The organism is Sulfitobacter sp. (assembly GCF_039977885.1).
In the GTDB taxonomy this organism is placed as follows: Bacteria; Pseudomonadota; Alphaproteobacteria; order Rhodobacterales; family Rhodobacteraceae; genus Sulfitobacter.
On record NZ_JBDWCI010000018.1, the window covers coordinates 113,030 to 170,119 of the forward strand.

56 protein-coding genes (1 of these 56 running past the window's edge) are annotated in these 57,090 nt (G+C 57.3%); 27 read left to right on the forward strand and 29 right to left on the reverse strand.

What is annotated here, in order from left to right:
- Positions 1 to 1,111, forward strand: the 3' portion of a protein-coding gene (locus ABJM03_RS12725; protein ID WP_348418192.1) for an extracellular solute-binding protein. 608 nt of this gene lie to the left of the window's left edge; 1,111 of the gene's 1,719 nt are visible here — the last part of the coding sequence; its start codon lies off the left edge, out of view; the stop codon is at positions 1,109 to 1,111.
- A gap of 58 nt (positions 1,112 to 1,169) precedes the next feature.
- On the opposite strand, the gene ABJM03_RS12730 is transcribed toward ABJM03_RS12725, so the two are convergent.
- Positions 1,170 to 1,793: an XRE family transcriptional regulator gene (locus ABJM03_RS12730; RefSeq protein WP_348418051.1), complete on the reverse strand. Its 624-nt coding sequence runs from the start codon at positions 1,791 to 1,793 to the stop codon at positions 1,170 to 1,172.
- 225 nt (positions 1,794 to 2,018) lie between these two features.
- Here ABJM03_RS12730 and ABJM03_RS12735 point away from each other — a divergent pair, with 225 nt between their 5' ends.
- From ABJM03_RS12735 to ABJM03_RS12745, 3 genes are all read left to right on the forward strand, one after another.
- Positions 2,019 to 2,657, forward strand: coding sequence for a DsbA family oxidoreductase (locus ABJM03_RS12735; protein ID WP_348418053.1), 639 nt, complete (start codon positions 2,019 to 2,021; stop codon positions 2,655 to 2,657).
- Between the two features lie 276 nt (positions 2,658 to 2,933).
- A complete protein-coding gene (locus ABJM03_RS12740; protein ID WP_348418055.1) occupies positions 2,934 to 3,365 on the forward strand; it encodes an adenylyltransferase/cytidyltransferase family protein in 432 nt (143 codons plus the stop codon).
- Positions 3,366 to 3,459: 94 nt separating this feature from the next.
- The gene (locus ABJM03_RS12745; RefSeq protein WP_348418057.1) at positions 3,460 to 4,674 is read left to right on the forward strand and encodes a multidrug effflux MFS transporter; all 1,215 of its coding nucleotides are present in this window, start codon (positions 3,460 to 3,462) and stop codon (positions 4,672 to 4,674) included.
- Here the strand turns inward: ABJM03_RS12745 and mfd are convergent.
- Entirely contained in the window at positions 4,671 to 8,144 is a 3,474-nt protein-coding gene (gene mfd / locus ABJM03_RS12750; RefSeq protein WP_348418059.1) for a transcription-repair coupling factor, read from the reverse strand. The two genes, ABJM03_RS12745 and mfd, sit on opposite strands and share 4 nt — an antisense overlap.
- A gap of 40 nt (positions 8,145 to 8,184) precedes the next feature.
- Positions 8,185 to 8,706, reverse strand: coding sequence for a component of SufBCD complex (locus ABJM03_RS12755; protein ID WP_348418061.1), 522 nt, complete (start codon positions 8,704 to 8,706; stop codon positions 8,185 to 8,187).
- A gap of 128 nt (positions 8,707 to 8,834) precedes the next feature.
- Between ABJM03_RS12755 and hemB the strand changes: the two genes are divergently transcribed.
- Together hemB and ABJM03_RS12765 are read left to right on the forward strand one after the other, a co-directional pair.
- Entirely contained in the window at positions 8,835 to 9,848 is a 1,014-nt protein-coding gene (hemB, locus tag ABJM03_RS12760) for a porphobilinogen synthase (RefSeq protein ID WP_348418062.1), read from the forward strand.
- Positions 9,849 to 9,995: 147 nt separating this feature from the next.
- Complete coding sequence (locus ABJM03_RS12765) at positions 9,996 to 10,562, forward strand: YSC84-related protein (protein ID WP_348418064.1); 567 nt, start codon at positions 9,996 to 9,998, stop codon at positions 10,560 to 10,562.
- A gap of 43 nt (positions 10,563 to 10,605) precedes the next feature.
- On the opposite strand, the gene ABJM03_RS12770 is transcribed toward ABJM03_RS12765, so the two are convergent.
- Positions 10,606 to 11,508: an NAD(P)-dependent oxidoreductase gene (locus tag ABJM03_RS12770; RefSeq protein ID WP_348418194.1), complete on the reverse strand. Its 903-nt coding sequence runs from the start codon at positions 11,506 to 11,508 to the stop codon at positions 10,606 to 10,608.
- A 70-nt stretch (positions 11,509 to 11,578) separates the two neighbouring features.
- Between ABJM03_RS12770 and ABJM03_RS12775 the strand changes: the two genes are divergently transcribed.
- The gene (locus ABJM03_RS12775; RefSeq protein WP_348418066.1) at positions 11,579 to 14,047 is read left to right on the forward strand and encodes a penicillin acylase family protein; all 2,469 of its coding nucleotides are present in this window, start codon (positions 11,579 to 11,581) and stop codon (positions 14,045 to 14,047) included.
- Entirely contained in the window at positions 14,044 to 14,610 is a 567-nt protein-coding gene (locus tag ABJM03_RS12780) for a pseudouridine synthase (RefSeq protein ID WP_348418068.1), read from the forward strand. The genes ABJM03_RS12775 and ABJM03_RS12780 overlap by 4 nt, the downstream gene beginning before the upstream one ends.
- 4 nt (positions 14,611 to 14,614) lie before the next feature.
- Here the strand turns inward: ABJM03_RS12780 and ABJM03_RS12785 are convergent, their stop codons facing one another.
- The 10 genes from ABJM03_RS12785 to dusB form a co-directional block, all read right to left on the reverse strand.
- On the reverse strand, positions 14,615 to 15,019 hold the full coding sequence (locus ABJM03_RS12785) for a DUF2177 family protein (RefSeq protein WP_348418070.1): 405 nt from the start codon (positions 15,017 to 15,019) through the stop codon (positions 14,615 to 14,617).
- 51 nt (positions 15,020 to 15,070) lie between these two features.
- Positions 15,071 to 16,369, reverse strand: a complete 1,299-nt coding sequence (hflX, locus tag ABJM03_RS12790) for a GTPase HflX (protein ID WP_348418071.1) — start codon at positions 16,367 to 16,369, stop codon at positions 15,071 to 15,073.
- Entirely contained in the window at positions 16,366 to 16,605 is a 240-nt protein-coding gene (gene hfq / locus ABJM03_RS12795; protein WP_007119530.1) for an RNA chaperone Hfq, read from the reverse strand. Before hfq ends, hflX begins: the two co-directional genes overlap by 4 nt.
- A gap of 125 nt (positions 16,606 to 16,730) precedes the next feature.
- Positions 16,731 to 18,257: a potassium transporter TrkG gene (locus ABJM03_RS12800; protein WP_348418073.1), complete on the reverse strand. Its 1,527-nt coding sequence runs from the start codon at positions 18,255 to 18,257 to the stop codon at positions 16,731 to 16,733.
- A gap of 11 nt (positions 18,258 to 18,268) precedes the next feature.
- Positions 18,269 to 19,645 carry a Trk system potassium transporter TrkA gene (gene trkA, locus ABJM03_RS12805; protein ID WP_348418075.1) on the reverse strand — a complete coding sequence of 459 codons (1,377 nt, stop codon included), beginning with the start codon at positions 19,643 to 19,645 and terminating at the stop codon, positions 18,269 to 18,271.
- 191 nt (positions 19,646 to 19,836) lie between these two features.
- Positions 19,837 to 21,231 (reverse strand): sigma-54 dependent transcriptional regulator, encoded by a 1,395-nt coding sequence (locus ABJM03_RS12810; protein ID WP_348418077.1) that lies wholly within the window; start codon positions 21,229 to 21,231, stop codon positions 19,837 to 19,839.
- Positions 21,224 to 23,392, reverse strand: a complete 2,169-nt coding sequence (locus ABJM03_RS12815) for a PAS domain-containing sensor histidine kinase (RefSeq protein ID WP_348418195.1) — start codon at positions 23,390 to 23,392, stop codon at positions 21,224 to 21,226. Before ABJM03_RS12815 ends, ABJM03_RS12810 begins: the two co-directional genes overlap by 8 nt.
- 176 nt (positions 23,393 to 23,568) lie before the next feature.
- Entirely contained in the window at positions 23,569 to 24,936 is a 1,368-nt protein-coding gene (locus ABJM03_RS12820) for a sigma-54 dependent transcriptional regulator (RefSeq protein ID WP_348418079.1), read from the reverse strand.
- A 3-nt stretch (positions 24,937 to 24,939) separates the two neighbouring features.
- Positions 24,940 to 26,079, reverse strand: coding sequence for an ATP-binding protein (locus ABJM03_RS12825; RefSeq protein WP_348418081.1), 1,140 nt, complete (start codon positions 26,077 to 26,079; stop codon positions 24,940 to 24,942).
- Positions 26,076 to 27,053 (reverse strand): tRNA dihydrouridine synthase DusB, encoded by a 978-nt coding sequence (gene dusB / locus ABJM03_RS12830; RefSeq protein ID WP_348418083.1) that lies wholly within the window; start codon positions 27,051 to 27,053, stop codon positions 26,076 to 26,078. The genes ABJM03_RS12825 and dusB overlap by 4 nt, the downstream gene beginning before the upstream one ends.
- A gap of 205 nt (positions 27,054 to 27,258) precedes the next feature.
- Between dusB and ABJM03_RS12835 the strand changes: the two genes are divergently transcribed.
- The 3 genes from ABJM03_RS12835 to ABJM03_RS12845 are packed head-to-tail and all read left to right on the forward strand — an operon-like array spanning position 27,259 to position 29,337.
- Entirely contained in the window at positions 27,259 to 28,389 is a 1,131-nt protein-coding gene (locus tag ABJM03_RS12835) for a bifunctional 2-C-methyl-D-erythritol 4-phosphate cytidylyltransferase/2-C-methyl-D-erythritol 2,4-cyclodiphosphate synthase (RefSeq protein ID WP_348418084.1), read from the forward strand.
- A complete protein-coding gene (locus ABJM03_RS12840) occupies positions 28,386 to 28,871 on the forward strand; it encodes a phosphatidylglycerophosphatase A (protein ID WP_348418086.1) in 486 nt (161 codons plus the stop codon). The genes ABJM03_RS12835 and ABJM03_RS12840 overlap by 4 nt, the downstream gene beginning before the upstream one ends.
- Positions 28,861 to 29,337 (forward strand): CinA family protein, encoded by a 477-nt coding sequence (locus ABJM03_RS12845; RefSeq protein ID WP_348418087.1) that lies wholly within the window; start codon positions 28,861 to 28,863, stop codon positions 29,335 to 29,337. Before ABJM03_RS12840 ends, ABJM03_RS12845 begins: the two co-directional genes overlap by 11 nt.
- A gap of 9 nt (positions 29,338 to 29,346) precedes the next feature.
- On the opposite strand, the gene ABJM03_RS12850 is transcribed toward ABJM03_RS12845, so the two are convergent.
- Together ABJM03_RS12850 and ABJM03_RS12855 are read right to left on the reverse strand one after the other, a co-directional pair.
- Complete coding sequence (locus ABJM03_RS12850) at positions 29,347 to 30,612, reverse strand: MmgE/PrpD family protein (protein ID WP_348418089.1); 1,266 nt, start codon at positions 30,610 to 30,612, stop codon at positions 29,347 to 29,349.
- A gap of 20 nt (positions 30,613 to 30,632) precedes the next feature.
- Positions 30,633 to 31,076: a type II toxin-antitoxin system RatA family toxin gene (locus ABJM03_RS12855; RefSeq protein ID WP_348418091.1), complete on the reverse strand. Its 444-nt coding sequence runs from the start codon at positions 31,074 to 31,076 to the stop codon at positions 30,633 to 30,635.
- Positions 31,077 to 31,144: 68 nt separating this feature from the next.
- Here ABJM03_RS12855 and hpt point away from each other — a divergent pair, with 68 nt between their 5' ends.
- Positions 31,145 to 31,690, forward strand: a complete 546-nt coding sequence (gene hpt, locus ABJM03_RS12860) for a hypoxanthine phosphoribosyltransferase (protein ID WP_348418093.1) — start codon at positions 31,145 to 31,147, stop codon at positions 31,688 to 31,690.
- Entirely contained in the window at positions 31,690 to 31,866 is a 177-nt protein-coding gene (locus ABJM03_RS12865; protein ID WP_348418094.1) for a hypothetical protein, read from the forward strand. The genes hpt and ABJM03_RS12865 overlap by 1 nt, the downstream gene beginning before the upstream one ends.
- 33 nt (positions 31,867 to 31,899) lie before the next feature.
- Here the strand turns inward: ABJM03_RS12865 and lipA are convergent, their stop codons facing one another.
- Together lipA and ABJM03_RS12875 are read right to left on the reverse strand one after the other, a co-directional pair.
- A complete protein-coding gene (gene lipA, locus ABJM03_RS12870; RefSeq protein ID WP_348418096.1) occupies positions 31,900 to 32,853 on the reverse strand; it encodes a lipoyl synthase in 954 nt (317 codons plus the stop codon).
- Positions 32,854 to 32,934: 81 nt separating this feature from the next.
- Positions 32,935 to 34,044, reverse strand: a complete 1,110-nt coding sequence (locus ABJM03_RS12875) for a DUF6456 domain-containing protein (RefSeq protein WP_348418098.1) — start codon at positions 34,042 to 34,044, stop codon at positions 32,935 to 32,937.
- Positions 34,045 to 34,287: 243 nt separating this feature from the next.
- Here ABJM03_RS12875 and ABJM03_RS12880 point away from each other — a divergent pair, with 243 nt between their 5' ends.
- Complete coding sequence (locus tag ABJM03_RS12880) at positions 34,288 to 34,590, forward strand: DUF6477 family protein (RefSeq protein ID WP_348418100.1); 303 nt, start codon at positions 34,288 to 34,290, stop codon at positions 34,588 to 34,590.
- A gap of 3 nt (positions 34,591 to 34,593) precedes the next feature.
- Here the strand turns inward: ABJM03_RS12880 and ABJM03_RS12885 are convergent, their stop codons facing one another.
- Entirely contained in the window at positions 34,594 to 36,132 is a 1,539-nt protein-coding gene (locus tag ABJM03_RS12885) for a trimethylamine methyltransferase family protein (RefSeq protein ID WP_348418102.1), read from the reverse strand.
- A 219-nt stretch (positions 36,133 to 36,351) separates the two neighbouring features.
- On the opposite strand from ABJM03_RS12885, the gene guaA reads away from it, so the two are divergent.
- The 8 genes from guaA (at position 36,352) to ABJM03_RS12925 (ending at position 43,459) form a co-directional block, all read left to right on the forward strand.
- Positions 36,352 to 37,929: a glutamine-hydrolyzing GMP synthase gene (guaA, locus tag ABJM03_RS12890; protein WP_348418103.1), complete on the forward strand. Its 1,578-nt coding sequence runs from the start codon at positions 36,352 to 36,354 to the stop codon at positions 37,927 to 37,929.
- Positions 37,920 to 38,207: an antibiotic biosynthesis monooxygenase gene (locus ABJM03_RS12895; RefSeq protein ID WP_348418105.1), complete on the forward strand. Its 288-nt coding sequence runs from the start codon at positions 37,920 to 37,922 to the stop codon at positions 38,205 to 38,207. The genes guaA and ABJM03_RS12895 overlap by 10 nt, the downstream gene beginning before the upstream one ends.
- Positions 38,204 to 39,067 carry a DMT family transporter gene (locus ABJM03_RS12900; RefSeq protein WP_348418106.1) on the forward strand — a complete coding sequence of 288 codons (864 nt, stop codon included), beginning with the start codon at positions 38,204 to 38,206 and terminating at the stop codon, positions 39,065 to 39,067. The genes ABJM03_RS12895 and ABJM03_RS12900 overlap by 4 nt, the downstream gene beginning before the upstream one ends.
- Before the next feature lie 55 nt (positions 39,068 to 39,122).
- A complete protein-coding gene (locus ABJM03_RS12905) occupies positions 39,123 to 39,971 on the forward strand; it encodes an ATPase (RefSeq protein ID WP_348418108.1) in 849 nt (282 codons plus the stop codon).
- A gap of 81 nt (positions 39,972 to 40,052) precedes the next feature.
- Complete coding sequence (metA, locus tag ABJM03_RS12910) at positions 40,053 to 40,970, forward strand: homoserine O-succinyltransferase (protein ID WP_348418109.1); 918 nt, start codon at positions 40,053 to 40,055, stop codon at positions 40,968 to 40,970.
- A gap of 1 nt (position 40,971) precedes the next feature.
- Positions 40,972 to 41,931, forward strand: coding sequence for an alpha/beta hydrolase (locus ABJM03_RS12915; protein WP_348418111.1), 960 nt, complete (start codon positions 40,972 to 40,974; stop codon positions 41,929 to 41,931).
- 48 nt (positions 41,932 to 41,979) lie between these two features.
- Complete coding sequence (ppk2, locus tag ABJM03_RS12920) at positions 41,980 to 42,849, forward strand: polyphosphate kinase 2 (protein WP_348418113.1); 870 nt, start codon at positions 41,980 to 41,982, stop codon at positions 42,847 to 42,849.
- Complete coding sequence (locus tag ABJM03_RS12925) at positions 42,842 to 43,459, forward strand: TetR/AcrR family transcriptional regulator (RefSeq protein ID WP_348418115.1); 618 nt, start codon at positions 42,842 to 42,844, stop codon at positions 43,457 to 43,459. Before ppk2 ends, ABJM03_RS12925 begins: the two co-directional genes overlap by 8 nt.
- A gap of 136 nt (positions 43,460 to 43,595) precedes the next feature.
- On the opposite strand, the gene rpsI is transcribed toward ABJM03_RS12925, so the two are convergent.
- The 3 genes from rpsI to ABJM03_RS12940 all read right to left on the reverse strand — a co-directional run bounded on the left by rpsI (position 43,596) and on the right by ABJM03_RS12940 (position 46,118).
- The gene (gene rpsI, locus ABJM03_RS12930) at positions 43,596 to 44,084 is read right to left on the reverse strand and encodes a 30S ribosomal protein S9 (protein WP_348418117.1); all 489 of its coding nucleotides are present in this window, start codon (positions 44,082 to 44,084) and stop codon (positions 43,596 to 43,598) included.
- 2 nt (positions 44,085 to 44,086) lie between these two features.
- Positions 44,087 to 44,548: a 50S ribosomal protein L13 gene (gene rplM / locus ABJM03_RS12935; protein ID WP_348418119.1), complete on the reverse strand. Its 462-nt coding sequence runs from the start codon at positions 44,546 to 44,548 to the stop codon at positions 44,087 to 44,089.
- Between the two features lie 163 nt (positions 44,549 to 44,711).
- Positions 44,712 to 46,118, reverse strand: a complete 1,407-nt coding sequence (locus ABJM03_RS12940) for a PLP-dependent aminotransferase family protein (RefSeq protein WP_348418121.1) — start codon at positions 46,116 to 46,118, stop codon at positions 44,712 to 44,714.
- Between the two features lie 96 nt (positions 46,119 to 46,214).
- Here ABJM03_RS12940 and ABJM03_RS12945 point away from each other — a divergent pair, with 96 nt between their 5' ends.
- Positions 46,215 to 46,448, forward strand: coding sequence for a DUF1127 domain-containing protein (locus tag ABJM03_RS12945; RefSeq protein ID WP_348418123.1), 234 nt, complete (start codon positions 46,215 to 46,217; stop codon positions 46,446 to 46,448).
- A gap of 91 nt (positions 46,449 to 46,539) precedes the next feature.
- Here the strand turns inward: ABJM03_RS12945 and ABJM03_RS12950 are convergent, their stop codons facing one another.
- A complete protein-coding gene (locus ABJM03_RS12950) occupies positions 46,540 to 46,980 on the reverse strand; it encodes a PaaI family thioesterase (protein ID WP_348418125.1) in 441 nt (146 codons plus the stop codon).
- Positions 46,981 to 47,473: 493 nt separating this feature from the next.
- Here ABJM03_RS12950 and trmFO point away from each other — a divergent pair, with 493 nt between their 5' ends.
- Genes trmFO through gluQRS form a run of 3 tightly spaced genes read left to right on the forward strand, consistent with a single transcriptional unit; the run spans position 47,474 to position 50,292 of the window.
- Positions 47,474 to 48,832, forward strand: coding sequence for a methylenetetrahydrofolate--tRNA-(uracil(54)-C(5))-methyltransferase (FADH(2)-oxidizing) TrmFO (trmFO, locus tag ABJM03_RS12955; RefSeq protein ID WP_348418127.1), 1,359 nt, complete (start codon positions 47,474 to 47,476; stop codon positions 48,830 to 48,832).
- A 9-nt stretch (positions 48,833 to 48,841) separates the two neighbouring features.
- Entirely contained in the window at positions 48,842 to 49,447 is a 606-nt protein-coding gene (locus ABJM03_RS12960; protein WP_348418129.1) for a methyltransferase domain-containing protein, read from the forward strand.
- Entirely contained in the window at positions 49,444 to 50,292 is an 849-nt protein-coding gene (gene gluQRS / locus ABJM03_RS12965; RefSeq protein ID WP_348418131.1) for a tRNA glutamyl-Q(34) synthetase GluQRS, read from the forward strand. Before ABJM03_RS12960 ends, gluQRS begins: the two co-directional genes overlap by 4 nt.
- Here gluQRS and hisI read toward each other — a convergent pair.
- Positions 50,289 to 50,639 carry a phosphoribosyl-AMP cyclohydrolase gene (gene hisI, locus ABJM03_RS12970; RefSeq protein ID WP_348418132.1) on the reverse strand — a complete coding sequence of 117 codons (351 nt, stop codon included), beginning with the start codon at positions 50,637 to 50,639 and terminating at the stop codon, positions 50,289 to 50,291. The two genes, gluQRS and hisI, sit on opposite strands and share 4 nt — an antisense overlap.
- Positions 50,640 to 50,715: 76 nt before the next feature.
- Between hisI and ABJM03_RS12975 the strand changes: the two genes are divergently transcribed.
- Positions 50,716 to 51,162: an iron-sulfur cluster assembly scaffold protein gene (locus ABJM03_RS12975; RefSeq protein ID WP_348418134.1), complete on the forward strand. Its 447-nt coding sequence runs from the start codon at positions 50,716 to 50,718 to the stop codon at positions 51,160 to 51,162.
- A 203-nt stretch (positions 51,163 to 51,365) separates the two neighbouring features.
- Here ABJM03_RS12975 and ABJM03_RS12980 read toward each other — a convergent pair whose 3' ends face one another.
- From ABJM03_RS12980 to ABJM03_RS13000, 5 genes are all read right to left on the reverse strand, one after another.
- Positions 51,366 to 51,494: a hypothetical protein gene (locus tag ABJM03_RS12980; RefSeq protein WP_348418136.1), complete on the reverse strand. Its 129-nt coding sequence runs from the start codon at positions 51,492 to 51,494 to the stop codon at positions 51,366 to 51,368.
- 96 nt (positions 51,495 to 51,590) lie between these two features.
- Complete coding sequence (recG, locus tag ABJM03_RS12985; protein WP_348418137.1) at positions 51,591 to 53,681, reverse strand: ATP-dependent DNA helicase RecG; 2,091 nt, start codon at positions 53,679 to 53,681, stop codon at positions 51,591 to 51,593.
- Positions 53,678 to 55,813 (reverse strand): NAD-dependent DNA ligase LigA, encoded by a 2,136-nt coding sequence (gene ligA / locus ABJM03_RS12990; RefSeq protein ID WP_348418139.1) that lies wholly within the window; start codon positions 55,811 to 55,813, stop codon positions 53,678 to 53,680. Before ligA ends, recG begins: the two co-directional genes overlap by 4 nt.
- Before the next feature lie 91 nt (positions 55,814 to 55,904).
- A complete protein-coding gene (locus ABJM03_RS12995; RefSeq protein ID WP_348418141.1) occupies positions 55,905 to 56,612 on the reverse strand; it encodes a response regulator transcription factor in 708 nt (235 codons plus the stop codon).
- A gap of 101 nt (positions 56,613 to 56,713) precedes the next feature.
- Entirely contained in the window at positions 56,714 to 56,992 is a 279-nt protein-coding gene (locus ABJM03_RS13000; RefSeq protein WP_348418143.1) for a DUF1153 domain-containing protein, read from the reverse strand.
- Positions 56,993 to 57,090: the final 98 nt, after the last annotated feature.

Here is a 57,090-nt window from a genome sequence, read left to right on the forward strand (position 1 = left end):
CAGCCATTATTGGGGGGTAAACGTGCCCTTCCGCGTGGGCACCCATAACTTCGATACGATCAAGCTTGATTTTTATGGCGACTCCAAAGTGCTGTTCGAAGGGTTCAAAGCAGGCGAGATTTCCGCCGTGCGTGAGTTCAACGCCGAAAGCTGGCAAACCCAGTATAATTTCCCCGCCATCGCCCGTGGCGATATTGTCAAATCGGTGATCCCTCACCAAAAGCCCTCGGGGATGACCGGCCTTGTGATGAACACCCGCCGCGCGCCCTTTGATGATTGGCGGGTGCGCGATGCACTGATCAAGGCGTTCAATTTTGAATACATCAACGACACGCTGACCGGTGGCGCACAGCCACGGATCACCTCGTATTTTTCCAATTCTATTCTCGGGGCCGAAGAAGGCCCGGCCAAGGGGCGCGTAGCCGAGCTTCTGCTGCCCTATCAGGATAGCCTTCCGGTCGACACGCTCGAAGGATACGCTTTGCCTGTCTCGGACGGTTCAGCCCGAAACCGTGCAGGCATTCGTGCGGCCACCGCACAATTGCAAGCTGCGGGATATTCCGTTGAGGCAGGAATTCTGCGGCGCGGTGATGGCACGCCGGTCACTTTCGAGATCCTCATCCCTAAAGGTGCGACCGAAGATGTTGCCATCTCCGAGCTGTTCTTACGCGCGCTCGAGCGTTTGGGGATCAAGGCACGGATTGAAACCGTTGACGATGCGCAGTTCTTTTCGCGCACAGGGTCCTTTGATTTTGACATCACGACTTTCCGCAGGTCGCTTTCGCTTAGCCCGGGGAACGAACAAAAGTTCTATTGGGGGTCTGATTCCGCTGATCAGCCCGGATCACGCAATCTGATGGGCGCGCGCAATCCTGCGATTGACGGTATGATCGACGCCATGCTGGGCGCCCGTGACAGCGCCGATTTCATCGCTGCGACACGTGCGTTGGACCGTGTCCTGACCGCGGGGCGCTATGTGATCCCCTTCTGGTCCTACACCGAAGGTCGCATCGCCCATGTGCGCCAAATGCACTATCCTCAAACAATCCCGCTTTATGGTGACGGTGCCCAATGGATGCCCGAAGTTTGGTGGTGGGAAGCCGACGAGTAACGCGAACAGGTAGGACACCGCTGACAGGCTGCGCCTTTCGGCGGTGTCCGGCGTAATCTCAGACCAGTGAGGTTACCCATAGAACTGTGGCATCCTCGTCGGAAACCGAAATCAGATTATGCCCCATGGCTGCGTCGTAATAGGCGCTATCGCCACGCCGCATCTCGATCGGCTCATAGAATTCTGTATAAAGTTTCACCACGCCTGTGAGCACATAGAGAAATTCTTCACCATCGTGACGCACCCAACCGTCAAATTCTTCCATCTGCCGCGCGCGAATGCGGGCGTGATAGGGTAACATATTCTTTTTGCGCAGCGTGTCGGCCAGAAGGTGGTGTTCGTAGGTGGCCGTCGCCTGCGCCGTGCCCTGCCCCGATTTGGTGACCGCCATGCGCCCGTTGATCTGATCGCCCGCTGGCGGCGTAAAGAGCTGCGGCACAGAAATCTCAAGCCCTACTGCAAGCTTTTTCAACGCATCATACGTCGGGGACATCTGGGCATTTTCGATCTTTGACAAAGTCGAACGGGCCAGACCGGCCTGCGAGGCCGCCTGCTCCAGCGTCCAGCCACGCGCCTTGCGCAGTTCGCGCACACGCGCCCCTAAATCCACAGGGGGCACTGTATGGGCCGCACCGTCTTCGCGGGCGATCTGGATCATGGATTTGGCGGAATCTGAATTCATGGTGATCTCTATATGCAACCCGCGCATCCCATGCAACGCACTGCGATGCTGCCAAGTGGTTCCAGCACAGCCCTCCCTCTGGACGCGCGTCCCTTGCGGGCCTATGTCAGTGGCGATCATGCGTGCAATCAACAGCCACGCCTTTCTTCCATCTGCCGCAGCAGCCCTTCGGGCAACCGTGGCACCCTGACGCCGCGCATTGCGCCCCAAATCCAAGGCCCACCGATGACCAAAACTGTCAAACTCGACATCATGTCCGATCCCATTTGCCCCTGGTGCTATATCGGCAAGGCACACCTGGACCGCGCATTGGCCGCGGCACCTGATCACCCTTTTATCATTGAATGGCACCCCTTCCAGCTGAACCCCGATATGCCCGCAGAGGGTATGGGACGGCGAGAATATCTCGAAGGTAAATTTGGCGGTAAGGAAGGCGCCGTGCGCGCCTATGCACCCGTGGTGGAACACGCAGAAAAAGCAGGGTTGAACATCAACTTTGAAGGCATGAAGCGCACCCCCAACACGATCAACGCCCACCGTCTTATTCATTGGGCCGGTATCGAGGGCCGTCAGACCGCCGCTGTGGCAGCTTTGTTCAAGGCCTACTTCGTGGATACCCGCGACATCGGCGATGTCGAGGTTCTCGCTGATATTGCCGATAGCATCGAAATGGATGCGGCGGTTGTCGCCCGCCTGTTGGCCACCGAAGAAGACCTGCAAGCCATCCGCGACCGTGACGCCCATAGCCGGAGCATGGGTATCAACTCGGTCCCGACCTTTATCGTTGATAATAAACACGCCGTTCCGGGTGCCCAACCGCCCGAACTATGGGCAAAGGTAATCGCCGAAGTTTCAGCCGGCTAATCCTTTTATTGCCAACTGTTGCAAAACGGTCGCAATTGAGACCAATATAGAAAAAGACCTAGGCGGCGCAGTCTCCCTCGCCTAGTTTCAGATCCAAGGGGCAAAAAGCCTCATCTACAGAAAAATACCTTTGAGCAGGTGTGCAGGCAGGCGAACGAGACCATAGACCCAAAAATGGGCAGGACTCTTTCTCAATTTGGTGCGGTTCCGCATCGCGTTATCGGCTCTTGCTGTGCGTAAGCACAGCGTATGGTAAATTGAGAAAAAGGGCCGAATTTGCTTACTCCAATGTCTTCCCGCGTTGTGCTGACCTACGGGTCATTTGACATGTTCCATCAAGGCCACGCACAGCTTTTGCAACGCCTGTCCACAATGGGCACCGAACTGATCGTGGGATGTTCAACCGACGCTTATAACGAAAAGATGGGCGTGCCCGCGGCAAACTCCTATGCGCAGCGCAGGCTGATACTGGAAAGCTGCCGATTTGTCAGCCGCGTGTTTGCCGAGCAGGACTGGGATCAGAAATATACTGACATTATCAACTATAATGTCTCGGTTTTTGCGATGGGTGATGACTGGCAAGGGCAATTCGACGCTCTCAACGATATCACCCAAGTGGTCTATATCCCCCGCAGCGCAATCATTGGCGATCGTAAGCCTTTCCATATGATGGCGAAACAACCTGCACTTCGGGCCGTCGCCAGCTAGTAATATTTAACGCATTCACTATTGTCTGCATTTCCACCCTAGAGTAGGTCTGCTGCATGCCATCCGTTGGATGGCGTTCCATCTGGAGAACCCTGTGCAGCCTACCGTACCCGCCTTTAGAATGAGCCGTACCGAATTTGTGGCCCTCATGGCTATGATGCTGGCCTCTGTCGCCTTTTCCATTGACGCGATGCTACCCGCCTTCCCCGAAATCGGGGCTGAGCTGTCGCCGGAGCGTCCGCAGAATGCATCGCTGATCCTGAGCTTTTTCCTTTTCGGGCTGGGTGCCGGCACATTCGTCACAGGGCCCATATCGGATGCTTTCGGGCGCAAACGGGTTGTCCTCGCCTTTGTCGGGCTGTTTATGCTCGGATCTTTGCTGGCCTGGGCAAGCCCCTCGCTCGAGACGGTTCTGCTGGGGCGCGTGTTGCAAGGAGTCGGTGCCGCAGGGCCACGTGTGATCGCAATGGCGATTGTCCGGGACCGGTTTCAGGGTCGCCAGATGGCACAGATCGCCTCCCTGATCATGATGATCTTTACACTGGTGCCCGCGATGGCACCTCTGCTCGGATCTTTCATCATCTCGCTTACCGGTTGGCGTGGGATCTTTCTGGCCTTTATCCTGTTCGCGCTGATCTATTCCTTGTGGATGGTCATGCGCCTCCCCGAAACGCTGCCACCGGAAAACCGCCGGCCGCTGCGCCTAAGCCTCATGTTCGCGGCCTTGAAGGAAATGTTGCAACACCCTGTCGTGCGCCTGTCGATCCTTGTACAGACATTGGTTTCCTCCATGCTGTTTCTGACATTGATGCTGGTGCAACCGATCTATGACACTGTGTACGGCCGCGGTGATGAATTCGCGTTCTGGTTTTTCGGGATCGCGCTGGTGTCGGGCACAGCCAGCCTGCTGAACGCATTGCTGGTCATACGTTTGGGCATGCAGCGGCTTGTGATTACGACCTTGGGCGTCCAGATAATCGTGTCAGGTGCGATGGTTCTATTCGATCTGGGTGCTGGCCCGAACGGGTTCTATTTCTTTGTGGTCTGGCAGCTGTTCATCTTCTTTCAGGCGGGCCTGACAATTGGCAATCTAAACGCGCTGGCGATGGAGCCTATGGGCCATATTGCCGGCATGGCAGCTTCGGTGATCGGGTCCGTTTCGACCGTGGGGGCCGTGATGATTTCAGGGCCATTGGGCACGTTGCTAGAGGTGGATCAGCACACGCTAGGCAATGCCGCACTGGTGCTGGCCACGATTGGCTTTGTGGCTATGGTCCGGATGCAGCGCGCAACAGTCGCCACGGCCTAACCCTTTTTCTTGGCGGCTTTTTCCTTGGCAACGACATGTTCGGCAAGGTCACGGGCGATGGCAAACGCGCCTTTGATCTTATCCGTATCGGTCTTCCAATCCCGCTTCACGACGATCTTGTTGTCTTTCACCACTGCCAGCCCGCGCTGGTCCTGAATAAACTTCACCAACCCTTCGGGGGAGGCAAATTTATCGTTGTGGAACTGGATCGTGGCCCCCTTTGGCCCGCCGTCCAGTTTGGAAATACCCGCACGTTTACACATTGCCTTGATCCGCACGACCAACATCAACGTATTCACTTCGCGTGGCAGCTTGCCAAAGCGGTCGATCAGCTCGGCCGCGAAACCTTCCAGTTCGACCTTTTTGGTCAATTCGGACAAACGACGATAAAGCCCGAGGCGCACATCAAGATCCGGCACGTAATCTTCGGGGATAAGTACCGGCACGCCAAGGTTGATCTGTGGTGCCCATTGGCCATCGTCGTCAACCACACCTTCAAGCTCACCTGAACGGATTTTGGCAATCGCCTCTTCCAGCATGGATTGATACAGCTCAAAACCCACATCGCGCATCTGGCCCGATTGTTCTTCGCCCAACAGGTTGCCCGCTCCCCGAATATCAAGGTCCTGGGACGCAAGCGTAAACCCTGCCCCCAAGGTATCAAGCGACCCAAGCACCCGAAGGCGCTTTTCGGCCAGCAGCGTCAGCTTGGCACGGGGTTTGGTCGTCAGATACGCATAGGCGCGGGTTTTGGATCGTCCAACGCGGCCCCTGATCTGATAAAGCTGTGCAAGGCCGAACATATCCGCACGGTGCACGATCATCGTATTGGCCGTCGGGATGTCCAGACCGCTTTCCACAATCGTCGTGGCCAGCAAAATGTCATAGCTGCCATCGTAAAAGGCATTCATCCTGTCATCCAGCTCACCCGCGGCCATCTGGCCATGGGCGATGACGTAAGTAAGCTCGGGCAATTGGTCCTTCAGAAATGCCTCGATCTCGGGCAGGTCACTGATCCGCGGCACCACATAGAAAGACTGCCCGCCACGGTAATGTTCGCGCAGCAGTGCCTCGCGCAGGGTAACGGCGTCGAATTCGGAAACATAGGTACGGATCGACAGACGGTCGACGGGAGGCGTGCCGATAATGCTCAGGTCGCGCACCCCTGTCAGGCTCAGCTGGAGCGTACGCGGAATTGGTGTCGCCGTGAGGGTCAACACATGCACATCCGTCCGCATGGATTTCAGCCGTTCTTTGTGGCCCACGCCGAAATGCTGTTCCTCGTCGATGATCAACAGGCCAAGGTCTTTGAACTTGATCGTTTTTGCCAACAACGCATGGGTGCCGATCACGATATCAACGGTACCTTTGGTGATGCCGTCACGGGTGGCTGCGGCTTCTTTGGCGGTGACAAAACGGCTTAGTGCGCGCACTTCTATGGGGAATCCCCGAAAGCGTTCGGCAAAGGATTTATAATGCTGGCGGGCCAGCAATGTGGTGGGTGCGATCACCGCCACCTGCACACCTGACATCGCCGCCACAAATGCAGCGCGCATGGCGACTTCGGTTTTGCCGAACCCGACATCGCCACAGACCAGACGGTCCATTGGGTTGCCGGAGGTAAGATCATCCACAACATCACCAATCGCGCTGAGCTGGTCATCGGTTTCCTGATAGGGAAAACGCGCAGAAAACGCGTCCCACGCCCCTGCCGGAGGCTCCAGTACTGGCGCGCGGCGCAGCGCACGTTCGGCCGCAATACGGATCAGCTTATCCGCCATCTCGCGAATGCGCTCTTTCAGCTTGGCTTTTTTAGACTGCCACGCGCCACCACCCAGCTTGTCCAGCAGACCTTCTTCGTGGCCATAGCGGCTTAGCAGTTCGATATTTTCAACGGGCAGATACAATTTGGTCTGCTCGGCATATTCGAGCAGCAAACATTCATGGGCCGCTCCAATGGCGGCAATGACCTCCATGCCCAGATACCGCCCCACGCCATGGTCCACATGAACCACCAGATCACCGGGGCTGAGGCTTTGCACTTCACTGAGGAAGTTCTCGGCGCGGCGTTTCTTTTTGGGGCGTCGGATCAACCGGTCGCCCAACACATCCTGCTCGGAGATCACGGTCAGTTTGGCGTCCATAAACGGCGCTTCAAATCCGTGCTCCAGCGCCCAAACCGCCAGATGCAGCCCGCGTTTGCCAATGCGCGTGGCATCACGAACCGGGATCGCCTCGGCCAGACCTTCCTCTTCGATCAGCCCTGTCAGGCGTTCGCGCGCGCCTTCCGAATAGCTTGCCACCAAAACGGGTCCGGCATCCATCTTTGCTTTAATATGATCAGCTAAAGCACCGAAAAGGCTGATGGATTCCTGCTGCCGCTCAAGCGAGAAATTACGTCCTATACGCCCGCCCACGTCCAAGGCATTGGGCCCTGTCGGCTGTGCCAGCGGGACCAATTGCAGCACGCGCCGCGACGCCATCGCCGCCTCCCATGCCGCATCATCCAGATACAGCCCGCTTGCCGGTGCAGGTTTATAAACGCTGTCCATTTTCGACCGGTTCGCCATGGCGATTTTGCGGGTCTCATATTGGTCGGCAACCGTATCCCACCGCGCCAGACGCGATGGCGTGAGCTGATCATCAAGCGTCACAGCCGCATCAGGCAGATAGTCGAACAATGTCTCGAGCGTGTCATAATAAAAGGCCAGCCAATGCTCTGCGCCTTGGTGTTTTCGTCCTGCACTGATCGCTTCATAAAGCGGATCGTCCGTGCCTGCCGCACCGAATTCGATGCGATAATTCTGCCGGAACCGCGTGATCGCCGCCTCATCAAGGATCACCTCGGAGACAGGAGCAAGCTCGACCAGACCAAGCTTTTCGGTGGTGCGCTGGGTCGCAGGATCAAAACGGCGCGCGCCATCAAGGACATCACCAAATAGATCCAGTCGAACAGGCCCCATATCGCCCGGTGGATAGATATCAATAATACCACCGCGCACGGCGTAGTCCCCCGGCTCCATGACCGTGGGGCTTTGCACAAATCCCATACGCACAAGAAAGGCACGCAGACCTTTTTCATCTACCCGCGCACCTACGGCCGCGCTCCATGCTGCGTCACGCAGGATCGCACGGGGCGGAATCCGTTGCGTTGCCGCGCCCAAGGTTGTCAGCAGAATAAACTGCTGCGGCATCCCGTGCACCAATCCGGCTAGCGTTGCCATACGCTGGGCCGAAATATCCGCATTCGGGGATACACGATCATAAGGCAGGCAATCCCACCCCGGAAAGGTAATAACCGGCATATCGGGGGCGAAGAATTGCAACGCCTCGCGCATCGCTGCCATACGCTTGTCATCGCGCGCTACGTGAATGACGGGTGCGCCGGATTTGGCAACTTCGTCCAGCAAAAGGCGGGCATCAAACCCCTCGGGTGCGCCCGATAGGGTGATATGTGTTGCAGGTTTCATAGGGTCTGTGATGTGGCGCGTATCCGCGCAGTGTCAACGGTCAAAAGGGGCCAACGCTCAGGTTTTGGTACATCCCCCAAAGCGCGGTCACAAAAATAGAGATCATGCCGATGATCTGGGTGTACAAACGATGCCTCATCAAGCGGCGGCGCAAGCGGTCTCCGCGGGCGTCTTCTTCCTGAATAAGCCGCGCGGTCGACAGGCTAAGCAAACCGACGAGCGACAAAGGAAATGCCAAAAGAATAAGCGATTGGGAAAATTCATTTCCATAACCAAAGCCTAAAAGCCCCAGAATGGTCAGGAAGAAACAGGTAAACCCCGCAATCCAAAGCCCCGACATCTGCGCGATAAACAACAGCCGGTTGCTGTTGATACGCACCAGATCTTCGAGGTCCGCCTCAAATTGTCCCCCGTGGCGTTTGGCCCGCAGCACCATGTCAAATGGCACGCCAAGCCCGTAATGGCTGGTTGTTGACCAGACCACAGCCAACACAATCCAGAACCAAAGGTTCGAGAAAGAGCGCATGTCGATCATTTCAAAAAGGGTTTGATACCAGTCCAATGGAAAGCCTCAAAATCGCGTTCAGTTTGTCATAACTGCCAAGACAGCGGATTCCCAGCCCCCGCGCCCTCTTGAGTGTGGCAAAAATACGTGGCACCCCTGAAACAGCTCATCAAGGATCCACCCCAATGCACCCTACCCAAGCCCCCTTCCCCGCGACCCGTCTGCGCCGCTTGCGTCAAAACGAAGGCATACGCGGGCTGGTCCGGCAGAATCACCTAAGCGCTGCCGATTTTATCTGGCCGGTATTTGTGCGCAGCGGTGAAGGGATCGTCGAAGATATCCCCTCTATGCCCGGTGTGGCGCGCCGATCGGTCGACAAGATTGTCGAGGTCGCCCAAGAGGCATGGGATCTGGGCATCGGCGCGCTTTGCCTGTTTCCCTATACAGGGCTGGAAGAACGCACCGAAGATTGTGCAGGCGCATGGGACCCAGAAAACCACGTCAACCGCGCCATTCGCGCGATCAAAGCGGTTTTGCCCGATCTCGTCATTATGACAGATGTCGCTTTGGATACCTATAACATCAACGGACATGACGGGTTCGTGGTCGACGGCCAGATCATCAACGATATGACAGTCGATGCTTTGGTGAAAATGGCGGTCGAGCAAGCCCGCGCAGGTGCCGATATCATCGGGCCGTCCGATATGATGGACGGGCGCATCGGTGCAATCCGCGCAGGGCTGGAGGCGGAAGGTCATCAAAACGTGATGATCCTGAGCTATGCCGCCAAATATGCCTCTGCATTTTATGGACCTTTTCGCGATGCGGTAGGGGCTTCGGGTGCGCTGACCGGCGACAAAAAAACCTACCAGATGGACCCTGCCAACAGCGACGAGGCATTGCGGCTGGTGGCACGGGATCTGAGCGAAGGCGCTGATATGGTTATGGTCAAACCCGGCCTACCCTATCTTGATATCTGCCGCCGCGTAAAAGACAGCTTTGGCGCGCCCACCTTTGCCTATCAGGTATCAGGGGAATACAGCATGATCAAAGCTGCAGCTGCCGCGGGCATGGTAGACGAAGAACGCGTGATGATGGAAAGCCTGATGGCTTTCAAGCGGGCGGGTTGTGACGGGATTTTGACTTATTTCGCCCCTGCTGCTGCACGGTTGTTGAATGGTGAGACAGGATTGCGCTAATCCGCGCATTGCGCCCGCACCTCATTTACCGCAGCATATTTTCGCCCATGGCAGCAAACACCATGACATCGCCCGTCAAACCGCTTATAGTGGCGGTAAGTCGGACAATACCGGCATCAGAGCAGTGACTTAATTACAGGCAGACATATGACACAAACAGTATTCTCACGCCGCGCCTTCGCGCTTGGCGCTATGGCGGGCACAGGTGCACTAGCCGCTTGCGGCAACGGCGTAGGCTCTCGCGGTTCGGCCACGATCGACGCCCGCGTGAGCGCGACGCTGAACCAGATGTACAGCGAATATCCCAACACGCGCACTCTGGCGGATAAGGCCAACGGCATGTTGGTTATGCCATTGGTCACCGAGGCCGGATTTGGCTTTGGCGGCGCATACGGCCGCGGCGCACTTTTGGTAAACAACGTGACTGTCGATTATTATTCGGTAGCAAAAGCATCCGGTGGCCTGCAAATCGGTGCCCAGCAATACGCCCACGTGCTGTTCTTCCTCACAGATGCAGCGCTGAGCGAATTCCGCAGCTCGCCCGGTTATGCCGCCGGTGCAGATATTGAATATGTGATTTCGGACAAAGGTGACAGCCTGAACGCCGATACCACAACGGCCCTGTCACCGGTCGTTGCCGTGATTTTTGCCCGTGCAGGTCTGCGCCTCGGTGCGACCCTTGAGGGCAGCAAATACACGCGCATCATTCCCTAGATAGCAAATGGGCGCTGCGTTGAATGCAGCGCCCTTTCACAGCTTAGCCCAGCTTACGCAGGCGCTCCAACAGGCTCGACGTGTCCCAACGTCCCCCATCCATTTTCTGCACATCCTTATAGAACTGGTCGACCAATGCCGTCACCGGCAAGCTTGCTCCGGTCTCATCCGCGGTGGCCAGACAGATACCCAGATCCTTGCGCATCCAGTCTACCGCAAAGCCATGGTCAAATTCACCGTCCAGCATCGTCTCGAAGCGGTTGGACATTTGCCAGCTGCCCGCGGCACCCTGACTGATCACCTCGACCACGTCGCGCCCATCCAGCCCCGCTTTTTCAGCGAAATGCAGCGCTTCTGACAGGCCTTGTACCAAGCCCGCAATCGCGATCTGGTTACACATCTTTGTCATCTGTCCCGCGCCACTATCACCCAAACGGCGGCAGATTTTGGAGTATACCTCCATCACCGGCAGAGCCGTTTCAAAGGCATCGGCATCGGCACCGCACATGATCGACAACTGGCCGTTTTCCGCCCCTGCCTGCCCGCCTGAAATCGGCGCATCTATAAATCTGATTTCCGCTTCTTGCGCACGCGCATACAGCTCGCGGGTGACGGCGGCAGATACGGTCGTATGATCCACAAATATGCTGCCCTTGGCCATTCCGGCAAAGGCACCGTCATCGCCGGTCGTGACCGACCTGAGATCATCATCATTACCGACACAGGAAAACACGATATCGGCCCCCTGCGCAGCGGCACGCGGTGTCGCGGCATGCGCACCGCCATAGGTGCTGGCCCAGCTTTCGGCCTTGGCCGCGGTGCGGTTGTAAACGGTCACATCATGGTCCGCTTTTTGCAGATGGCCCGCCATCGGCGCCCCCATCACACCCAGTCCTAAAAACGCGAGCTTCGCCATGTGCTTTTCCTTGCTTTGATGTTGCGCTATTGCTCCCCATACCTACCACCATGGCCCGCAGGGTCAAATGCGGCGCGTGACGCGCCCAAAGGGAAAACGCATGGCTTTGATCTTTCGCTGGCTTGTTCGTCTGTCCGCTGCACTGCTGGTCCTTAGCGTGACAGCGGTTGGTGTTATCTATTGGCTCGCTTCGCGCTCATTGCCTGATTACACTGCTGAAGTCACCGTGCCGAACCTGTCCCAACCTGTTGAAATTGTGCGAGATAACGCAAATGTGCCCCATTTTTTCGGGCAAAGCGACGATGACGTGTTTTTCGGTCTCGGCTTTGCCCATGCACAGGACCGGCTGTGGCAGATGACCATGCTGCGCCGCACCGCACAGGGGCGTTTGTCAGAAGTCTTTGGCGCGGCCACGTTGGATGTAGACAAGCTGATGCGCCGTTTTGACATCTACGCGCTGTCGGTCGCCTCCTTCGAGGCGCTTGACGCCGATACGCAATCAGCCTTGCGCGCCTATTCCGCAGGCGTGAATGCGCGGCTTGACCAGATCAACACCGAAGCGTTGGGCCGCGGCGCACCCGAGATGTTTTTGTTCAATGCCCCCGTGGCGCCGTGGCGGCCCGCCGATAGCATTGCCATCCTCAAACTGATGGGCGTGCAAATGTCTGGCCATCTGGATGCCGAAGTATTGCGCGCGCGCGTATCGCTTGCCCTGCCGGATAATTCCCGCATGCGCGATATCCTCCCCGATGCGCCCGGAGCAGGTATTGCCGCCCTGCCCGCTTACGCCAGCCTTATCAAGGACACGACCCATTTCGCCGCCGCAGTCCCGCAAAATCAGCATCCCTTGTCGCCCTTCAAACGGACCGCACTTGCCGGTGCCTCGAATGCATGGGCGGCGGCCCCGTCGCGATCAGCCTCCGGAGGCACATTACTTGCGAATGATCCGCATCTAGGCTTTACCGCCCCTTCGGTATGGTATCTCGCGCGGCTCGAGCTGCAAACTGGCGGGGTGATCGGCGCATCCATCCCCGGCGTGCCCGCCATTCTAAGCGGCCGTTCTGCCGATCTGGGTTGGGGGCTGACGTCCTCTTATCTCGACGATCAGGACGTGTATGTAGAAGAACTTAACCCCGACAACCGCGAAGAATACCGCACCCCTGACGGCTTTAAAAAATTCCGCACCCGCGCTTCGATCATCAATGTAAAAGGCCAGAGCCCTATCACGCTCACCCTGCGGTGGACGGATAATGGGCCTGTCCTCCCCGGCACCCACTACAATCTCGCGACCATCACGCCACCGGGTCATGTCGCATCCGTCAACTGGACCGTGCTGAGCCAGCGAGACACGACAATGCAAGCCGCTGTGCGTCTGATGCGCGCCAAGACCGTCGGCGACGGGATCGAAGCCGCCTCATATTTCGTGGCCCCCTCCCAGAACCTGACGCTGGTGGATCATGAAAACATCGCGATGAAGACCATCGGTGCCGCGCCTAAACGGGACCCCAAGCACCAAAGCCGTGGCCGTCTGCCCACCCCGGGCTGGATCGCGACCAACCGTTGGCAAGGTATTTTGCCCTATGCCTCAAACCCCGGTTTTGTGGCACCCGCGGGCGGCATCCTTGGCAATACAAACAACAAGATGATCGACCGCCCATTTCCCAACCACATCTCCTATCTGTGGGGCGACACGCAGCGCGTAAAGCGCTGGCAGCGTCTGATGCAGGACCGACAGGTCCATACCCGCGACAGCTTTATCGAAGCGCAGCTGGACACCGTGAGCTATACCGCACGCTCCCTGCTGCCGCTGATCGGATCCGAGCTGTGGTTCACTGGTGAAGCCGCCCCTGACGGCACGCCCGAGCGTCTGCGCCAGCGTGCGCTGACGCTATTGGCGGGCTGGTCCGGTGATATGGGCGAACATCTGCCAGAGCCGTTGATCTATGCCACATGGCTGCGGTCACTGCAAAAGCGTCTGATCAACGACGAATTAGGGCCGCTGGCGCAGGAATTCACCCATGTAGAGCCGTTGTTTATCGAACGTGTCTTCCGCGATATCGGCGGGGCGTCGGCATGGTGCGACGTGTTCCAATCCGCCCCCGTCGAGACCTGCGCCGACATGGCACGCCTTGCACTGGATGACGCGTTGCTCGAGATATCCGAGACTTATGGCACGGCGCTTGAATCCCTGCGCTGGGGCGATGTGCATCAGGCGGTGCAGGACCATCCCGTGCTGGGCGATGTGCCCGTATTGCGTTATTTCGTCAACATCAGGCAAAGCACCTCTGGCGGTGATCAGACGCTCATGCGTGGCCTGACCAAAGGCACCGATCCGGACCCGTTCCAGAATGTGCATGGTGCAGGATATCGCGGTGTCTATGATTTCGCAGATCCCGACAGTTCGGTTTTTGTAACCTCAACAGGCCAGTCAGGCCATTTCCTATCGCGTCATTATGACGATCTGGCACAGCTATGGCGGCGCGGAGAGTATATTCCGATGTCGCTGGATCAGGAGCTAGCACGTGCGGCGGCAGTTGGCGTCACGACATTGGTCCCGCAAACACCATGAGCCAACGCGTCATCCTGTTTAACAAGCCTTACGGTGTCCTGTCCCAATTTACCGACAAAGGAACGGAGCGCTCTACCCGCCCGACCTTGTCGGGTTATATTGGCGCGCCCGGATTCTATCCGGCAGGGCGGCTTGATCGCGACAGTGAAGGGTTGATGGTACTCACGGACCACGGGCCGCTACAGGCCCGAATTGCCAATCCGAAATACAAACTCGCCAAGACCTATCTGGTACAGGTCGAAGGAACACCCGATGAGGCCGCCCTTGCGGCATTGCGCAAAGGGGTCACTTTAAAGGATGGGCCGACCCGCCCTGCACAGGCCGATCTAACCGACGCCCCCGCCGATCTGTGGCCCCGTGACCCACCAGTGCGGTTTCGCAAATCAGTGCCGGATACGTGGTTAAAAATCACCATCTCAGAGGGCCGCAACAGACAAATACGCCGGATGACCGCCCATGTGGGTCTGCCCACCCTGCGCCTCATCCGGCTGCAAGTCGGCGATTGGAAGCTCAACCAGCTGCGCCCGGGTGCGTGGCGCTACGCCTCTGCCACAGGCGCCTGAACGATCAGCCCGCCACAGCGCGGGCGATCCCGACGGCCACAGCAGTCACGCCCCCCGTCACGACCGTGCCCCAACTCAGGTCGACCAGCACAAGCGTCAGCGTCCAATCCTTGAGAATGGCGTAATTCGTGAATTCGAACGTCCCATAGGCCGCCGCCCCGATCAACGCGGCGGAGCCAAAGACCCACAGCAGGGATTTCCCCTGATCCAACGCGGGCCAACCGACAAACCACATGACCACAAAAATCAGAAAGGCATAAAACAACAGCGCAGGAAGCGCACGAAAACTGTCCAGCATCAGTGGACCGATATCGCGGGCAAAAAGCGGTTTGATAAAGTAACTCAACCCGACAAAATCAACGATCAAGAAAAGAATGAAAGCCGCCAGATAGGCAATCAGATAGGACATATGCGCTCCTTAAGGGTGTCCCCTATGCAGATGGCGCGCAATCGCCCAATGTCAAAGCCTTTGGTAGGCTGCCTCGACTTCAGCAGACCAACGCACCTCAAGGGCAAACCCCTCTTCGGTCTGCTCTTCGTGCACAACGACATCTTGGGCAAAGAGCCACGCACGTTTGCGCCCATCAGCAAAGCCCAGCGTCAGCTCGCCTGTGCGCAGCGCGCCTTGCAAAGCTTCGGCCACCGCATTTTGCAAGACCTCCAGCCCCTCACCGGAAATGGCCGAGATCGCCAAAACGGACTCGTCGCGCACCGCCCGCTCGCGCATGGCTTCGGCTTTATCATCGGGCAACAAGTCCAGTTTGTTCCAGACCTCGAAGGTTTTGGTTTCTGGCGGCACACCAAGCGAAGCCAGAATTTCGCGCACATCGCGGGCCTGTTCTTCTGTCTCGGCATGGCTGATATCGCGCACATGTAGCACGATATCGGCGGCCAGCACTTCTTCGAGTGTCGCACGGAAAGCAGCGACCAGTTCGGTCGGCAAATCAGAAATAAAACCAACCGTGTCACTGAGAATAATTTCGGGACCGTCCAGCAATTCAAGCGACCGCATCGTAGGGTCAAGCGTGGCAAAGAGCATGTCTTTAACCAAAACATCAGCACCGGTGAGCCGGTTGAACAGCGTCGATTTACCCGCGTTCGTGTAGCCCACAAGGGCCACAATCGGATAAGGTACCTTGGCACGTGCTGCGCGGTGCAATGCGCGGGTTTTCACGACTTTTTCAAGCTGGCGGCGCAGGCGCACCAATTGTTCGTCAATCGCACGGCGGTCGGATTCGATCTGGGTTTCACCCGGACCACCGACAAAACCAAGGCCACCGCGTTGACGCTCAAGGTGGGTCCATGCGCGCACCAATCGCGTACGCTGGTAATTGAGGGCTGCCATTTCAACCTGAAGCACACCCTCGCGGGTGGCTGCGCGATCGCTGAAAATCTCGAGAATAAGCCCCGTGCGGTCGAGCAGTTTTACCTTCCAGACCTTTTCAAGATTGCGCTGCTGTACAGGGGTGACGGGACCGTCGACCAGAACCAGCTTGATCTCTTCATCGTGCAAAATCTTGCCGATTTCCTCGATCTTGCCCTTGCCGAACAGATGGCCTGCACTGACCGCACGCAATGGCACCACATCGGCACCGATCAACTCGAGGTTGGGCAATGCCTCGGCCAACGCCGCAGCCTCGGCCAATGCAGGTCCGGGATCGCGGCGGGAATTGTCATTTTTGATGTCAGGATGCAGCACCCACGCACGTGTCAACGCGGGGCCATCCGTTTCGTCAATCTGAAAGTCAGGCTTGCTCAAGAAGCGTCTTCGCCTTCGTACAGGCTGATCGGCTGGCTTGGCATTATTGTGGATATGGCGTGTTTATATACAAGCTGTGACTGACCGTCGCGACGCAGCAACACACAAAAGTTGTCAAACCAGGTGATCACACCTTGCAGTTTAACGCCGTTAATCAGGAAAATTGTAACCGGTACTTTGGTCTTGCGCACATGGTTCAGGAACGCATCCTGTAGGTTCTGTCTGTCAGACGCCATAGTTTGATCTTTCATTTATTCTTATAGGATGCCGGATGGCATATCATTATTGCGTTTATGAAGCCCCATTAAAGAAGTTTCCACCCCAAAAGGAGGACAAGCAACATCCCCCCCATTGTGCCGTGTCAGCTACGCCACAGATCGGGAGTGAGCAATGCGATGATCGCAAGCGTCTCAAGGCGCCCCAATACCATCGCCATCGAGAGAATCCCCTTGGCCGCATCATCCAGCAAAATCAGGCGGATCGGTTCGGCGGCCCCGTATTCCACAAGCGGGCCAGTCGTTGACAGACTGGCAATTGCCAGCACCAGCGCATCCTCGAACCCTACCCCTGACAAGGTCAGCGCCAGCGTCACGGCAGCAAACGACAGCGCAAAAAGCATGAAAAAGATCCACGCAATAAACGCACCGCCCGATTGCAACCGCCGCCCCGCAAGCCCGGCACCAGACACCGAATGCGGATGCACAAGCTGATCCATTTCGCGCAGCGCATTGCGGTAGAGCGCATAGACCCGCAACAGCTTTACCCCGCCAGCCGTGGTCGCAACCCCGCCCCCGATCAACGCCAGCCCCATCAGGATCAACCCCGGTGTCGCCAGCCCCGAATAGCTGCGTGCATCCGCCCAGTAATCAGACACAAAACCCGTTGTGGTCAGAAAAGACAAAACCGTAAAAAGCGCGCCCCAGAACGCGGCAAGCGCATCTGTCAAAGGCGGCTCGACCGCCAACTCGAAGGCCCCGATAAAATGCCGTGCAAACAAGACACAAGGCACCAGCGCAAGGATCGCAAGCCCAAGGCGGAATTCGGGGTCGGTACGCAAACCGCCTGTGGTCGCTGTCACCGTGTCCGAGCTGAACGTCAGGCGCGACAAGGCAAAAAGCATGAACATGGCCATAATAATTTCCGCGATAACACCGCCATTGCCGCCCGCTGCACCGCTAATGCCAGAGGTAGCCATGACCGACATCGCATGGATCACCGCATCTAACGACTCCTGCCCCGTCGCCATCAGAGCGATCCACAAAATAAGGGTAAAACCGCCGTAAAGCGGCGCGAGCGTGGTCAATGCCCGCCCGATCCGCTGCCGTGGCGTGAGCGGTGCAGTGCTATGCAGGCCGCCCTCACTGCGGCCCGGTTCCGCCTGTGCTGTGACTTCGAATCCGCCCAGATTAAGCGGTGCCAATACGGCAACAGCAGCCACCCACATCAACAGCCCGCCCATCCAGCCAACCTGCGCGCGCCACAGATGCAGCGTACCATTCAGCCGGCTTGGGTCGTCAAACAGGGTCGCGCCCGTGGTCGTCAATGCGCTGAGCATCTCGAAATAAGCATTGATATAGCGGGTAGTCGGCAGGGCCTCGACGAAGGGAACCGCGAAAAAGGCAGGCAAAAAGACAAATGCGCAAAACAGTGATAAAAGCGGCCCCAACGCCCCGTGCCGCGGGCTGCGTCCGGCATGTGCCACACCGATCAGCAAAAACACCATCGAGCCCAGCAAACCCGCATAGAAAAATGCCTGTGACGTTGCATGCTGGTCCGAAACAACCCCGTAGGCTGCAGGCACAAACATAGAAGCCGCACCAGCACCAAAGAGCAGCAAAAACAGCGGCAGCTGTGTCAGGTCGCGTCTAAGGTGGGTCGTGCGCTCCACAGTCTGCGCTCCTAGAAAAAGTCGATCGAGACCTGCATCAGCTGTTCCAGCTGTGACACATCTTTGGCCATTACAAATACCGCGATCACGTCACCTTCTTCGATCCGTGTGTCCCCCATCGGGCGGAACACCTTATCGCCCTTGCGCACAGCGCCCAACAGCGCGCCTTCGGGGAAATCAATCTGGCTGATCTTTTTACCGGCAATGGGCGATGTCGAAAGCACTTCTGCCTCAATCACCTCGGCCTCGGCATCCCCAATGGAATACACCGCACGCACGCGACCATGGCGGATGTGGCGCAGGATCGAACTTACCGTTGTGGCACGCGGGTTGATATAGGCATCAATCCCCAGCGGTTGCATCAACGGCACCAGCGTGGGGTCATTGATCAAGGCGATGACATAGGGACAGCCTTCGGCCTTGGCGCGCACACAGGCCAGCATATTTGTCTTGTCGTCATCCGTAACCGCAAGCATCGCATCAGCGCGGTCAATGCCCGCTTCGGAAAGCAACGCCGCATCCAGACCGTCCCCATGCAGTACAATCGTGCGCTCCAGCGCTTCGGCTGCGCGTTCGGCGATGTCGCGGCTTTTCTCGATGACCTTGGCGCGGACGCGTTTTGCACGGGTTTCAAGCGTATGAGCAACCGAGAGCCCCACATTGCCGCCACCAACCAGCACAACGCGGTCCTGTGTCGTGGATGTTTTGCCAAACACCTCCATCGTGCGGGACACATCATCCCGATGCACGAAAAGATAAGCATCGTCATTGGCGAACAGCTGGTCCTTGGGTTCGGGCGCAAACAACCGGCCCTCACGGCGGATACCCACCACAACCACACGAAGCGTCGAGAAAAGATCCGTCAACTGGCGCAGCGGCGTATTGAGCACCGGACAATCCTCATCCAGACAAATGCCCAGCAATTGGGCATGGCCTTCCATGAAAATCTCTGTGTCGAAAGCCGCCGGTGCCGAAAGCCGCTGCAAAGCCGCAGCCGCAACTTCACGCTCGGGGCTGATGACCACGTCGATGGGCAGATGGTCACGGCGGTAGAGGTCAGAATAGATGGCATCCAGATAAGACTGTGACCGCAAGCGCGCGATCTTGCGGTTGATCCCGAAAACCGAATGGGCGACCTGACAGGTCACCATATTCACTTCGTCCGAATGGGTCGCAGCGATGATCATATCCGCGTCCCGCGCACCCGCACGGTCCAGCACGTCGGGATAGCTGGCAAAGCCCGCAACGCCCTGCACATCCAATGTATCTGTCGCGCGGCGCACCAGATCAGTGTTGCTATCAACGATTGTAACGTCGTTACGCTCGCCGGACAGGTGGCGCGCGATTTGCCAACCGACCTGACCCGCGCCGCATATGATGACTTTCATGGTGTGGAAATCCCCTGCTGCGACTGCGCGCACGCCTGCGTCTGAGGCGTATAGAAATGTCAGAAGGCGGCAGCAGGGTCAATTCAAATGTCAGCACTGGCCCAAGGGCGCAAGTTTAAGGGCTTGGCCCCCGCCTTGCCCCGTTGGGCAAGGCTTCTCCGGAATATTTCCAGCTATGGAAAGATAGTCGGTTAGTCGTCGACATGGGCAACACGGCTGCCGGATTTTGCCGAAGTCACCACACCGAGGCTTTTGAGTTTACGGTGCAGGGCCGAGCGTTCCATGCCTACGAAATTGGCTGTTCGGGAAATATTGCCGCCAAAGCGGTTGATCTGGGTCAGCAGATATTCACGCTCGAACGCCTCGCGTGCTTCGCGCAGCGGCAGGCTTGCCATTGCGCCCGACAGGACCACGCGGCCCTCTTCTTCGCTGTGGTCTTCTTCACCCGGCAATTCGCGGGCCTCGATCGGGGCTGTGCCTTCGCCCAGAATCAAAATGCGCTCTACCATATTTTTGAGTTGGCGCACGTTGCCGGGCCAGACCATCGTTTGCATCAAGGCTTGCGCATCATCTGAGATTTCGCGCTGCGGCAACCCTTGGGTGCTGTTAAACTCAGCGATGAAGTGATTGGCCAGAAGCGGAATATCCTCACGACGCTCGGCCAGCGAAGGCACAGCGATCGGGACAACGTTCAGGCGGTGATAAAGCTCTTCGCGGAAATTTTCCGCTTCAATTTCGACCAACAAGTCTTTGTTTGTGCTGGATATAACACGCAAATCCACGCGAATTTTATCATTACCGCCCACACGGGTGAATTGCTGATCCACCAGCACGCGGAGGATTTTTGACTGGGTCCCCAAGGGCATATCGGCCACTTCATCGAAATAGACGACCCCACCGTGGCCCTGCTCCAGCAGGCCAGGTTCAACGCCGCGTTCAGGTGTCTCGCGCCCGAAGAGGACTTCTTCCATGCGCTCGGGTGCAACACCGGCACAGTTTACAGTAATAAACGGAGCCGAGGCGCGGTTCGAATGGGTGTGGATGTAGCGCGCGGCGACCTCTTTGCCGGCCCCTGCAGGGCCCGTCAACATGACGCGGCCGTTGGACTTGGTGACTTTGTCCAACTGGCTGACCAAGGTGCGGAATGTCCCCGAAGCACCGATCATCTCGGTGTTGGCGCGGTCTTTGCGTTTGAGGCTAAGGTTTTCACGGCGCAGGCGCGAGGTTTCCATAGCGCGGCGGATTACCACCATCAACTGGTCAATATTAAAGGGTTTTTCGATGAAATCGTAGGCCCCTTGTTTGATCGCAGCCACCGCGATTTCGACGTTGCCATGCCCCGAGATAATCACAACGGGCACGTCCGGATTATCGCGTTTGACAGTTTTCAGGATGTCGATACCGTCCATCTTGCTGTCTTTGAGCCAGATATCGAGGATCATCAGCGCAGGCTGCTCGGTGTTTACGGCAGCCATTGCGTCATCGGAGTTTCCGGCCAGACGGGTCGTGAACCCCTCATCCTCCAGAATATCCGATATCAGCTCGCGAATGTCTCGTTCGTCATCAACGATAAGAATATCACCCATTGTCTTGCTCCTCATTGCCCGCATTCAGTGAGGCATCCATTGGCAACACGATATGTGCCAAGGCGCCAAAGTGGTTTTGCCCCTCGAAAACGGGGGCATCTGCGAGGGTCAGGCTTCCGCCATGTTCCTCGATAATCTTTTTAACGATAGGCAGGCCCAGCCCTGTGCCCTCGCTGCGTGTTGTCACGTAAGGTTCGAACAGGCGCGCGCGGTCCTCTGGCAGACCGATACCATTATCGGCCACCGTGATATGGGCCGCATTGTCTTGCACGTAAAACTGCACATAAATCTGCGGGACAAGCCCGTCGGGTGCGCCTTCTTCTTTCAATGTGTCTATCGCCTCGCCCGCGTTTTTAATCAGGTTCGTTAACGCCTGTGTAATCATTGTCCCGTCGATGAGCGCGGGGAACTCCCCCTGCGGTACATCAGATATGATCTTTATGTCCGGTCTGCCTGTTTTTTGGAGCAAAACCGCATCGCGCACCAGCTGGTTAAGGTCCTGCGCGCGGCGGTCAGGTTCCGGCATACGGGCGAATTTACTGAACTCATCCACGATGCGGCGCAGGTCACCTGTCTGGCGAATGATCACGCCGGTCATCTGTTCAAGGCTGTCGCTATCATCACCCAGTCTGGGGCCGAATTTACGCTTGATCCGCTCCGCACTCAGCTGGATCGGCGTGAGCGGGTTCTTGATTTCATGGGCAATCCGCCGCGCTACATCGCCCCATGCGGCCATGCGTTGGGCGCTGACCAGATCGGTCACGTCATCAAAGGCCACAACATAGCCCTCAAGCCGCCCCTCATCCGTGCGCCGCGTGGCCATACGGACCAGCAGGTTCTCCATCCGCCCTTGACGAGAAACCTTGATCTCTTGTTGCAGGGTCTCGGTCGGGGTGGAGGTCAGGGTATCATAGAGCGGACCAAATTCAGGCACAGCCACGGTAAGGGCAAGGGACTGCTGTCTTTCTTCCCAATCCAGCAACCGCATGGCCGACCGGTTCACAAAGGTCACCCGGCCTTCGGGATCAAGCCCGACAACGCCGGAGGTGACTGAACTGAGCACAGAATCAAACAGCCGGCGGCGGCGTTCGATCTGACGGGTGTTATCAAGCAACGTGTTGCGCTGGCCCTTGAGCTGTTTGGTCATCTGGTTGAAATAGCGGCCCAGCATGGCGATTTCATCGTCACCATCATCCTCGCGGACCTGCACATCCAGATTCCCTGCGCCGACTTGTTGCGCCGCCCCCGTCAAACGCCCCACCGGACCAGACAGGCGTTCAGCAAACCACAGCCCCAACCAGACCGCCGCCAGAATAATGATCACCGCAAAAGCCAGATATAAAAGGCCGAACTCGAACAACATCCGGCCACGTTCGTTTTCCAGCTGTTGGTAAAGGCGGATAGTTTCCTGTGTATCGTCAAGCAGGCTCAGGATTTCGCCGTCAACCTCGCGGGTAATATACAAAAAACGGTCAACAAACGAAGTCAGCCGGACAAGAGCGCGAAATTCATTTGCTTCCCAATCCTCGATCAGGCGCACTTCGGTGGCACTTGCCGTGGCGATTTGCTCGGCCGAGGGGCGGTCATAATCAAATAGATAGGAACGGTCCCCGCGCGCGCGGATTTCGGCCGTACCGTCAATCATATAAGCCTCGCTCAGGCCGCGCTGGATCTGGCGCTGTCCTTCGCTCAACAGTTCGCTATCGCCCAGATCAATGCCACCACGCCGCGCGCGGTCGATGCTGCGCGCAAGGCTGAGGGCATCGTCACGCAGGCCTGCGCGCTCTTCCTCGGCATAGGCTTCGGCGGCCAGCAGTGAATTCCCCACCACTTCGCGCACCCGCTCAGAGAACCAGCCCTCGATCCCCACATTGATGGTGAGCACGGCGAAAACAGCGACCGAAACGGTGGGAATCAACGCCATCAGCGCGAACACCCCCGTCAGCCGCAGGTGCAGCCGTGATCCGGCCGATTTGGCCCGGCGGGCCATGACCAGCCGCGCCACCTGCGATAGCACAAGCGCCGCAAGTGAAAGGATATAGACCATATCCAGCAACAGGATAACGCGCAGGAAATTTGTACCCCCACGGTCAAGCGGCCCCAGCGCCAGATAGGTGGCCAGCGCAAGCAAAGGCCCCAGCACCACAAGGCCCAGAGTCATCGCCGTGCGCACACGTTTGATCCGTCGCAGATGCGACAGTTTAGCCAGCCAAGTATTACGTGTTCGGGATGCCACGGATGGACCCTCACCTGATGTGGTGCAGATGCACCGTACCGCCATTATTCATGTGGTCCTAACTAGGTATGTCCCTTGCTGGCCACGATTATGTGACAGTTTTACATCATTTTTCGACCACGTGTAACCTCTATTTCGAGGTCTGTGATTTTCTTTCTGAGGGTATTTCGGTTGATCCCCAACAGCTCGGCGCATTTGGCCTGATTTCCTGAGGTTGCAGCCAATGCCACCTCGATCAGCGGGCCTTCGACCTCACGCAAAATGCGTTGGTACAGACCCGGAGGTGGCAACATATTGCCATGCAATTCGAAATATCGGCGGATATGGCGCTCGACGCTCGCGCCCAGCTTTTCACTATTGCCAATGGCGCGGCTTGGCTCAGGGCCCGGCTGGCCCCCGACGATCTGTTCGGCTTCGGCGGCGGTGATTTCTTCTGCGCGGCTGGTCAGGGCCAGCTGTTTCATCGCATGTTCGAGCTGGCGCACATTGCCGGGCCATGTGTAGTTGGCAAACACCTTTGCCGCCCCTTCCGAAAGCGCATGAGGTGCGCCCACGGCGGCTTCTGTTTTCTCAAGAAAATAGGCCGCCAAAAGCGGGATGTCCTCGACACGGTCGCGCAGCGCAGGCACGTGTAGAGTGGCTCCCGACAGGCGGTAGAACAGATCGCGGCGCAGCTTGGTATCTGATGCGTCCTGCCCCAGATCGGTCTGCGACGTCGCGATGAAACGGGGCTGGTTGTCGGTCTCGGCATCCATCATGCGGGCGATGCGGGCCTGTACCTCTTCGGAAATATCACCAATCTCGTCGATCAACAGCGTCCCCCCGCGCACACGCGCCAAGACACGCGCAGGGCCTTCGATATCTCGTAGATCAGCCTCGGTCACAGTCACAAACGGCAAGGAACGGCGATCGGAGAGGTCATGCACCGCCCGCGCAATCAATGATTTTCCGGTGCCGCTTTCGCCCCAGATCAACACGGGAAGATCCGTGTTCATCACCCGCGCAATCACGCGGTACAATGCCTGCATCACCGCGGTGCGGCCAACCATCGGCAAATCATCTTCGTCAGACGGTGCCGCAACCTCGGCCGCGCGCCGCGGTGTGCCCGAGCGCTCAAGCGCCCGTGCGGTGCGTTTCATCAAATCAGGCAAATCAAACGGCTTGGGCAGATAATCATAGGCCTCGGCCTCGGCTGCCTTGATGGCAGTCATGATTGTGTTTTGTGCCGAAATTACAATGACAGGCAGATCAGGACGGTCCAGCGCGATCTTGGGCAACATTTCCAAACCATTCCCGTCGGGCATGACGACATCGGAAATAACCACATCGCCCTTCCCTTCGGACACCCACCGCATCAGCGTCGTCAGGCTTGAGGTCGCATGCACCTTGCAGCCTGCCCGTGTAAGCGCCTGTGTCAGAACGGTTCGAATGGTGCGATCATCATCTGCAACCAGAACTGTGCCATCCATATCTTACGTCTCCTTTACGCGTGAGGAAGCAGTGCTGCCCTCCGCATCATTGTTTGCTTGTGTCGCATCCGCGCGCGGCAGAGAGATGCGGAAAATCGTACGGCCCGGCGTCGAGGTGACCGAAATCCAGCCGTCGTGTTCGGAAATGATCTTACTCACCAGAGCAAGCCCCAACCCGGTGCCGTTTTCCTTGCCCGATACAAACGGATCAAATACATCGCCTGCGATATTTTCCGGCAGGCCAGGGCCATCATCGATGACCTCGATCTGCAGGGGCAGCGCAATCCCGCGCCCGTCCGCACGGCGCAGACGGAAGGAATGTTCATAATAGCTGTGTAAACGGATCGTGCCGCCACCCTCGCCTGCGGCTTCGGCGGCGTTTTTGACAAGGTTCAGCACCACCTGAAGCAACTGGTCCTTATCGCCCCATGCCAAAGGCAGGGAGGGGTCATAATCCTCGATGATTTTCATCTGCGCGCCAAAGCCCAACAAGGCAGAACGGCGGGCGCGGTCCAGCACATCATGCAGGTTCACAGCCCCGCGTTCGGGGATCATCAGATTGCCGAATTGCTCGACCTGCTCCAACAGCTTAACGATGCGCCGGCTTTCAGCGACGATCAGATCCGTCAGCTCCAGATCATCCTTGGGCAAGTTCATGCTGAGCAATTGCGCCGCACCGGTGATGCCAGCCAGCGGGTTCTTGATTTCATGCGCCAGCATTTCGGCCATGCCGATCGCCGATTTGGCCGAAGATTTCACCGAATGGTTCTGGGTCATTCGACCGGCCAGTTCACGCGGAGAGATCATAAGGATCATCACCCCGTCCGAGCCCGACAAGGGCGCAATTTGCAACTGCGACTGTAGCGGTGGGCGCTGACCACTGCCCACGTCTACATCATTCACAAACAAAGTTGACTGCGTATCGCGCGCGCGGGCAAATGCTTCCTCTAGTGGCGCATCCACCGCGAGCATATCCCAGACCGGTGCGCCGATCACACCCTTGGCAGAGGTGTTCAAAAATCCTTCGGCCGCCGCGTTTATATCGGTGATCTTGTCATCCCGATCCACCAACACCGAAGGCACAGGCAACGACGCCCAAAGCGCCCCTTCACCAGCCGGAATATGTGTCGCTTTCTCGCTCATGCTGCCGCATCCCACTGCGCCGAATCCAACGCGGCGGGCAGCAGGATCATCGTCTGCTCAATGCTGCCAGCGGTGAGCACCGCGCGCCGCAAAGCCTCTGGCGTTTGTGCGTAATCCATGTACCAACCCAAATGTTTGCGCGCCACGCGCAGTCCCAGCTTTGTTCCGTAAAACCCTAGCATCGCCTCGTAATGCTCCAGCACCATGTCGACGAAATCTGCCCCTTGGGGGATGACCGGCGCGGGCGTGCCGTGCAGGTCATGGGCAATTTGCGCCAGCAGCCATGGCCGCCCCTGCACGCCGCGCCCGATCATCACGCCTGCCGCACCTGATAGGTCCAGTGCCGCCTGTGCAGTCGCCGTATCAATGATGTCGCCATTGGCAACAACAGGAATATCCACCACATCGACCACACCGCGAATGGCGGCCCAATCGGCACGGTCTTTGTAGAACTGACAGCGGGTACGCCCGTGAATCGTAATCATTTTAATACCGGCGGCTTCGGCGCGCGCAGCGATCTGCGGCGCATTCAACATATCGTCGTCCCAACCCAACCGCGTCTTGAGCGTGACCGGCACATTCACGGCCTCTACCACAGCTTCGATCAGCCGCAGCGCATGGTCCGGTGTTTTCATCAACGCCGAACCCGACGCCCCCTGAGTAACTTTTTTCGCAGGGCAGCCCATGTTGATATCAATCAACCGCGCGCCCTGATCTTCGATCATCTTTGCCGCACGTGCCATTGGCTCTGCCTCGCGGCCCGCGATCTGCACCGCAGTGCCTTCGATTCCCAAGCCCAATTCCGCCTTCTCACGGGTGCCCGGACGCGAGGTGAGCCACTCACCCGAAGCGATCATTTCAGACACAACAAGACCTGCACCGAACCGCGCAACAAGGCTGCGGTAGGGTAAATCTGTAATTCCGGCCATAGGAGCCAGAAAAACCGGAGGGGTTACGGCGAGCGGGAAAGTCATGTCAGATGTGCTTAATCCATAGGCGTTTGTCACCGAACTAACTCAAAGTTTGGGGCTTCACAACAAATTCGCCACATCTAACTGCTTACCCGCCCACACCAACGCACAAAAAACAGGCAGGCAATGCCCAATCTACACGCGCCCCTGCATTGCACCGCCCGTGCGGATTTCCTAAGACAGGCCAAATCAATGGAAAGTGAGCGATATGCGCATCTGTGCCCTGATTGTTGCCGCCGGTCGCGGCACCCGCGCTGGCGGTGCGGTTCCAAAACAGTGGCAGCCACTATGTGGTCGGCGCGTTATTGACCACACGCTGGCCGCCTTTGCGGGCCACCCCGATGTGCATGACATCGCCATCGTGCTGCACGCCGATGATATGACCCACGCAGAATCGTTCAAGGCACAGGGCTTCCACGTGGTCCCGGGCGGGGCCGAGCGTAGCCTGTCGGTGCAGGCCGGTCTTGCCGCCCTGCCCCAATGTGACGCGGTGTTGATCCATGACGCGGCCCGCCCCTGTGTCAGCAGCCGTGTGATCAGTGATGTTATTGGCGCTCTGCACACAAACGAAGCAGCCGCGCCGGGGCTGGCCATATCCGACGCGCTTTGGACAGGTACAAAGACCAACGTCACCGGCACCCGAGACCGTGAGGGGCTGTTTGCCGCACAAACACCGCAGGGGTTCCGGCGTGAGGTCATCACCGCCGCACATGAACGCTATAGCGGTCCCGCCGCCGATGATGTGGCCGTGGCCCGTGCGGCAGGACGCGCAGTTGCCATCACAATAGGCGATCCAGATAATATCAAAATCACAACGCCGGACGATTTCGCCCGCGCAGCACGCATATTGGAGAAACGCATGGACGTTCGTACAGGCAATGGATTTGACGTACACGCCTTCGGGCCCGGAGATCATGTCATGCTTTGCGGCGTGGCCATTCCCCATACCCACGGGTTGGTCGGGCATTCCGATGCGGATGTGGGCCTGCACACAATAACCGATGCCATTTACGGTGCGCTGGCCGCAGGCGACATCGGCACCCATTTCCCGCCCTCGGACCCCCAGTGGAAAGGTGCCGAAAGCCATATCTTTTTGTCCCACGCAGCAAACATGGCCCGCGAACAGGGTTTCACCCTCAGCCATATCGACTGCACCCTGATTTGCGAACACCCCAAGGTTGGCCCACACGCAGCTACCATGCGCGCAGCCGTTGCCCAGATGGTAGGAATCGATCTGGACCGTGTATCCGTCAAAGCCACCACATCTGAACGTTTGGGGTTCACCGGTCGTGGCGAGGGCATTGCCTGCATGGCCACAGCTACCTTGGTGAAACCATGATCGCGCGTCTGATCGGCACGGTAATGGGAGTTGGCTATCTGCGGCCAGCGCCCGGCACCTGGGGATCACTTGTCGCGCTGCCTTGGGGCTGGCTGTTGCATGTGATCGGCGGAATGCCTTTGCTGGTGATCGGGATTATCGCCGCGTTTCTCAAAGGGTGGTGGGCGACCGCAAAAATGACCGAAGGGTCTGAAGATCACGACCCTTCCGAGATCGTCATCGACGAAGTGGTCGGCCAATGGATTGCCTTGCTTCCCTTATCCATCGCGAGCTGGCGCATGGGCATAGATATCACCGTAATGTGGCCGGGCTGGATTGCGGCATTTGCATTTTTCCGGCTGTTCGACATCACCAAACCATGGATTATCGGCTGGGCCGACAGACGCGGTGACGCGCTTGGCGTGATGCTGGATGATGTGTTTGCCGGTGTTTTCGCCGCGCTGGCAGTTGTCGCGCTTGCCGGGCTTTACCATGCGTTCTGAAATCCTTGAATTGGCACGCGCACGCGGCATCATGATTGCCACCGCCGAAAGCTGCACCGCAGGCATGGTCGCCGCCGCGCTAACCGATCTGGCCGGATCATCAGCCGTGTTCGAGCGGGGCTTTGTTACCTACTCAAACGCCGCGAAAATCGACATGCTGGGCGTGCAGGCGCAAACCCTTCAGGACCACGGAGCCGTATCGGAACAGATTGCCGAACAGATGGCGTCAAGCGCGCTTGACCGTAGTGCAGCACAGCTTGCGGTCTCCCTTACCGGAATCGCGGGACCGGGGGGAAGCGAACACAAACCCGAAGGTCGGGTTTGTTTCGGGCTGGCCACTGCAAAAGGCGTGACCGCCCACACGGTCGAATTTGGTGCCTTGGGCCGCGAAGCTGTGCGTCAAGCGGCCTGTGATCACGCGCTTGAAATGCTTTTGAATGCGCTTGCGGGCATGCCAGCGCCCTAGCCGAACAGGCTATTCCATCGTGCCAAAACAAGCTGTCACCGCATCAAGCTCCGGCCCGATCACAGCCTGCCACAGTGCCTCTTCACGGGTCTCGCCCAACAGGCCTTTCACTTTTTCACGCAGTTTGGCCGCGCGGTTTTCCAACGACATTGGCGATTGCAGATCATGGCGCAACCGGCGCACTTCGCCGCTCTCGAGCGTGAGTGTGATCAGGACCTGCGCACTGCTGAGGCTTTCATCCGCTGTCACCTCGGTCATATTCCTGACAGCGCGCACATCCTTGTCGCGCATGATCTCATCCGAAAATGCATCAATGCGGCCCGTACTATACCCAAGCACCGCCATGGCAGCCGCCTGCGTATAGCTGAACCGCGCGTCACGGCCGTTCTTGGGGCTGGCGTTATTGCACAGCTCTATCCAGCGCGGGTTGGTCCGGATTTTGATACCCGCGATTCGATCCGCCGAAATCTTTGCAGCACTCAGCGCTTCGATTGTGGCGTGCACCCCGTGGCAACAGGCATGGAATTTATGGGTGATTTCGCTGACTTGCCACTCTTTGCGCGGCGGTTTTACGACAATGACCTCAGCATGATGTGCAGCGCCAAAGCCCTCGGCCCCCTTATCGGGTCCCGTCATACCCACCTGCGCCCAAAGTGCGGCCTCGACCCCGGTGCGCGCAGCCAATCCGGCGCTCAAAGCCCTGCCTGTGCTGCCCTCCTGCGCCGCAAGCCCCGAGGCCATGCTTGCGCATAGATCAATCGCATGACGTGTTTGCGGCTTGTCCAATCCCAGCACGCGCGCGGCGGCCAATGTGGCACCAAAGGCCCCTGCCGTGGCCGTTACATCAAATCCCGCCGCACTATGTTCCCCGCCCAGCCAGACACCGACCATAATCGCCGCTTCGATCCCGAGGGTTGCAGCATCCACCGCATCGGTCAGACGCACATCAAGGGTTTCGGCCAAGGCAATCACAGCAGGTAGCACCACCACCGAAGGATTCCCGCCATAGGCAAAATGCACATCATCAAAGTCCAGCGCATGGCTCAACGTGCCGTTTATCAGCGCAGCCTGCGCCGCACCCGCCGCATCGCCGCCAAACACGTGGGCCGGACCTTCTTCGACCAATTGCGCCTGCCGAAAACTGTTCAGCGCGCCATCCTGCGCACCGGCGATCCCGCAAGCGGCCCAATCGAAAAGGGACAAACGGATCATCGCAGCGGCCTCTTCAGGCACATCCGCGGTGGCAAATTTCACAAGCTTATCGGTCAGTCCCATGGCATTCTCCCCTGTCGGGGCTAGCCATAAAGCGTGTTCGCCCGCTTCTCAAACGCTTTGACCACCCGTTGCATCGCCTCATTGAAAACAACGCCTATAATCTTCTGCAAAACAGCATTGCGGAATTCGAAATCCACAAAAAATGACACCTCACAGCCACCCTCGACATCGCGAAACGCCCAGTTCGATTTCATGTATTTGAACGGACCGTCGAGATATTCGGTGTCGATCTTCTGGGCGGCGGGCCAAAGGGTTACACGGCTGGTGAACCGTTCGCGGAACACTTTGAACGAAATCACCAGATCGGCGTCCATCACCGTGTGATCCCCGTTAACCTGCGTTGTCTTGATCCGTGCGGCCGCCGTCCACGGCAAAAACTTGGGGTAGCTCGCCACGTCACTGACAAGATCGTACATTTGTTGAGCCGTATAAGGCAGCGTGCGGGTCTCGGAATGTGTGGGCATTGATTTCCTACAAAGCTTTGGGTAGCGCTTTATCAAAGCCCGCAACAGGGCACAATCAAGAGGTAACCATGCAGGCGCGTCCTTATGTCATCGACCGTATGATCTCTGCCAAAGCAATCGCAGCACGTATTGAACAGCTGTGTATCGAGATCGAAACCGAGTTTGCAAATACCGACAAGTTGATCGTTGTCGGTATGCTGCGCGGGTCTTTCGTATTTATCGCCGATCTGGTGCGCGAGCTGGACCTGCCGCTCGAAGTGGATTTCATCGAAGCATCAAGCTACGGCAACGACACCCAAAGCTCACGTGAGGTGCGGATTCTCAAGGATTTGCGCGGCGGCATCGAGAGCCGCGATGTGCTGCTGGTCGAGGATATTGTCGACACGGGTTATACGCTGTCGCATGTCATCAACATGTTGCGCGCGCGCGAACCGGCCAAGCTGCGCACGGTTGCCTTGCTTGATAAACCCGCCCGCCGCGAAATTGCGCTCAGCGCCGATTACACCGGCTTTGAGATACCGGATGAATTTGTCGTTGGCTATGGCATTGATTTTGCCCAACGCAATCGCAACCTGCCCTATATCGGCAAGGTGCAATTTACCGATACGCTGTGATGTTGAACCCGCGCCATCTGATGCGCGCCAAACGATGGGCGCAAAACCCGCCATCGTTCAAACGGCTCATCCTGCTGGCAGCAGTCATTGCGATTGCTTTGGTAATTTTTGGATTGGAACATTTCGGTTTCTGGCCAGATTGGGCCACGGCCGAACGTTTGCCGCGCCGTTTTTGACTGAAACACAGCCAAAGGCGCGGCAAATCCTGTTTAGGCCCGTCCGAGCTTTTGCAGCCGTGCCTCACGCAAACGCGCAAAATCATCGCCCGCGTGATAACTAGACCGTGTCAGCGGCGTTGCAGAGACCATCAAGAACCCCTTGCCATATGCGGCTGTTTCATAGGCTTTGAATTCGTCCGGATGCACAAAACGGTCCACTTTGTGGTGTTTCGGCGTGGGTTGCAAATACTGGCCGATGGTCAGGAAATCGATATCTGCGGCGCGCATATCCTCCATCACCTGTATCACTGATTGGCGATCTTCGCCCAAACCGACCATAATACCGGATTTGGTAAACATCGACGGATCCAGTTCTTTCACCCGTTGCAACAACCGCAATGAATGGAAATACCGCGCGCCGGGGCGCACTTCGGGATACAGCCCCGGTACTGTTTCCAGATTGTGATTAAATACATCCGGACGGGCCTCGACCACTTTTTCAAGTGCTTCGGGCCCGCATTTAATGAAATCCGGGGTCAGAATCTCGATGGTTGTGCCCGGTGCGCGGTGCCGGACAGCACGGATGGTTTGGGCAAAATGCTCCGCACCACCGTCCTCGACATCGTCACGATCCACCGACGTAATAACGACGTGGTTCAGGCCCAATTTGGCAACCGCATCCGCCACACGCCCCGGCTCGAACACATCGAGCGCCTCTGGCGGCTTACCGGTTGCAATGTTGCAGAAGGTGCAGGCACGCGTACAAACCTCGCCCATAATCATCATGGTGGCATGGCCTTGCGACCAACATTCACCAACATTGGGACAGCCCGCCTCTTCGCAAACTGTCACCAGCTTGTTTTCACGCATGATTTTGGCGGTATCTTCATACCCTTTACCGCCAGGCGCGCGGACCCTGATCCAATCCGGTTTCTTCGGTTGGGGATTATCAGGGCGTCGTGCCTTTTCAGGGTGACGCATTTCGGGGATCTTTAGATCGCGCATGGGAACCTCATGTCTCGGTTGAGGTACATTTAACACATCGCAGGTTAAACAAAACCCTGTCACAGCGCATTACCGCGATGATCAGCCGATCATTGCGGTTTCCTGTACAGATGCATCGGCATAATGCGCCTGTAACCGCATCAATGCGATGCGTAATACGATCTTACCCGACCGCGCCGACCAACCAAGAACCTTCTCAGCAGTCTCCAAACCTTCGAGAAAACAGCAACACCGCAATGTGACATCCGACAGCCCCGGCCCCAACTCGGCCAAAGCATCAATCACACGGGCATGGGCCCGCTCGATTGCAGGTGTGGCGCTCACAGGTGCAGGCGCGCTTGCGGGGCGAAGAGCTTGCAGAAAGCTCTCCCAATTCCGTGCCACTTCGGCCCCCATCTGTGCAATTTCAAAATCTTCACGTAGGCGTTCTCCCGCCCGAACCATCTCGGATGTCAGAAACCGCGTCCCGTCACGGTCACGCCGCCGTGCCAAGGCGCTAAGCGGGCTTTCCGTCACCCCGTAACGGGCACGGCTTGGCACGTCCGAACAATGCCCAACCGACGCATCCAAACCCGTATTCAAATGCTCACTCTCATCAAGGGCCATAATATCCGCTAAAGCACTGCGGCCCTGTGATGTAATTTGATACCTCGAAATGCGCCCGCCCTCAGGGGCAGAAATCCATCCTTTCAACGCCATCGCTTCCGCAATCGTGCGGTCCACGACACCAGTACGGGTATTCTCACCGTCATTGCCATCACGCACAATGACCGCCTTCTCCATATCAGCCGCAACAGCCAGAACAGCCCCTGTCTCACACAACCGTTTAAGGACGCGATTGCCGTGGGCAGATAGTTCGGCAATGTTGGGAACCTCTTTCTCTCCCGCATCTATCTTCGCCTGCCGCATACTGTCCAAACGCTTTTGAACTTGCTCCCGAACGCTTACCTCACCTCCCCCAAGGCTTTTTAGCGCGTTATCCACCAGCGGATCATCCCGCAATGTCTCAACCCGTCTGATCTGGCGCAGAACGGTGGACGCATGACACCCCTGCTCCCGTGCCAATGCCCGGATCGGGATCCCCATTTCCGTATGGTCAATATAATTCTGAACCGAACGCGGCACCCATGCCGGGACCGATTTCCCCGATTTTTCTCCCGTGACTTCCGTTGTTGATTGTACTTGTACCATCTGCCCCATGCCTGAGTGTCCCTTCTCGGCGGTTTTAACAATTGGAATTTTCAACCTAGGAATGAATTGGTTACACCTTGGTTAAAATACCGAAGTCGGGCCATGATTGTTGATAAATCATAAACAATGCTGAAGGGGCCGAGCGCTGCCTTACGGCCCCACGCAACACCATAAAAATTGGGGGATTATAGCGATACAGGAGCCGTCACACGACGTGTTTCATCGTAAAAGGAGCCTTAAACCATGCAAGATATCCACAGCCTTCTCGCCGCCCTTCATCGCCCCCGCCTGCTGATGCGGGCTGCCCGTATCGGAGCACAGGAATACCGCCGCGACGGCCATCTTCCAAGGTTGTTGGGGTATGGAATGCTCCCCCGCCACGCAGACGCATTAATGCGTCTCATGGACATCGAAGCCGAAAAAGAGCGCCAGCGCAAAATGTCCGACACCTGCTATAGCCTGGTGGACCATGTAGATGTCTTGATCGCCATCCTCGGCGAGGCGCGCGCGCTGCGGGCCCAACAAACAGACCCGCAGCGCGAATAACTTTTACATAAAGCTGTCTGGCTCTGCCGCTTTACGTGTCGCCACAAAGGCTTCCAATGCTTCCTTTGTGGCCGGATCCATCGCAGGCTGCTGGTAATCGCCCAGCAACTTCTCGACACGCAAACTGGCAAGGGCTTGGGTGTCACGCGCACCCTCGTCTTCCCATGTCTCGAACGGCTTGTAATCCAACAGGTCCGATTTCCAGAATGCCTCTTTAAAGTTCGCCTGCGTATGGGCGCAGCCCAGATAGTGACCGCCCGGACCTACTTCGCGGATGGCATCCATAGCCTGTGCATTCACATCCATCTCGACCCCGCGCGCCAGATGATGCAGCGTCCCCAACTGGTCCGCATCCATGACGAATTTCTCGAACGAGGAGACAAGCCCGCCTTCCAGCCAGCCACATGCGTGCAGCATGAAATTCACACCCGAAAGCAAACCCATATTGAGACTATTGGCCGTCTCGTAAGCCGCCTGTGCATCCGGCAACTTCGAGCCACAGAACGACCCCGCCGAGCGATATGGAAGGTTCAACCGTCGCGCCAATTGCCCCACACCATAGGTGATATGCGCAGCCTCCGGCGTCCCGAATGTCGGTGCTCCCGAATTCATATCAATCGAGGTCACAAAAGCACCCATAATCACCGGCGCGCCGGGTTTGCACAGCTGGCTATAGGCCAGTCCTGCCAAACCTTCGGCCAGAACCTGCGTCAATGTCCCCGCAACCGATACCGGCGCCATCGCGCCCCCGACAATGAACGGAGAAATAATACAGGCCTGATTGTTCTGTGCATAAACCTCCAATGCACCCATCATGACATCATCAAAGGTCATGGGCGAATTGATGTTGATCAGCGAGGTCATGACCGTGTTTTCCTGCACGAACTTCTCGCCAAAAAGCACACCGCACATATCCACCGAATCCTGCGCCCGGCTGGGTTCGGTGACGGACCCCATGAACGGCTTATCGCTCAAAGTCATATGCGCATACAACATATCAAGATGGCGCTTGTTCACGGCAACATCCGTAGGCTCGCAAACGGTACCGCCCGAATGGTGCAACCATTTGGACATATAGCCCAGCTTCACGAATTTACGGAAATCCTCCATCGTGGCATACCGCCGCCCACCGGCCGTATCACGCACAAAAGGCGGGCCATAAACAGGTGCCAGCACAAGGTTCTTGCCACCAACGACAACATTACGGTCGGGGTTGCGCGCATGCTGCGTATAGCTGGCCGGCGCGGTCTTGATCAGCTCTCGTGCCAAACCGCGCGGAATCCGCACGCGCTCGCCCTGCACATCCGCCCCCGCATCACGCCACCGCTCAAGCGCTTTGGGGTTGTCAGGGAAATTAACCCCGATCTCTTCAAGGATCGTCTCTGCATTGGTTTCGATGGTCTCCAAAGCCTCTTCCGTGAGAACTTCGAAATTCGGAATATTCCGCTCGATATATTTGGCGGTCTCAAAGGACACCGCTGATCGTGCCGCCCTCCGGGCTGCCCCACCTCCACCACGTGCGCGCCGTGCTGCTTCTGCCATGATCTATCCCTCAAAGGTCTGTGTTGGCCCTCACTATCGCACCCGCCCGCGCCAGCGCCCACAGATAACGGCCTTGCTGGTAAAAAAGCGACATCCATCCCTTTCAGTCTATTTTTTCTAGCCAAAAATACTCCGGGGGACGGCTTGGCATTGCCAAGCCGGGGGGCTGGCCCCCAAATCTGTCTTGCCAGCCTGCGCTGCGGCGCATAATCAGAGCCTATGATAGAACACACCCATGACCGCCTCCTCATCATCGACTTCGGCAGCCAGGTAACCCAGCTGATCGCCCGCCGCCTGCGCGAGCTGAATGTCTATTGCGAAATTCACCCGTTCAATACAGTGGATGACGCTTTTCTTGATGCCTTCAATCCAAAAGCAATCATCCTCTCCGGCGGACCCGCCAGTGTGGTGAACAAGGACGCCCCTCGTGCGCCGGCCTCGGTCTTTACCCGCGGCCTGCCCGTGCTGGGCATTTGTTATGGCCAGCAGTTGATGATGGACATGCTCGGCGGCACCGTCGAGGGCGGTAAGATCTCGGGTGGCGGCGGCACCGCCGAATTCGGCCGCGCCTATGTGACGCCTACGGCCGAGAAAACCGAATTGCTTGATGGTTGGTTTCTGACCGACCGCGAACAGGTCTGGATGAGCCACGGCGATCACGTCAGCGCCCTCGCCCCGGGCTTTGAGGTCTTTGGCACCTCGCCAAACGCGCCCTTCGCCATCGCGGCGGACACCACGCGCCAGTTCTATGCCGTGCAGTTCCACCCCGAAGTCCACCACACCCCCAATGGCCTGAAATTCTATGAGAATTTCGTCCGCATAGCAGGGTTCAAAGGCGATTGGACCATGGGTGCCTACCGCGAAGAGGCCATCGCCAAAATTCGCGAGCAAGTGGGCGATGCCCATGTCATCTGCGGCCTATCTGGCGGGGTTGATTCTTCGGTTGCTGCCGCTTTGCTGCACGAAGCCATCGGCGATCAGCTCACCTGCGTCTTTGTGGACCACGGCCTGCTGCGCAAGGATGAAGCCACCGAAGTGGTCACCATGTTCCGCGACAACATGAACCTCAAAGTCATCCACGCCGATGAGGTTGATCTGTTTTTGGGCGAACTCGAAGGTCAATCCGACCCCGAAACCAAGCGCAAGATTATCGGCAGACTGTTTATCGACGTCTTCCAGAAATACGCCAACGAGATCAAAGATGCCAAATTCCTCGCGCAGGGAACACTTTACCCTGACGTTATCGAATCTGTAAGCTTCTCTGGCGGCCCTTCCGTCACCATCAAATCCCACCACAATGTGGGCGGCTTGCCGGAAAAAATGGGGCTCGAACTGGTTGAACCACTGCGCGAACTCTTTAAGGACGAAGTCCGCGTGCTGGGCCGTGAATTGGGCCTCCCGCCCAGCTTTATCGGCCGCCATCCCTTCCCCGGACCGGGTCTTGCCATCCGTTGTCCCGGTGAAATCACACGCGAAAAGCTCGAAATCCTGCGCGAAGCAGATGCGGTCTACATCGACCAGATTCGCAAACACGGGCTCTATGATGACATCTGGCAGGCCTTTGTGGCAATTCTCCCTGTGCGCACAGTCGGCGTGATGGGTGACGGCCGGACCTATGATTTTGCCTGCGCCCTGCGGGCTGTGACTTCTGTGGACGGGATGACTGCCGATTACTATCCTTTCAGCCACGAATTTCTGGGCGAGACCGCAACGCGGATCATCAACGAGGTACCCGGCATCAACCGCGTCACCTATGACATCACCTCAAAACCTCCGGGCACCATCGAATGGGAATAAACGAGGTAACCCTGACGGGCACGCTCACCTGCGTGTCCGAAGCCGAGGCATCCCGGGTGCGCGCAGCTTTGCCTGCGCACATCACCCTCACACGCGCCGAAGCCGGCTGCCTTTCTTTCGAGGTCACAGCCACAGATGATCCGATGGTCTGGAATGTCGCTGAACGCTTTACCGATGCGTCTGCATTCAAGGCACATCAAACCCGCGCCGCCGCCTCAGACTGGGCCGTTCAGACCGCCGGTATCGCGCGCAATTACACCATTACCGGCCTCGAATGAACGTCCTTCTCAAGGCCGCACTCTGGATGACCGGCGCGATCGCCTCTTTCTCCTTCATGGCTATTGGCGGGCGCGAGCTTTCGCAGGAATACGACACATTCGAGATCATGCTCTACCGGAGCCTTGTCGGTGTAATCATTGTCGTATCAATCATCACCGCACAAAACCGATGGGCCGAGTTGCGCTTTGATCAATTCGGCCGCCATCTTCTGCGCAATTTTTTCCATTTCACCGGCCAGAACCTGTGGTTCTTTGCGGTCTCGGTGATCCCGCTGGCGCAGGTTTTCGCGCTGGAATTCACCTCCCCCATCTGGGTTGCGATCCTCGCCCCATTTGTACTTGGTGAGAAAATGACACGGATGCGGGGGTTTGCAGCGGTACTCGGCTTTGTCGGCGTGTTGATCGTCACCCGTCCCAGCCTCGATACCTTTGAAATCGGCACCGCCATTGCCGCCTGTGCGGCAATATTTTTTGCGCTTACCAATATGCTGACCAAACGCATGACCCGCGACAACAGCGTGGCGTCGATCCTGTTTTTCCTGACCACGATCCAGCTTGTCTTCGGTTTGATAAGTGCAGGCTATGATGGCGCCATCGCCCTGCCCACAGGACAAAGCCTGCCCTATCTTCTATTGGTGGGGGCCTCGGGATTGATGGCGCATTTTTGCCTGACAAACGCCCTCAGTATCGCGCCGGCCACCATCGTTGTACCGATGGATTTCGCCCGCCTGCCCGTAATCGCAATCGTCGCCATGCTGCTATATAACGAGCCTCTCGAGATCTGGATTTTTGTCGGGGCCGTCGTTATTTTCACGGCCAACTACCTCAATATCTGGACAGAAACCCGCAAGCGCCCGTGATTGACCGGATGCAGCGCGCAGGATAGGGAAGTGTTGACCCTATTCCGGAGGCAAAATGCTTTATCCCGATGCAAAAAGCTGGCGCGCGAGCCCGCAAAAATCTGTCCTGTTTTTCGGCATGTCCGGTTTGGGAAAAACGCATATTTCCAAACTTTTGGTGCAACAGCGCGGCTGGTTCCACTATTCTATTGATTACCGGATCGGCACTGATGGCATGCACAGCCACATCAAGGACAATCTGATCGCTCAGGCTATGCAACAGCCGTTTCTGGCCGAAATGCTGCGTGCCGATGCGATGTATATCGCCCCCAACATCCATGACCATGATCTGACCGCGGTTGCTGCCTATCTGGGCAAACCGGGCGATCCTGCCCGTGGCGGCCTGCCTATGGAAGAATACAAACGCCGTCAGGCCCAATTCCGCGACGCCGAGATCGCAGCGCTTATGGATACTCATAACTTCATGAACCGCGCGCAAACGCTTTATGGCTATCCAAATTTCATCTGCGACACCGGTGGATCAATTTGCGAATGGATCGACCCCGAAGATGAAAACGATCCCTTGCTTGAAAAGCTGGCCGAGCAATGTCTGCTGATCTGGATCAAGGGCGACGAGGCCCACTCCCAAGAGTTGATCCGCCGCTTTGACCGCGCGCCCAAACCAATGGCATACCAGCCTGCGTTCCTTGAACGTGTTTGGGGAAATTATCTAAGCGAAAACAACATGAAGGAAGATGAAGTTGATCCTGACTCCTTCATCCGCTGGACCTATGCACAAGCACTTGCGCATCGCCAGCCGCGCTATGAGGCGATGTCGCGCCACGGGGTGACCGTGACTGCTGCGGACCTGCACGCGGTCATCAATGCACAAGATTTCGAGGATCTTATTGCCACCAAGCTGTGAACACAGAGCCGTGTGGCCCCTTGAGACAGAGGCACAGCCGCTCTATCTGTGACATCCGCTTAAAAGTTAAAAGTAGTCCCAATGCCCATCAAGATTCCCGCCGACCTGCCCGCCTATTCCGTTCTCACCCGTGAGGGCGTGCGCGTGCTGGACGTTGATCAGGCCGCGCGGCAGGATATTCGCCCTCTGCGCATTGCCCTGCTGAACCTGATGCCCAAGAAAATCCAGACCGAGACACAATTCGCCCGTCTGATCGGTGCTACGCCTTTGCAGATCGAGCTGACACTGTTGCGCATGTCCGATCACCAGACCCGCAACACCGCCGCCGAACATATGGAAAGCTTTTACCGCCCTGTCTCCGAGGTCTGGGACGAGAAATTCGACGGTCTGATCATCACAGGTGCGCCGATCGAACATCTGGATTTTGATCAGGTCGGATACTACGAGGAATTGCGCCGCGTCATGGACTGGACGCAAACCAATGTGCAATCCACCATGGCAGTGTGCTGGGGCGGGATGGCGATGATCAACCATTTCCACGGCATCAAAAAGCATATGCTCGACGCAAAGGCCTTTGGCTGTTACCGCCATCAAAACCTTGCGCCGGCCTCCCCTTATCTGAACGGGTTCTCGGATGATTGTGTAATCCCTGTCTCGCGCTGGACAGAGATCAAACAAGCCGAAGTGGACGCTGTGCCAGAGCTGAAAACCCTTCTGGGCAGCAATCAGGTCGGGCCTGCGCTGATCGAGGATGCCACCCACCGCACGGTCTATATCTTTAATCATTTCGAATATGACCGCGATACGCTGAAACAGGAATATGACCGCGATGTTGCCGCTGGCACGCCGATTAACATCCCTGAAAACTACTATACCAATGATGATCCCGCACTGCCTCCTGTGAACCGCTGGCGCAGCCATGCGCACCTGCTGTACGGCAACTGGATTCAGGAAATATATCAATCAACGCCATATGATATCGAACAAATTGGGGCGTAGCATGCTGACCCTGCTTGCATTGGTTGGGCTGCTGGTTCTGGTGGTCCAATGGCGCGCCGCCGCGCGTCAAACCACGGCAGAGCGTGACTACCCGCCGCAAGGGCGTATTCTGGATATCGACGGCACGCCTGTGCATGTGCTCATCGCGGGGAATGGTCCCGATCTTGTATTGATCCACGGTGCCAGCGGCAATCTGCGCGACTGGACATTCGATTTTGCCGACCGCCTGTCAGATCGCTACCGCGTGATCATGTTCGACCGCCCCGGTCTGGGATGGACAGGCCGCTTGCCGGGAAAATCCGGCGCTTGGAACAGCGCAAGCGAATCCCCCATGGAACAAGCGGCATTGCTGCAAAAAACTGCGGCACTTGTGGGAATAGAGCGACCGATTGTGCTGGGTCATTCCTTTGGCGGCTCCGTTGCAATGGCTTGGGCACTCAGCCAGCCTGAGGAAACAGCAGCTGTTGTCATGGTATCTGCTGTGTCAAATCCGTGGCCCGGCGGGCTTGGCTGGACCTATACCGTTTTGGGCGGCAGCTGGGGCGGTGCATTGGCTGTGCCGCCGCTGTCGGCCTTTGTGCCCGACAGCTATGTGGACAACAGCGTCGAGACAATTTTTGCCCCCCAACCCGCCCCCGATGGATATGCTGCGCATATTGGTGCAGGCTTAACGCTGCGCCGTGCCAGCATGCGGGCCAATGCCCAACAGGTAAACCACCTGCGGCCCCATATCGTGAAAATGTCCAAACGCTACGGTAGCTTAACCATGCCGATGGAGATCATCCACGGCGATGCCGACACGATTGTACCTTGGAAGATTCACGCCGAAGTTTTGTCTCAAAAAGTCGCCAATGCAAATCTGAATCTGCTTGAAGGGGTCGGTCATATGCCGCAACACACCAACCCCGATGACGTCGCAGCCAGCATCGACCGCGCGGCCGCACGTGCCGGTTTGCGTTGACACCGTAACGGGCGCATACTGCACCAACCGGCACAAAGGACCCCCGCTATGAATAAACCTTTTGATGGTGCAATCAGCGCATTCTTCGAAAACGACGCGCCTTCGGCTATTCGCAAAGCGATTGAAGAAGCCAAGAAGAATGAAATCCTATCAGACAGTTACCCTTACGATTCCCGCCTGGACAAAAAAACCTATGAGCGGGACATGGCGGCACTTCAGATCGAACTTGTCAAATTGCAATCCTGGGCCCGCGAAACGGGCACACGCATCGCGATGGTATTTGAAGGCCGCGACGGTGCCGGCAAAGGCGGCACGATCGGCCGCTTCCGGATGAACCTTAACCCACGGGCCGCCCGTGTGGTCGCATTGTCCAAACCAACCGAAACGGAAAGCACCCAGTGGTATTTCCAACGCTATGTCTGCCACCTTCCCTCTGCCGGTGACATCGTTTTCTTTGACCGCTCATGGTACAATCGCGGTGTCGTTGAACCGGTTTTCGGATTCTGCCCCCCGCAACAGCACGCGCATTTTTTCCAACAGGTGAAACCCTTTGAGGAAATGCTGGTAGAGGACGGTGTACACCTGTTCAAATTCTGGCTGAACGTGGGCCGTGCCGAACAATTGCGCCGCATGCTGGCCCGGGAAAGTGATCCTCTCAAACAGTGGAAGCTCAGCGGCATTGACGTCAAAGGCCTGAGCCTGTGGGACGCCTATTCCGATGCGATCAAGGACACGCTTGACCGTAGCCATAGCGATATTGCACCGTGGACCATCGTGCGATCGGATGACAAACGCCGCGCGCGTCTGAATGCGATCCGCACTGTGTTGCACCATTTCGACTATACATACAAAGACATCGACGCCATCGGCGCAGTAGATAACGCAATTTGCGGCGGGCCAGATATCTGGGATGTCTAAACGGGGCTATCACCACGGCAACCTGCGCCAAGCGCTGGTGGATGCTGCGCTTGCCCTGATCGAGGCGCGTGGCCCCACGGGGTTCACCCTCTCCGAGGCGGCCAAACAGGCCGGCGTGACCCCTGCTGCGGTCTATCGCCACTTTGAAGGCCGCGAAGACCTCATAGCTGAGGCCGCCCTACAGGGTTATGAAATCTTTGGCGACCTCATGGAATTTGCTTACGAAAGCGGCCAGCCCTCGGCACTGCAAGCCTTTGAAGCCACGGGCCGCGCCTATCTTGCCTTTGCGCGTAAATATCCCGGCCATTACATCGCGATGTTTGAAAGCGGCGTTCAGGTTAATCGCAACGCAGCCCTTGCTTCGGTCGCGAACCGCGCCAATGCCGTTCTGGAGCAGGCCGCAGCAGATCTGAGCCAACACATCCCCGAGGACAAACGCCCCCCCGCCTCCATGTTTTCCGCCCATATCTGGGCCATGAGCCACGGCGTGGTCGAACTATTTGCGCGTAACTCTCCGGGCCGTGCCTCGCCCTTTCCGCCCGAAGACTTGCTGGAAACCGGAATCGGGATCTATCTGCGCGGTTTGGGGCTCATTGCCCCTGACGACTAGGCACATCGACGCCCCCCAAAAACCTATCACGAGCCAAACTGCTCAGCCCCATCTGATTTGGCCTCATGTGATTTGGCCCACAAAACGAAAAAGGCCGCACCAAATGGCACGGCCTTTTCCAATAATGTCGTAAAACTTAACGCTTGGAGAACTGGAAGCTCTTACGCGCTTTGGCCTTACCGTATTTCTTACGCTCAACAACGCGGCTATCGCGTGTCAGGAAGCCTGCGGCTTTCAACGCGCCACGGTGGGCTGGGTCAAACAGCTGGAGTGCTTTGGACACGCCGTGCTTAACCGCACCAGCTTGACCGGACAGACCGCCGCCTTTGACTGTCGCATAGACGTCAAATTGGCCTTCGGTACCTGTTACGCCAAAAGGCTGTGCCAGAACCATTTGCAGCACGGGGCGTGCAAAATATTCGTTCTGTGGCTTACCGTTTACGATAACCTTGCCGGAACCTGGCTTAATCCAAACGCGGGCGACCGCGTCTTTACGTTTGCCGGTTGCATAGGAGCGGCCGAATTCGTCTTTGACGGGCTCACGGGGGGTCAGCTCGACTTCTGGAGTGGCCTCAACGCCGGCAACAGATGCGAGATCTTCGAGTGTGTTGATTTCGTCAGACATGCTCATGCGCTCCGTGTGTTTTTCTTGTTCATGGATGCAACATCCAGAACTTCAGGCTCTTGGGCCTCATGAGGATGCTCGCCGCCCGCATATACACGCAGGTTGGTCATGATCTGGCGGCTCAGACGGTTGCCAGGCAACATGCGCTTAACAGCCAATGTAACGATACGCTCGGGGTGCTTGCCCTCAAGAATATCCGCTTTGGAGCGCTCTTTGATCCCGCCTGGGTGGCCAGTGTGCCAGTAGAACATCTCTTCACGTTTTTTGCCGGTCATTTGGATTTTCTCGGCGTTGATTACGATGACGTTGTCGCCGCAATCCATGTGAGGTGTGTAGGATGGTTTGTGCTTGCCGCGCAAACGCATGGCGATGATCGAAGCAAGACGGCCCAGCACGATGCCTTCGGCATCAATGATGATCCATTTCTTGTCGATGTCTGCCGGTGTTGCAGAAAAGGTTTTCATATACGGTAATCCCGCTAGTGGTGAGACGGGACAGATGCCCCGATGTGATGCTGGGGTTATATCCATGCCACCGGCCACGTCAAGCGACACAAAATCAAATATAATATTCAAAAACAGGTACTTACAAATAAGGTATCATATTACCCCACACGCTTACCCCGCTCTAGACCCCTATTTCTTCATTCGGGTTATCCAGAAGCTCCCGCAAGCGCCCCATCGCCGCCTCGAAACTTTCCAACGACACACCTGCATTGATCGCCATGCGCACTGCATGGGGCGATTGCGCCTGCCTTGCGGCGAATTCTTCAGCGGCACGCACACGCACACCGCGGGTCTCGGCGGCGCGGCAGAACGCACTGGCGCGCCAACCATCCGGCAGGTTGAGCCAGACAAAGGGCACATCCTCACGCCAGACAAGATCATATCCCCCCAGCGTGTTCACCGCCACTTTAACGTATTCCGCCACCCCCGCACGCGTGCGGGCCAAGACCTCCTCTAGCTGGGGATGCATGAGCAAAGCCGCAACCAGATCCGTCACCGGCGTTGCGAGGCCGAAAAAACCATGTTCTGCAGCACGGCTTAGCGCCCCATTATGCGCCCTTGGCCCAATCGCACAGCCTACGCGCAGCGCCGGCGTCAACGATTTGCTTAGCGAGGTAATGTACCACCCCCGCTCAGGAGCCAACATTCTATAACTCGGCTCTTGAGCCGCGCCAATGCGGTAGCAATCGTCCTCTACGATCTCGAGATCAAAGCGCTGCGCGACCTCGACAATTTCACGCCGCCGTTGGAGCGGCGAAAAACCACAGGTCGGGCTATGGACCTCTGGCGAGGTGCAAATGATCTGCCCTTCGGGATACCGCTCGGCGGCCTGCGCCAAGGCCCGCGGGCACAGCCCACGCTCATCCATCGCCACAGATACAACATCCGCCCGCAGCCCCGCAGCCACACGGCGAAACCCCGGATAACACAGCTCTTCCACAAAAATCACCGGGCGGCGGCCTTTGAGAATGGCCTGAAACACCAACATGATCGCATTCTGCCCGCCATGGGATAATACGATATCCGCCTCCGAAAGCGACCCAAGCGTGGTGTCGCGCAACCAATGCACCATTGCCTCCCGCGCAGGGCGTGCCGCGCGGCGCGAGGGGTAATGCATGATGCCAGATGGTGGATCCGCCGCAACTTGAGCCAACAGCGTTCGGATCAAACGAGGCTGCCCCCCATTCGGCAAATGCGGCGAAAACAGGTTTACCTCAAAACTGTCGCCCCCTTTGGCATGCTCAATTACATCTTCCACCAGATTGAGGGATGGCTCGGGCGTTTGACCTGCCACAAATGTGCCGCGCCCCACTTCGGCGGTCAGCACCCCTTCATCTGTTAGAATTGTATAGGCCCGCGCCACTGTCCCCGGCGTCATCCCCAACGTCCAACCCAGTTCACGCACAGGCGGCAATTTATCATCCACCTTCAATGCGCCTGTCGCAATACCGTCACGTATCGCCTGTACTATGGATTTGTACTTTGGCTTGATGGCCGGATCGACCTGCGGATGCCAAATTGTATTCATTACAATGTTTCCCTAGCGCTATCTGAAATCATATTGTACCCATTATCCATGGCAAATACGCCACTTTGTGTCAATACAATTTGATAGGAGATTCCCATGACACAGGCAGTGATCCTGACACGCGATGCCCTCGCTGTACTTAACTCCAGCCGCAGCCTGCCGCTGCTGGCGGTGATGAGCGTCAAGTTCGCAGCTGCCGTGACAGAATGGGCAACCCGCCACCGAACGCGCCTTGCACTCGAAAGCCTTGAGGCATGGCAACTTACGGACGTGGGGCTAACACCGGACGCGGCTCGGGCCGAGGCGCAGAAAGTGTTCTGGCGGGCGTGACATCCCCGTGGCGCTAGCCAGACCTCTTCACTTGGGCAGGGACTTCCCTGCCCTTTTTTAATACAAACCCAAGAAAACCCGGATTGTACCCCTAACCGTTTTTTTCAGGCGGGATCGCATAGGTCATAGTCGCCTGCGCGACAGGCTCTGCCTGCCCTTCGGAATATAGCAATACATGCGACACAGACAGCTGCCGCCCCAGTTTGAGCAGCTTTGCACGGGCAATCAAATCCACGCCCGCGCGAGGTTTGCGCATGAAATCCATCGCACAACTCGTCGTCACCGCCAAAGCTTTTGGCCCTATCATCGCCAATGTCGCGATATACGCCGACACATCGGCCAGCGCGAACATCGACGGCCCCGACACCGTGCCACCGGGGCGCAAGTGCTTTTCGGTGATGACCATCTGCATCGTCACCTCGTTGGGCTTAACCTCCAAGATGACAAAATCATCCGCAACTTGCTGAAACGCCTCCCGCATGAACGCCGCCAATTGCGGCGCGTCCATCTGCAACTCTCCTCGATCCGTCATGTTTGTCCTCCCCCGACATATCCCGCTAGAGTTGCCCCAAGCAGGGTGCGACGCAAGATGGCAATTCCGGAAACCACACAAAGCACAGCGTCTCCATGAGCAGCACTGAACGCCTCAACCCGCCCAGTAACGAAATAACAACCGCCCTGCGGTAAACACTGGATAAGCTGCCCCAAGAACCGGTTGCGGGGAAGCCTTGGCCCATTTTCCCATTGTTGCGCGAACGGCACCATACTGTTGCCAAACTACATCTGGTGAATTGGGCAGCATTACGGCACAAATGAGACACAGCACGACAACGTGCCCCTTTTGGGTCGTCGCCGGCGGAAGGTCCCTCCAGATCAGACTCTCATCTGATTCTCCTTATTCCCGCAGCGACGACCCCAAAACACCCCTCCGATCCCAATCACTGCCGGCTCAATACCGCAGCCACTGCTGATTATGTCTATTCGCCGCAGTTGCGCCCGCCGCGCGGCTGGCTTATCTGGCAGGCATGGATAAAACATTGCACATCATTGGCGGCGGCATGGCCGGCTCCGAGGCCGCATGGCAGGCCGCCCATCTGGGGATTAAAGTCGTCATCCACGAAATGCGGCCCGAAGTTGGCACATTCGCCCACCAGACGGGCCTGCTGGGTGAAATGGTCTGCTCCAATTCATTCCGCTCGGATGATAGCGAACAAAACGCCGTGGGTCTGCTGCATTGGGAAATGCGCGCGGCAAACGGCCTGATCATGCAAACGGCGGAAAAGCACCGCTTGCCTGCAGGCGGCGCGCTGGCTGTGGACCGCGACCCCTTTGCGCAATCGGTCACAGACGCCCTGATGGCCCACCCCAACATCACCGTCGAATATGGCGAGATCACCGCCCTGCCCGACAGCGGTCACTGGATCATCGCCACCGGCCCGCTGACCTCTTCTGCCTTGGGGACCGCCATTGCCTCAGAAACAGGTGCCGAAGCCTTGGCCTTTTTCGACGCAATTGCTCCGATTGTTTACCACGACAGCATCGACATGAGCAAAGCGTGGATGCAGTCGCGTTATGACAAGGGCGAGACCGAAGAAGAGCGCACAGCCTACCTCAACTGCCCCATGGACCGCGATCAATATTACGCCTTCATCGACGCGCTGGGTGAGGCCGAGAAAACCGAATTCCACGAGAATGAAACCGCAGGCTATTTCGACGGCTGCCTCCCGATTGAGGTCATGGCAGAACGGGGCCGTGAGACCCTGCGCTTTGGTCCGATGAAACCCGTAGGTTTGACCAACCCGCACCAGCCAGACGTCAAACCCTATGCCGTGGTACAGCTGCGCCGCGATAATAAATTGGGCACGCTCTATAATATCGTCGGCTTCCAGACCAAGATGAAGTACGGCGCACAAACTGATGTTTTCAAACGCATTCCAGGGCTAGAGAACGCAAGCTTTGCCCGTCTGGGCGGCATCCACCGGAACACGTTCCTTAATTCGCCAACCTTGCTGGACGCGCAGATGCGCCTGCGCTCGCAACCTCACATCCGCTTTGCAGGCCAGATCACCGGCGTTGAGGGTTATGTAGAAAGCGCTGCGATGGGCCTGCTTGCGGGCCGTCTTGCAGCGGCCGAGATCCTTGGCACCATGATCGATACACCTCCGGCCACCACGGCCACAGGCGCGTTGATCACCCACATCTCGGGCGGCGCCGAGGCCAAGACCTTCCAACCGATGAACGTGAACTTCGGGCTATTTCCACCGGTCGAAGGTCTCAAATCGGGCCGCCGTGGCCGCAAGGACAGATACAAAGCCTATACCGACCGTGCCAAGCTTGACTGGCAATCCTGGCTTGAGGCTGGACAAGGCAACAGGACCCCTTAAAATAACGCTATGACCCAAAAATTTCTGGATACTTCCTATACCGAACGCGATGCTGCGGCTGTGCGTGCATTTTATAACGATTGGGCCGGATCCTATGAAGCCGAGATCAGCGAAAACGGCTATGCGACACCGGCGCGCTGTGCCGCCGCCTTGGCCGAATGCGTCGAAGACACCTCCCAGCCCCTGCTTGATTTTGGTTGTGGAACCGGCTTAGGCGGGCTAGCGTTCAAATCCGCAGGGTTTGAAACCATCGACGGGGTGGACCTGAGCGAAGCCATGCTCGAACAGGCCCGCGCCAAAGGAATTTACCGCAATCTCGAACAGATCGAAGCAGATAGCACCCCGCGCGACGGCTATGCGCTGATTGCGGCTATCGGTGTAATCGGCATTGGCGCAGGGCCGATCACACTATTGGATACGCTCATGCACGCGCTGCCTAGCGGTGGCAAATTGGTGTTTACCTTCAACGATCAATCCCTCGCGGATCCCGATAGCACGGGCCGCCTGAACGAATGGCTTGATTGCGGGGCCGCACGACTGCTGTTTTCCGAACACGGTGCCCATCTACCGGCACGAGATATTGAGTCTACTGTCTATGTGGTTGAAAAGGCTTGAGCCTTACCACACGTTTTGCCCCCTCTCCGACAGGGCCGCTTCATTTGGGACATGCCTATTCTGCGCTACTGGCCTTTGACCACGCGCAGGCACAAAAGGGGCAATTTTTACTGCGGATCGAGGATATCGACCGCAGCCGCTCACGCGCGGCATGGGAAACCCAGATTTATGATGACCTTGCATGGCTCGGGATTAGCTGGCCGGAACCGGTAATGCGGCAATCACAGCGGCAAGATGCTTATGACACCGCTCTTGATGCGCTTTGGGCGCGTGGCCTGCTTTATCCATGCAGCTGCACCCGTGCCGATATTGCCGCCGCGACCAGCGCCCCACAGGAAGGCGCCCCGCTGCTGGGGCCTGACGGGGTGATCTATCCCGGAACCTGCCGCAAATCCGTGCAGGGCCCACGGCCGGAAAATGCAGTGCTCCGCCTGAATATGGCTGCGGCATTGCGCGACCTTGGCCCACTGTCTTTTACCGAAACCGGCCTACCGTCCCACCGTGGCCTTGTGCCTGTCACATCTGACAATCTGGTTCAGGCAGTGGGCGATATTGTCCTGTCCCGCCGCGATATGGGCACATCCTATCATCTGTCAGTCGTGCTGGATGACGCAGCCCAAGGCATCACCGACGTGATGCGCGGCGCTGATTTATTTGAGGCAACAGCCATTCATGTAGTCTTGCAAGCCCTTCTTGGCCTGCCCACGCCAAGCTATCACCACCACCAACTGATCCGCGATGATACCGGTAAGCGACTGGCCAAACGCGATGATGCGCGGGCCATATCGCTTTACCGTGCGCAGGGCATGTCACCCGCAGATATCCGCGCTATGGTCGGTCTTTAGGTTCTATTTTCGGTCTCACCTTCAGGGGTGACAATCGTGAAGAAACAGCTGCGCGCGCCGGTATGGCAGGCGGCACCCACCTGATGGACCTGCATCACGATGCAATCGCGGTCACAATCCACCCGCAGCTCTTTAAGGGTTTGCACATGACCAGATGTGGCCCCTTTGGCCCAAAATTGTTGCCGTGATCGGCTCCAATAGGTCACTTGCCCGCTGGTCAAGGTCTCCATCAGGCTCTCGGCATTCATCCACGCCATCATCAGCACCTCACCGGTGGCGTGATCCTGAGCAATCGCCGGAATTAAACCTGCCTCGTTATATTTCAAACTTTGGGGATCAAAGGACATAAGCGGCCCGCCTTGTGTAATTGTTTTTGCATCCTGTCGTCTTCGGCTTATGTAAAGAGGAGCTGAAGGAAATGCCATGTCTGACGAGACCGATCTGATCAAACTTTATTCCGGCCGCATCCTAGCGCTGGCCGCTGATATTCCGCATCTGGGGCGGCTTGATGCCCCCCATGCAACGGTTACCCGCCGGTCACCGCTGTGCGGATCCAGCGTGACAGTAGATGTGAGAATGGACGATGGAAAACTGGCAGATCTGGGCCAAGACGTCAAAGCATGCGCATTGGGTCAGGCTGCGGCGGCCATAACGGCCGGTGCCGCGGTGGGCGCTGATCTAAACACCATCGAGAAAGGTCGGGATCAACTCAAAGCGATGCTCAAAGACGGCGATGCGATCCCAGACGCGCCTTTTGACGGCTTCGAAGTCCTGTCGCCAGCAGCATCCTATAAAAACCGCCACGCTTCGATCCTACTGTCTATCGAAGCACTCGCGGAAGCGATGAGCACGGCGCATCAGAAAGCCTAACGCAGTAACCAAAAAAAACGCCGCACATCCCGGACAGGATGGCGGCGCAAGAAAAGCGTCTCAGGCGTGGGACACAAAGGCAGTTATGAGGAAGGCACCCTCAAAAGATGTTATGGACAGGCAGAACGTAACATCGAAAAGCGTATACAGTTGGGACAAACACGCTTGAAAACCACCTCTGACACCAGAGCGCAGGCAGAAAGTCAGACAAGGCCGGGGAGATGCAGACCAACCACCAACATCATAATCAATGCTGCAGCACCGAGCGCATCATGAGCCAATGTGTCTTTCGACCGTGTGGCGATGCCTTTGATTGTTTGATAGAAGGTCATGTTTCTCTCCGTCTTTGTTGCACCTTTGTTCTCATATTGAGAACATTGTGTAAAGAACTTTATGAGAACATTTGTGAACTTTTTAGAACAGACAACCTAACCCACTGAAATCAAACGAATGGCTTCATCCTGCCGCATAAGCCAGAGCAGCAGCCGCGCTGCTTTGCCTCGCGGAGTTTCAAGACTTGGATCACTGGTCAGCAATGCGCGCGCATCAGATTGCGCCACAGCCATTAGTGCTGCCTGTTTTTCCAGATCGGCCACTTTGAATCGCGGCACCCCTGATTGTGCCGTGCCGATCAGGTCTCCCGTGCCCCGCATGCTCAGATCGGTTTCCGCAATGACAAACCCATCCTCGGTCTCGCGGAGCACCTCAAGGCGCTGGCGGCCTGTCTGGTTTAACGGGTTCTGATACATCAACAAACAGCTCGACGCCGCCGAGCCACGCCCGACCCGCCCGCGCAATTGGTGCAACTGAGCCAGACCAAAACTCTCGGCTCGCTCAATCACCATGATCGAGGCGTTCGGCACATCCACACCGACCTCAATCACCGTTGTTGCAACCAACAGCGATGTCTCACCGCGCTGAAAGGCCAGCATGGCGGCGTCTTTATCCGCTGGGGGCATCTGCCCGTGGACCAACCCAACAACACCTTCCCCCAATGCCGCGCGCAACCGCTTAAAACGCTCCTCGGCTGCGGTCAGATCGCTGACATTGCTTTCCTCGACCAAGGGGCAAACCCAATAACATTGCCGCCCCTCTGCAATCACCGCACGCAGCCGGTCGATGACCTGATCGTAGCGGTCTGTGCTGATCAGAACCGTCTGGATCGGCTTACGGCCCGGGGGTTTTTCGTCCAGCACGCTCACATCCATATCGCCATATTGTGCCAAGGCGAGGCTGCGGGGAATGGGCGTCGCGGTCATCACCAGCACATCCGCCTGCCGCCCCTTGCGCCCCAGCTCTAACCGCTGGCGCACACCAAAACGGTGTTGTTCATCCACCACCGCAAGGCGCAGATCATGGAACACCACTGTCTCCTGAAACACTGCATGGGTGCCGACCAGAATATGGATATCCCCACGCTCCAACGCCGCAAGTTTGGCAGCCCGTTCGGCACCTTTGTCCCGTCCCGTGAGAATTTCCAACACCACGCCCGCGGTTTCCGCCATCGGGCGCAGCCCCTGCAAATGTTGCCGCGCAAGGATCTCGGTCGGGGCCATCAAAACGCCCTGCCCGCCTGCCTCAACCGCAGCCAGCAAGGCCATGAAAGCAACCAACGTTTTGCCTGCACCAACATCCCCTTGCAGCAAACGGTTCATCCGCTGCTCGGTTCCCATATCGGCGATAATCTCGGCGATTGCGCGGCTTTGGGCGCCGGTCGGCGTGTAAGGTAATGTCTTGAGAACCTTGGCCTGAAGCTGCCCCGTGGCCTTTGCCGCGCGGCCCTTTTTGCGCCGCTCTACCTGCCGCGCCAAAGCCAGTGTGATTTGATGTGCCAGCAATTCGTCATAAGCTAACCGCGCCCGCGCCGGAGCGACCGATGACAGATCAAGCAGGGATTGGGGCGCATGAGCGGCCTGTGCCGCTGTCGCAAAATCCGGCCAGCCTTCTTTGGCCAACTGGCCGGGATCAATCCATTCATCCATCTGAGGGATCAGGGCAAGCGCCCCCCGCGTGGCCTTATACATCAGCTTTTGCGTCACACCCTGGGTCAGCGGATAAACAGGCTCAAAGGATGGAATACTGTCCGCTTCGGCTTCTGGCACGGCGAAATCAGGGTGCACCATCTGCGGGATACCATCGAACAATTCGACCCGCCCCGACACAATCCGGCGGCTGCCTTCGGGCAATTGCTGTTCCCAATAATTGCCACGCGCATGAAAAAACACCAACTGAAAGCCCGTCCCCGAGTCTTCCACATGAATGCGGTAGGCACCGCCTTTGTTGCGCGGTCCACTGTGTTTTCCGATCGTCACCGCCACCGTCAAAGTAGTCGGGAAATCGGCACCCTGCACCGTCTCGATCAGGCGACGGTCAATGCCCGATTGCGGCAACGTAAACAACAGATCGCGCGGTGCCACTACGCCCAGGCCCGCGAAATGCTGCGCTGTTTTAGGGCCAACACCGGTTAACGTATCCAGCCCTGCAAACAGCGGGAATAAAATTTCGGGACGCGTGTTCATAACCCCTCGATCAACGCCAGCCAGCCGTCTTCGTCCAAGGTCGTAATCTCAAGCTCTGCTGCCTTCCGGGCCTTTGATCCGGCACCGGGGCCCGCCACGAGAATATCCGTTTTGGCACTGACCGATCCTGACACCTTGGCACCTAACCTCTCGGCCCGGGCCTTTGCCTCGGCGCGGGTCATTTTCTCGAGCGTTCCGGTAAATACGACAGTTTTTCCCGCGACCGGAGAGCCCGAGGTATCAGCGCGCTTTGCCTCCTGAATATCCAGCTGTGCCACCAACCGGTCAATAGATGCCCGCTCACCATTTTGCGCAAAAGCCCCGACAAAAGAGCCCGCCATCACCGCGCCCATCCCGTCAACCGCCAATAGATCGTCCCACGCGGGACCTTCCCGCATGACGGCCCCATCAACGCCTCGGGCCAGAGCCTCCCATGTTCCGTAGTGCAGCGCGATCATATTCGACGCCGCCTCACCTACATGGCGGATCCCGAGGCCGAATAAAAAGCGCGCAAGGCCGATCTTGCGCTTGTCCTCAATCGCGGCGAACAGGGCTTTAGCCGATTTATCCCCCCAACCTTCGCGGTTTTTGAGCTGCTGCACACCGCTGCCGTACCGCGCCTGCAAGGTGAAAATATCCGCAGGTTCAGCAATCCAGCCATCCGTATAGAACTGTTCGACCTGCTTTGCCCCTAGACCGTCAATGTCAAACGCACCGCGCGAGACAAAGTGTTTGAGCTTTTCCACCGCCTGAGCCGGACAGATCAGCCCCCCCGTACAGCGGCGCACCGCATCCCCCGGCTCGCGCACCGCGTCACTGCCACATTCCGGGCAAATATCGGGAAAGGCATAGGGCATCGCAGTATCGGGGCGTTTGTCCAGATCCACATCGGCGACTTTCGGGATCACATCACCAGCACGATAGACCTGCACAAAGTCGCCCACGCGGATGTCTTTGCCCCCGCGAATTTCGCTGCCTTTGCTATCAAGCCCTTTGATGTAATCCTCATTGTGCAGCGTCGCATTGGAGACCACCACCCCCCCGACCGTCACAGGGGCGAGCCGCGCAACAGGGCTTAGCGCGCCGGTGCGCCCGACCTGAATATCAATCCCCTCAAGCGTGGTCCAAGCAAGCTCGGCCGGGAATTTATGAGCAATCGCCCAGCGAGGGGTGGTTGACCTAAAGCCCAGGCGGGCCTGCAACTCAAGATTGTTAACTTTGTAAACCACGCCGTCGATATCATAGCCCAAAGAAGCCCTTTGCGATTCGATATTAACGTAATGGGCAATCATCTCAGCCGGGGATGCGCATAGCGCCGTGAGCGGGTTCGTCGAAAACCCCATATCGGCCAGCGCCTCTATCGCGCCCCATTGTGTCTTGTCCAAAGGTGCCGACAAGACCCCCCAGGCATAAGCGAAAAATTTTAACGGCCGCGCACGGGTGATTTCAGGATCAAGCTGCCGCAAGGATCCTGCGGCGGCGTTGCGCGGGTTGGCGAACAGCTTACCCCCCCGCTCTGACTGACGCGCATTCAACGCTTCAAAATCGGCGTGGCTCATATAAACTTCGCCGCGCACCTCTAAAATTTCCGGAGCCCCCTCCAGCTTTTGTGGAATATCCGAAATGGTACGCGCATTTGCTGTCACATTCTCGCCCACAGCGCCGTCGCCGCGGGTGGCTGCCTGTGTCAAAACGCCATTCTCGTATCTTATCGACAGCGACAAGCCGTCGATCTTTGGCTCGGCCGTATAGGCCAGAGGTGTCTCCCCACCCAAACCCAGATATTTTCGGATCGACGTATCAAATTCGCGCACGTCATCATCGTCGAACGCATTTGCCAATGACAACATTGACACCGCATGGGTAATTTTCCCAAACCCCCCCGCGGGTGCTGCGCCCACTTTATCGCTCGGGCTGTCCGGGCGTTTCAGCTCAGGAAACCGCGCTTCGATCGCCGCATTGCGTCGCTTGAGACTGTCATATTCCGCATCCGAAATCGTCGGAGCATCGTCACCGTGATACGCGGTATTCGCGAACCCAAGCAGTTCGGCAAGCCGCGCAAGCTCGGCCTTAGCCTGTGCAGATTCGAGCGAATCCACGCTAATATCGGGGAATCCTGTTTGAGAAGTCACAAAACCTGCCTTTAGTGCTGTCGCCTACCCGAAGTTAGATAGGCCGCGACCCTCGGCAGGTCTAGGTCATTTGCGTATCGTTATGCAGATCTCAGGCGCTTGCGGCCAAATCCATCTCTGACGGTTCGGGATCACGCAAAACATAGCCGCGCCCCCAGACCGTTTCGATATAATTCGATCCACCTGTGGCACAGCCCAGCTTTTTCCGCAGCTTGCAGATAAATACGTCGATGATCTTGAGCTCGGGTTCGTCCATGCCACCATACAGGTGGTTCAGGAACATTTCTTTTGTAAGTGTTGTGCCTTTTCTAAGGCTCAACAGTTCCAGCATCTGGTATTCCTTACCGGTCAAATGAACCGGCTTGTTGTCAACGCTGACGGTTTTAGCGTCAAGATTGACTGAAACAAGACCGGTATCAATGACGGACTGAGAGTGTCCTTTGGAGCGGCGGATAATGGCGTGAATACGGGCAACAAGTTCTTCGCGGTGAAAAGGTTTAGTCAGATAATCATCTGCCCCGAACCCGAAACCGCGAATTTTATTTTCGGTGTCGTCAGCACCCGAAAGGATCAGGATTGGCGTCTCGATCCGGCTCAGGCGTAGTTGGCGAAGTACCTCATGGCCGTTCATATCCGGCAGATCGAGGTCGAGAAGAATAATATCGTAGTCGTACAACTTGGCGAGATCGATCCCCTCCTCCCCCAAATCCGTCGCATAGACGTTGAGGTTCGCATGTGTGAGCATCAGCTCGATGCTTTTTGAGGTTGTGGGATCATCTTCAACAAGCAGTACACGCATTTTCTGGTCAACTCCGCCATTTGGGATAAGTGTATGACGATCAGACTGCGCAATAAAGGTTAATTACCCGTAAATATTGGCGCGACCACACCCGAAACAATCTATAGTTGTCTATATTTTTGCACCATCGTTGCTTTTAACGCGACTTCTCCATGGGTTGAAACCGCGCGCACCCACTCAATAAACTCGTCCTCGCTTAGCCCGTAGCGCTGTAGCGCTTCGTCTTTACCGATTAGGCCGTATATAACGCCGCGCACCACCGCCACCTTGCGCGAAGCAACCCAACGACTGGTTGTCGGACTAGGGAGATCCGCCAAGGTCATGACAGATCCGTCCATTAAAGTTACCGAACGCGGGCCGTCCACTTTCTTCAGATACATTTGCTCACCCCAAACTCGTTTCCCCCCTGATCTTCCCGCCTGTCTCTTAAAGACAAATGAAGCCGCCCCTTGTGAGTAGTTCGCATTTTCCTATATTC

Bases quoted from the DNA above. Each gene is read 5' to 3' on its own strand.
- ABJM03_RS12730 (WP_348418051.1), bottom strand. From the start codon at position 1,793: ATGAATTCAGATTCCGCCAAATCCATGATCCAGATCGCCCGCGAAGAC.
- ABJM03_RS12735 (WP_348418053.1), top strand. From the start codon at position 2,019: ATGACCAAAACTGTCAAACTCGACATCATGTCCGATCCCATTTGCCCC.
- mfd (WP_348418059.1), bottom strand. From the start codon at position 8,144: ATGAAACCTGCAACACATATCACCCTATCGGGCGCACCCGAGGGGTTT.
- hemB (WP_348418062.1), top strand. From the start codon at position 8,835: ATGCACCCTACCCAAGCCCCCTTCCCCGCGACCCGTCTGCGCCGCTTG.
- ABJM03_RS12765 (WP_348418064.1), top strand. From the start codon at position 9,996: ATGACACAAACAGTATTCTCACGCCGCGCCTTCGCGCTTGGCGCTATG.
- ABJM03_RS12775 (WP_348418066.1), top strand. From the start codon at position 11,579: ATGGCTTTGATCTTTCGCTGGCTTGTTCGTCTGTCCGCTGCACTGCTG.
- ABJM03_RS12780 (WP_348418068.1), top strand. From the start codon at position 14,044: ATGAGCCAACGCGTCATCCTGTTTAACAAGCCTTACGGTGTCCTGTCC.
- ABJM03_RS12785 (WP_348418070.1), bottom strand. From the start codon at position 15,019: ATGTCCTATCTGATTGCCTATCTGGCGGCTTTCATTCTTTTCTTGATC.
- hfq (WP_007119530.1), bottom strand. From the start codon at position 16,605: ATGGCGTCTGACAGACAGAACCTACAGGATGCGTTCCTGAACCATGTG.
- trkA (WP_348418075.1), bottom strand. From the start codon at position 19,645: ATGAAAGTCATCATATGCGGCGCGGGTCAGGTCGGTTGGCAAATCGCG.
- ABJM03_RS12810 (WP_348418077.1), bottom strand. From the start codon at position 21,231: ATGGGTGATATTCTTATCGTTGATGACGAACGAGACATTCGCGAGCTG.
- ABJM03_RS12815 (WP_348418195.1), bottom strand. From the start codon at position 23,392: ATGACTCTGGGCCTTGTGGTGCTGGGGCCTTTGCTTGCGCTGGCCACC.
- ABJM03_RS12820 (WP_348418079.1), bottom strand. From the start codon at position 24,936: ATGGATGGCACAGTTCTGGTTGCAGATGATGATCGCACCATTCGAACC.
- ABJM03_RS12825 (WP_348418081.1), bottom strand. From the start codon at position 26,079: ATGAGCGAGAAAGCGACACATATTCCGGCTGGTGAAGGGGCGCTTTGG.
- dusB (WP_348418083.1), bottom strand. From the start codon at position 27,053: ATGACTTTCCCGCTCGCCGTAACCCCTCCGGTTTTTCTGGCTCCTATG.
- ABJM03_RS12835 (WP_348418084.1), top strand. From the start codon at position 27,259: ATGCGCATCTGTGCCCTGATTGTTGCCGCCGGTCGCGGCACCCGCGCT.
- ABJM03_RS12840 (WP_348418086.1), top strand. From the start codon at position 28,386: ATGATCGCGCGTCTGATCGGCACGGTAATGGGAGTTGGCTATCTGCGG.
- ABJM03_RS12845 (WP_348418087.1), top strand. From the start codon at position 28,861: ATGCGTTCTGAAATCCTTGAATTGGCACGCGCACGCGGCATCATGATT.
- ABJM03_RS12850 (WP_348418089.1), bottom strand. From the start codon at position 30,612: ATGGGACTGACCGATAAGCTTGTGAAATTTGCCACCGCGGATGTGCCT.
- ABJM03_RS12855 (WP_348418091.1), bottom strand. From the start codon at position 31,076: ATGCCCACACATTCCGAGACCCGCACGCTGCCTTATACGGCTCAACAA.
- hpt (WP_348418093.1), top strand. From the start codon at position 31,145: ATGCAGGCGCGTCCTTATGTCATCGACCGTATGATCTCTGCCAAAGCA.
- ABJM03_RS12865 (WP_348418094.1), top strand. From the start codon at position 31,690: ATGTTGAACCCGCGCCATCTGATGCGCGCCAAACGATGGGCGCAAAAC.
- lipA (WP_348418096.1), bottom strand. From the start codon at position 32,853: ATGCGCGATCTAAAGATCCCCGAAATGCGTCACCCTGAAAAGGCACGA.
- ABJM03_RS12875 (WP_348418098.1), bottom strand. From the start codon at position 34,044: ATGGTACAAGTACAATCAACAACGGAAGTCACGGGAGAAAAATCGGGG.
- ABJM03_RS12880 (WP_348418100.1), top strand. From the start codon at position 34,288: ATGCAAGATATCCACAGCCTTCTCGCCGCCCTTCATCGCCCCCGCCTG.
- ABJM03_RS12885 (WP_348418102.1), bottom strand. From the start codon at position 36,132: ATGGCAGAAGCAGCACGGCGCGCACGTGGTGGAGGTGGGGCAGCCCGG.
- guaA (WP_348418103.1), top strand. From the start codon at position 36,352: ATGATAGAACACACCCATGACCGCCTCCTCATCATCGACTTCGGCAGC.
- ABJM03_RS12895 (WP_348418105.1), top strand. From the start codon at position 37,920: ATGGGAATAAACGAGGTAACCCTGACGGGCACGCTCACCTGCGTGTCC.
- ABJM03_RS12900 (WP_348418106.1), top strand. From the start codon at position 38,204: ATGAACGTCCTTCTCAAGGCCGCACTCTGGATGACCGGCGCGATCGCC.
- ABJM03_RS12905 (WP_348418108.1), top strand. From the start codon at position 39,123: ATGCTTTATCCCGATGCAAAAAGCTGGCGCGCGAGCCCGCAAAAATCT.
- metA (WP_348418109.1), top strand. From the start codon at position 40,053: ATGCCCATCAAGATTCCCGCCGACCTGCCCGCCTATTCCGTTCTCACC.
- ABJM03_RS12915 (WP_348418111.1), top strand. From the start codon at position 40,972: ATGCTGACCCTGCTTGCATTGGTTGGGCTGCTGGTTCTGGTGGTCCAA.
- ppk2 (WP_348418113.1), top strand. From the start codon at position 41,980: ATGAATAAACCTTTTGATGGTGCAATCAGCGCATTCTTCGAAAACGAC.
- ABJM03_RS12925 (WP_348418115.1), top strand. From the start codon at position 42,842: ATGTCTAAACGGGGCTATCACCACGGCAACCTGCGCCAAGCGCTGGTG.
- rpsI (WP_348418117.1), bottom strand. From the start codon at position 44,084: ATGTCTGACGAAATCAACACACTCGAAGATCTCGCATCTGTTGCCGGC.
- rplM (WP_348418119.1), bottom strand. From the start codon at position 44,548: ATGAAAACCTTTTCTGCAACACCGGCAGACATCGACAAGAAATGGATC.
- ABJM03_RS12940 (WP_348418121.1), bottom strand. From the start codon at position 46,118: ATGAATACAATTTGGCATCCGCAGGTCGATCCGGCCATCAAGCCAAAG.
- ABJM03_RS12945 (WP_348418123.1), top strand. From the start codon at position 46,215: ATGACACAGGCAGTGATCCTGACACGCGATGCCCTCGCTGTACTTAAC.
- ABJM03_RS12950 (WP_348418125.1), bottom strand. From the start codon at position 46,980: ATGACGGATCGAGGAGAGTTGCAGATGGACGCGCCGCAATTGGCGGCG.
- trmFO (WP_348418127.1), top strand. From the start codon at position 47,474: ATGGATAAAACATTGCACATCATTGGCGGCGGCATGGCCGGCTCCGAG.
- ABJM03_RS12960 (WP_348418129.1), top strand. From the start codon at position 48,842: ATGACCCAAAAATTTCTGGATACTTCCTATACCGAACGCGATGCTGCG.
- hisI (WP_348418132.1), bottom strand. From the start codon at position 50,639: ATGTCCTTTGATCCCCAAAGTTTGAAATATAACGAGGCAGGTTTAATT.
- ABJM03_RS12975 (WP_348418134.1), top strand. From the start codon at position 50,716: ATGTCTGACGAGACCGATCTGATCAAACTTTATTCCGGCCGCATCCTA.
- ABJM03_RS12980 (WP_348418136.1), bottom strand. From the start codon at position 51,494: ATGACCTTCTATCAAACAATCAAAGGCATCGCCACACGGTCGAAAGAC.
- recG (WP_348418137.1), bottom strand. From the start codon at position 53,681: ATGAACACGCGTCCCGAAATTTTATTCCCGCTGTTTGCAGGGCTGGAT.
- ABJM03_RS12995 (WP_348418141.1), bottom strand. From the start codon at position 56,612: ATGCGTGTACTGCTTGTTGAAGATGATCCCACAACCTCAAAAAGCATC.
- ABJM03_RS13000 (WP_348418143.1), bottom strand. From the start codon at position 56,992: ATGTATCTGAAGAAAGTGGACGGCCCGCGTTCGGTAACTTTAATGGAC.